General features: G+C 70.8%; 48 protein-coding genes and 1 pseudogene (2 of these 49 only partly in view). 25 read left to right on the forward strand and 24 right to left on the reverse strand.

The window, feature by feature from the left end; all coding sequences use genetic code 11:
• From AB0I88_RS04735 to AB0I88_RS04745, 3 genes are all read left to right on the forward strand, one after another.
• Positions 1 to 280: the 3' portion of a hypothetical protein gene (locus AB0I88_RS04735; RefSeq protein ID WP_361018270.1), read on the forward strand. 29 nt of this gene lie to the left of the window's left edge; 280 of the gene's 309 nt are visible here — the last part of the coding sequence; the start codon falls outside the window, past its left edge; its stop codon occupies positions 278 to 280.
• 176 nt (positions 281 to 456) lie between these two features.
• Positions 457 to 738, forward strand: coding sequence for a peptidoglycan-binding domain-containing protein (locus AB0I88_RS04740; protein WP_361018272.1), 282 nt, complete (start codon positions 457 to 459; stop codon positions 736 to 738).
• A gap of 200 nt (positions 739 to 938) precedes the next feature.
• Positions 939 to 1,541: a methyltransferase domain-containing protein gene (locus tag AB0I88_RS04745; RefSeq protein WP_361018274.1), complete on the forward strand. Its 603-nt coding sequence runs from the start codon at positions 939 to 941 to the stop codon at positions 1,539 to 1,541.
• Between the two features lie 42 nt (positions 1,542 to 1,583).
• Here AB0I88_RS04745 and AB0I88_RS04750 read toward each other — a convergent pair whose 3' ends face one another.
• Positions 1,584 to 2,102: a GNAT family N-acetyltransferase gene (locus tag AB0I88_RS04750; RefSeq protein ID WP_361018276.1), complete on the reverse strand. Its 519-nt coding sequence runs from the start codon at positions 2,100 to 2,102 to the stop codon at positions 1,584 to 1,586.
• A gap of 328 nt (positions 2,103 to 2,430) precedes the next feature.
• Here AB0I88_RS04750 and AB0I88_RS04755 point away from each other — a divergent pair, with 328 nt between their 5' ends.
• Entirely contained in the window at positions 2,431 to 4,416 is a 1,986-nt protein-coding gene (locus tag AB0I88_RS04755) for a LysM peptidoglycan-binding domain-containing protein (protein WP_361018277.1), read from the forward strand.
• 263 nt (positions 4,417 to 4,679) lie between these two features.
• On the opposite strand, the gene AB0I88_RS04760 is transcribed toward AB0I88_RS04755, so the two are convergent.
• The 8 genes from AB0I88_RS04760 to AB0I88_RS04795 form a co-directional block, all read right to left on the reverse strand.
• The gene (locus tag AB0I88_RS04760; protein WP_361018280.1) at positions 4,680 to 5,447 is read right to left on the reverse strand and encodes an ATP-binding cassette domain-containing protein; all 768 of its coding nucleotides are present in this window, start codon (positions 5,445 to 5,447) and stop codon (positions 4,680 to 4,682) included.
• Complete coding sequence (locus AB0I88_RS04765) at positions 5,444 to 6,433, reverse strand: ABC transporter permease (protein WP_361018282.1); 990 nt, start codon at positions 6,431 to 6,433, stop codon at positions 5,444 to 5,446. The genes AB0I88_RS04760 and AB0I88_RS04765 overlap by 4 nt, the downstream gene beginning before the upstream one ends.
• A complete protein-coding gene (locus AB0I88_RS04770; RefSeq protein WP_361018285.1) occupies positions 6,430 to 7,374 on the reverse strand; it encodes a substrate-binding domain-containing protein in 945 nt (314 codons plus the stop codon). Before AB0I88_RS04770 ends, AB0I88_RS04765 begins: the two co-directional genes overlap by 4 nt.
• A 25-nt stretch (positions 7,375 to 7,399) precedes the next feature.
• A complete protein-coding gene (iolD, locus tag AB0I88_RS04775) occupies positions 7,400 to 9,283 on the reverse strand; it encodes a 3D-(3,5/4)-trihydroxycyclohexane-1,2-dione acylhydrolase (decyclizing) (protein ID WP_361018288.1) in 1,884 nt (627 codons plus the stop codon).
• The gene (iolB, locus tag AB0I88_RS04780) at positions 9,280 to 10,176 is read right to left on the reverse strand and encodes a 5-deoxy-glucuronate isomerase (RefSeq protein ID WP_361018291.1); all 897 of its coding nucleotides are present in this window, start codon (positions 10,174 to 10,176) and stop codon (positions 9,280 to 9,282) included. Before iolB ends, iolD begins: the two co-directional genes overlap by 4 nt.
• A gap of 154 nt (positions 10,177 to 10,330) precedes the next feature.
• The gene (locus tag AB0I88_RS04785; RefSeq protein WP_361018295.1) at positions 10,331 to 10,918 is read right to left on the reverse strand and encodes a GNAT family N-acetyltransferase; all 588 of its coding nucleotides are present in this window, start codon (positions 10,916 to 10,918) and stop codon (positions 10,331 to 10,333) included.
• The gene (locus AB0I88_RS04790) at positions 10,915 to 12,387 is read right to left on the reverse strand and encodes an APC family permease (protein WP_361018298.1); all 1,473 of its coding nucleotides are present in this window, start codon (positions 12,385 to 12,387) and stop codon (positions 10,915 to 10,917) included. The genes AB0I88_RS04785 and AB0I88_RS04790 overlap by 4 nt, the downstream gene beginning before the upstream one ends.
• A 65-nt stretch (positions 12,388 to 12,452) precedes the next feature.
• The gene (locus AB0I88_RS04795; protein WP_361018301.1) at positions 12,453 to 13,130 is read right to left on the reverse strand and encodes a GPP34 family phosphoprotein; all 678 of its coding nucleotides are present in this window, start codon (positions 13,128 to 13,130) and stop codon (positions 12,453 to 12,455) included.
• A 335-nt stretch (positions 13,131 to 13,465) separates the two neighbouring features.
• On the opposite strand from AB0I88_RS04795, the gene AB0I88_RS04800 reads away from it, so the two are divergent.
• On the forward strand, positions 13,466 to 14,227 hold the full coding sequence (locus AB0I88_RS04800) for a class III extradiol ring-cleavage dioxygenase (protein ID WP_361018406.1): 762 nt from the start codon (positions 13,466 to 13,468) through the stop codon (positions 14,225 to 14,227).
• Positions 14,228 to 14,278: 51 nt separating this feature from the next.
• Positions 14,279 to 15,289: a TerC family protein gene (locus AB0I88_RS04805; RefSeq protein WP_361018304.1), complete on the forward strand. Its 1,011-nt coding sequence runs from the start codon at positions 14,279 to 14,281 to the stop codon at positions 15,287 to 15,289.
• A 598-nt stretch (positions 15,290 to 15,887) separates the two neighbouring features.
• Here the strand turns inward: AB0I88_RS04805 and AB0I88_RS04810 are convergent.
• Positions 15,888 to 18,479, reverse strand: coding sequence for an amino acid permease (locus tag AB0I88_RS04810; RefSeq protein ID WP_361018307.1), 2,592 nt, complete (start codon positions 18,477 to 18,479; stop codon positions 15,888 to 15,890).
• A gap of 147 nt (positions 18,480 to 18,626) precedes the next feature.
• Between AB0I88_RS04810 and AB0I88_RS04815 the strand changes: the two genes are divergently transcribed.
• On the forward strand, positions 18,627 to 18,893 hold the full coding sequence (locus AB0I88_RS04815; RefSeq protein ID WP_361018310.1) for a hypothetical protein: 267 nt from the start codon (positions 18,627 to 18,629) through the stop codon (positions 18,891 to 18,893).
• Between the two features lie 506 nt (positions 18,894 to 19,399).
• Here AB0I88_RS04815 and AB0I88_RS04820 read toward each other — a convergent pair.
• Both AB0I88_RS04820 and AB0I88_RS04825 read right to left on the reverse strand, forming a co-directional pair.
• Entirely contained in the window at positions 19,400 to 20,053 is a 654-nt protein-coding gene (locus tag AB0I88_RS04820) for a response regulator transcription factor (RefSeq protein ID WP_361018313.1), read from the reverse strand.
• On the reverse strand, positions 20,050 to 21,294 hold the full coding sequence (locus AB0I88_RS04825; RefSeq protein ID WP_361018316.1) for a histidine kinase: 1,245 nt from the start codon (positions 21,292 to 21,294) through the stop codon (positions 20,050 to 20,052). The genes AB0I88_RS04820 and AB0I88_RS04825 overlap by 4 nt, the downstream gene beginning before the upstream one ends.
• A gap of 132 nt (positions 21,295 to 21,426) precedes the next feature.
• Here AB0I88_RS04825 and AB0I88_RS04830 point away from each other — a divergent pair, with 132 nt between their 5' ends.
• The 3 genes from AB0I88_RS04830 (at position 21,427) to AB0I88_RS04840 (ending at position 25,423) form a co-directional block, all read left to right on the forward strand.
• A complete protein-coding gene (locus AB0I88_RS04830) occupies positions 21,427 to 22,326 on the forward strand; it encodes an ATP-binding cassette domain-containing protein (protein WP_361018319.1) in 900 nt (299 codons plus the stop codon).
• 133 nt (positions 22,327 to 22,459) lie between these two features.
• Positions 22,460 to 23,251 (forward strand): ABC transporter permease, encoded by a 792-nt coding sequence (locus tag AB0I88_RS04835; RefSeq protein ID WP_361018322.1) that lies wholly within the window; start codon positions 22,460 to 22,462, stop codon positions 23,249 to 23,251.
• 57 nt (positions 23,252 to 23,308) lie between these two features.
• Positions 23,309 to 25,423 carry a peptidase M6 immune inhibitor A gene (locus tag AB0I88_RS04840; RefSeq protein ID WP_361018325.1) on the forward strand — a complete coding sequence of 705 codons (2,115 nt, stop codon included), beginning with the start codon at positions 23,309 to 23,311 and terminating at the stop codon, positions 25,421 to 25,423.
• Here AB0I88_RS04840 and AB0I88_RS04845 read toward each other — a convergent pair.
• Positions 25,381 to 26,103, reverse strand: a complete 723-nt coding sequence (locus tag AB0I88_RS04845) for a cyclase family protein (RefSeq protein ID WP_361018328.1) — start codon at positions 26,101 to 26,103, stop codon at positions 25,381 to 25,383. The two genes, AB0I88_RS04840 and AB0I88_RS04845, sit on opposite strands and share 43 nt — an antisense overlap.
• 192 nt (positions 26,104 to 26,295) lie before the next feature.
• Between AB0I88_RS04845 and AB0I88_RS04850 the strand changes: the two genes are divergently transcribed.
• From AB0I88_RS04850 to AB0I88_RS04880, 7 genes and pseudogenes are all read left to right on the forward strand, one after another.
• On the forward strand, positions 26,296 to 26,928 hold the full coding sequence (locus tag AB0I88_RS04850; protein ID WP_361018331.1) for a MerR family transcriptional regulator: 633 nt from the start codon (positions 26,296 to 26,298) through the stop codon (positions 26,926 to 26,928).
• The gene (locus AB0I88_RS04855; protein WP_361018334.1) at positions 26,925 to 29,537 is read left to right on the forward strand and encodes a VIT domain-containing protein; all 2,613 of its coding nucleotides are present in this window, start codon (positions 26,925 to 26,927) and stop codon (positions 29,535 to 29,537) included. Before AB0I88_RS04850 ends, AB0I88_RS04855 begins: the two co-directional genes overlap by 4 nt.
• 1,171 nt (positions 29,538 to 30,708) lie before the next feature.
• Positions 30,709 to 31,122 carry an RICIN domain-containing protein gene (locus AB0I88_RS04860; RefSeq protein WP_361018336.1) on the forward strand — a complete coding sequence of 138 codons (414 nt, stop codon included), beginning with the start codon at positions 30,709 to 30,711 and terminating at the stop codon, positions 31,120 to 31,122.
• 255 nt (positions 31,123 to 31,377) lie between these two features.
• A pseudogene (locus AB0I88_RS04865) lies at positions 31,378 to 31,977 on the forward strand (glycosyltransferase); the annotation flags it as partial.
• A 591-nt stretch (positions 31,978 to 32,568) separates the two neighbouring features.
• Positions 32,569 to 33,108 carry a glycosyltransferase gene (locus AB0I88_RS04870; RefSeq protein ID WP_361018409.1) on the forward strand — a complete coding sequence of 180 codons (540 nt, stop codon included), beginning with the start codon at positions 32,569 to 32,571 and terminating at the stop codon, positions 33,106 to 33,108.
• 10 nt (positions 33,109 to 33,118) lie between these two features.
• Positions 33,119 to 33,844 (forward strand): methyltransferase domain-containing protein, encoded by a 726-nt coding sequence (locus tag AB0I88_RS04875; RefSeq protein ID WP_361018339.1) that lies wholly within the window; start codon positions 33,119 to 33,121, stop codon positions 33,842 to 33,844.
• Positions 33,831 to 34,892, forward strand: a complete 1,062-nt coding sequence (locus tag AB0I88_RS04880; protein ID WP_361018341.1) for a prenyltransferase — start codon at positions 33,831 to 33,833, stop codon at positions 34,890 to 34,892. The genes AB0I88_RS04875 and AB0I88_RS04880 overlap by 14 nt, the downstream gene beginning before the upstream one ends.
• Here the strand turns inward: AB0I88_RS04880 and AB0I88_RS04885 are convergent.
• Both AB0I88_RS04885 and AB0I88_RS04890 read right to left on the reverse strand, forming a co-directional pair.
• A complete protein-coding gene (locus AB0I88_RS04885; RefSeq protein ID WP_361018343.1) occupies positions 34,828 to 35,451 on the reverse strand; it encodes a class I SAM-dependent methyltransferase in 624 nt (207 codons plus the stop codon). The two genes, AB0I88_RS04880 and AB0I88_RS04885, sit on opposite strands and share 65 nt — an antisense overlap.
• A 7-nt stretch (positions 35,452 to 35,458) precedes the next feature.
• Positions 35,459 to 36,478, reverse strand: a complete 1,020-nt coding sequence (locus AB0I88_RS04890) for a hypothetical protein (protein WP_361018345.1) — start codon at positions 36,476 to 36,478, stop codon at positions 35,459 to 35,461.
• 17 nt (positions 36,479 to 36,495) lie between these two features.
• Between AB0I88_RS04890 and AB0I88_RS04895 the strand changes: the two genes are divergently transcribed.
• Positions 36,496 to 37,005 carry a (2Fe-2S)-binding protein gene (locus AB0I88_RS04895; RefSeq protein WP_361018347.1) on the forward strand — a complete coding sequence of 170 codons (510 nt, stop codon included), beginning with the start codon at positions 36,496 to 36,498 and terminating at the stop codon, positions 37,003 to 37,005.
• Entirely contained in the window at positions 37,002 to 39,050 is a 2,049-nt protein-coding gene (locus AB0I88_RS04900) for a molybdopterin cofactor-binding domain-containing protein (protein WP_361018350.1), read from the forward strand. The genes AB0I88_RS04895 and AB0I88_RS04900 overlap by 4 nt, the downstream gene beginning before the upstream one ends.
• A gap of 32 nt (positions 39,051 to 39,082) precedes the next feature.
• Here the strand turns inward: AB0I88_RS04900 and AB0I88_RS04905 are convergent, their stop codons facing one another.
• The 3 genes from AB0I88_RS04905 to AB0I88_RS04915 form a co-directional block, all read right to left on the reverse strand.
• On the reverse strand, positions 39,083 to 39,826 hold the full coding sequence (locus AB0I88_RS04905) for a CPBP family intramembrane glutamic endopeptidase (RefSeq protein ID WP_361018353.1): 744 nt from the start codon (positions 39,824 to 39,826) through the stop codon (positions 39,083 to 39,085).
• Positions 39,827 to 39,945: 119 nt separating this feature from the next.
• Positions 39,946 to 42,318 carry an EAL domain-containing protein gene (locus AB0I88_RS04910; RefSeq protein WP_361018356.1) on the reverse strand — a complete coding sequence of 791 codons (2,373 nt, stop codon included), beginning with the start codon at positions 42,316 to 42,318 and terminating at the stop codon, positions 39,946 to 39,948.
• Between the two features lie 67 nt (positions 42,319 to 42,385).
• Positions 42,386 to 43,900, reverse strand: coding sequence for a S8 family serine peptidase (locus AB0I88_RS04915; protein ID WP_361018359.1), 1,515 nt, complete (start codon positions 43,898 to 43,900; stop codon positions 42,386 to 42,388).
• Positions 43,901 to 44,020: 120 nt separating this feature from the next.
• Here AB0I88_RS04915 and AB0I88_RS04920 point away from each other — a divergent pair, with 120 nt between their 5' ends.
• From AB0I88_RS04920 to AB0I88_RS04930, 3 genes are read left to right on the forward strand one after another with little or no spacing between them, the layout of a single operon-like run.
• Positions 44,021 to 46,045 (forward strand): NADPH-dependent 2,4-dienoyl-CoA reductase, encoded by a 2,025-nt coding sequence (locus AB0I88_RS04920; RefSeq protein WP_361018362.1) that lies wholly within the window; start codon positions 44,021 to 44,023, stop codon positions 46,043 to 46,045.
• Between the two features lie 14 nt (positions 46,046 to 46,059).
• Complete coding sequence (locus AB0I88_RS04925) at positions 46,060 to 46,857, forward strand: crotonase/enoyl-CoA hydratase family protein (protein ID WP_361018365.1); 798 nt, start codon at positions 46,060 to 46,062, stop codon at positions 46,855 to 46,857.
• Positions 46,858 to 46,866: 9 nt separating this feature from the next.
• Complete coding sequence (locus AB0I88_RS04930; RefSeq protein WP_361018367.1) at positions 46,867 to 47,439, forward strand: PadR family transcriptional regulator; 573 nt, start codon at positions 46,867 to 46,869, stop codon at positions 47,437 to 47,439.
• A gap of 152 nt (positions 47,440 to 47,591) precedes the next feature.
• Here the strand turns inward: AB0I88_RS04930 and pntB are convergent, their stop codons facing one another.
• The gene (pntB, locus tag AB0I88_RS04935; protein WP_361018370.1) at positions 47,592 to 49,031 is read right to left on the reverse strand and encodes a Re/Si-specific NAD(P)(+) transhydrogenase subunit beta; all 1,440 of its coding nucleotides are present in this window, start codon (positions 49,029 to 49,031) and stop codon (positions 47,592 to 47,594) included.
• A gap of 4 nt (positions 49,032 to 49,035) precedes the next feature.
• Complete coding sequence (locus AB0I88_RS04940; protein ID WP_361018373.1) at positions 49,036 to 50,580, reverse strand: Re/Si-specific NAD(P)(+) transhydrogenase subunit alpha; 1,545 nt, start codon at positions 50,578 to 50,580, stop codon at positions 49,036 to 49,038.
• Positions 50,581 to 50,735: 155 nt separating this feature from the next.
• Here AB0I88_RS04940 and AB0I88_RS04945 point away from each other — a divergent pair, with 155 nt between their 5' ends.
• Positions 50,736 to 51,980: an FAD-dependent oxidoreductase gene (locus AB0I88_RS04945; RefSeq protein ID WP_361018376.1), complete on the forward strand. Its 1,245-nt coding sequence runs from the start codon at positions 50,736 to 50,738 to the stop codon at positions 51,978 to 51,980.
• A gap of 11 nt (positions 51,981 to 51,991) precedes the next feature.
• On the opposite strand, the gene AB0I88_RS04950 is transcribed toward AB0I88_RS04945, so the two are convergent.
• A complete protein-coding gene (locus AB0I88_RS04950) occupies positions 51,992 to 53,002 on the reverse strand; it encodes a LacI family DNA-binding transcriptional regulator (protein ID WP_361018379.1) in 1,011 nt (336 codons plus the stop codon).
• 94 nt (positions 53,003 to 53,096) lie between these two features.
• Positions 53,097 to 53,453 (reverse strand): hypothetical protein, encoded by a 357-nt coding sequence (locus tag AB0I88_RS04955; protein ID WP_361018382.1) that lies wholly within the window; start codon positions 53,451 to 53,453, stop codon positions 53,097 to 53,099.
• 142 nt (positions 53,454 to 53,595) lie between these two features.
• Between AB0I88_RS04955 and AB0I88_RS04960 the strand changes: the two genes are divergently transcribed.
• Both AB0I88_RS04960 and AB0I88_RS04965 read left to right on the forward strand, forming a co-directional pair.
• On the forward strand, positions 53,596 to 54,429 hold the full coding sequence (locus AB0I88_RS04960; protein ID WP_361018385.1) for an MEDS domain-containing protein: 834 nt from the start codon (positions 53,596 to 53,598) through the stop codon (positions 54,427 to 54,429).
• On the forward strand, positions 54,426 to 55,364 hold the full coding sequence (locus AB0I88_RS04965) for a sensor histidine kinase (RefSeq protein WP_361018388.1): 939 nt from the start codon (positions 54,426 to 54,428) through the stop codon (positions 55,362 to 55,364). The genes AB0I88_RS04960 and AB0I88_RS04965 overlap by 4 nt, the downstream gene beginning before the upstream one ends.
• Here AB0I88_RS04965 and AB0I88_RS04970 read toward each other — a convergent pair.
• Complete coding sequence (locus AB0I88_RS04970; protein WP_361018391.1) at positions 55,359 to 56,345, reverse strand: agmatine deiminase family protein; 987 nt, start codon at positions 56,343 to 56,345, stop codon at positions 55,359 to 55,361. The genes AB0I88_RS04965 and AB0I88_RS04970 overlap by 6 nt on opposite strands.
• An 8-nt stretch (positions 56,346 to 56,353) precedes the next feature.
• On the reverse strand, positions 56,354 to 57,121 hold the 3' portion of the coding sequence (locus AB0I88_RS04975) for a nitrilase-related carbon-nitrogen hydrolase (protein WP_361018394.1). The gene runs 147 nt beyond the window's last position; 768 of the gene's 915 nt are visible here — the last part of the coding sequence; its start codon lies beyond the right edge, outside the window; the stop codon is at positions 56,354 to 56,356.

Consider the following 57,121-nt stretch of genomic DNA (forward strand, 5'->3'; position numbering starts at 1 on the left):
TGTCATCGCCCGTGGGGTCCGGGAGTTGTTCGCGGTGCGCGGCGTCACGATCGACCTGTTCGGGATGGCCGGTGGGCACGGGGATCCACCGGGCCGGCACGTGACCCGGGTGCCGCTGCGGTCGCACGGGTGTGCCGTTGGTGAGATCCAGCTTCATCACGACCGGCCGTTCAAGCATGTCGAGCTGCTGGAACAGATCGCCGGGTGTCTCACCGACGAGCATCTGACGGAGAATTCGTACTACCTCACGATGGCGCGGGTGTCCCGGTCCCTGTGCTGATTTCCCGGCCACGGTCGGGGGATCGGCGATGTCCGCTTCGTGTCACGACGCGTTACCAGCCACGGGTGGGTCGGCCGAAAGTCGTAGCCGCGCACAGGTTCTGGAGACGGTGGGCAGATGTCCGGCACAGGTCCCGCCGAGATGCTGGGTTCACCACAACGCATCGGGAGGTCATGATGTCCGCACGAGGAATGCTCAGTGTGGTCGGCAGCGCGGTCGGCGGTCTGATCGGATGGAACGGGCCGGTGCCGCCGGCCGACCCAACGGTGCTGCGGGCCCTTTTCGCCGACCTGGGTGTCCGGATCGGCACGGAAGACGGGCAGCTCGTCGAGGCGGTTCGCTACTTTCAGGCCCGGACCGGCCTTCCGGTCGACGGCGAGGCCGGGCCGCGGACGGTTCATCTCCTTTCCCGGTACGCCGCCGAGGCCCGCGAACTCACCAGGATCCGTGCCGCCTGAGCGACGCCCGCACCCTCTGCCGGGTGATGCGGGCGTGCCTGCGGCGTGGCTGATGGCGCCGTTGACGGCCGGCGCGTCGATCGTGCTGTGCGCGAACTTGGACCGGTCCCGTCTCGATGACCGAATTTCGTCTGAAGGAATCACACGTCTGCCCGGCTGATCGTCTTCCACATCGGACTCCGCTGCCGTACGGTCCGCGCATGGAGGTTTTCGATCAACTCGCCGAGCAGTACCAGGGCGAGCACAGCCACAATCCCTTTCAGAACGCGCTCGTGGAGCGGATCGGCGGTCTGCTGCCGGCGGGCAGCGCGGTGCTCGACCTGGGCTGCGGGACCGGTGTCCCCACGGCCAAGGTGCTGACCGGATCTGGTCATCGAGTGGTCGGTGTGGACATTTCCGAGGGCATGCTGCGGCTGGCTCGCGAGCAGGTGCCGGCCGCCGAGTTCGTGCACGCCGATTTCGCCGAGCTGCCCGCTGATTTCGGCCGGTTCGAGGCGGTGACCGCGTTCTTCTCGCTGCTCATGCTTTCCAAGGAGCGGATCGAGAAGACCCTCGACAAGATCGCCGGATGGTTGAAACCGGGCGGTCACCTGGGCATCGGCATGGTCAACTTCGATGCGGACAGCATGCCGGTCGAGTTCCTCGGCGTACCGGTGAAGGTTTCCGGCTATCTGCAGGACGACCTGGCCGCGGTGCTCGAGGCGCACGGGTTCACGGTGGTGAGCATCGAGACGGTGGAGTTCACGCCGGCCGCGGGGCCGGCGGAGAGTCAGATCTTCGCACTGGCCCGGCGCAACGACTGATCAGGGAGCGGGGCGCCGCGGCCGGCGTCCCGCGTACACCGGTCAGGTGGTGAGATCGCGGCGCATGCAGACGCGTGGCCAGCGGTCCAGGCCGATGGCCGCCTCGTGGTCGCGGACGGCACGCAGGCCGGCGGGAAGCGCGTCGGCGTCCAGCTCGGCGAAGCCGCAGCGCCGGTAGTAGGGGGCGTTCCACGGGACGTCGGCGAAGGTGGTCAGGGTCAGCGCCGGCACGCCGGCGGCGCGGGCCTGCCCGGCCGCGTGCTCGATGAGCCGCCGCCCGATGCCCTGCCGGGCGTGCCCCGGGTGCACCGACACCTGCTCGATGTGCAGGTTTCCGTCGATCAGGTCCGCGATCAGATAGCCGACCGGCAGGTCGCCGCTCGCGGCGACGGTGGCCACCCAGGCGTGGCCGGCACGAACGCACCCGGCGAGCGTGTCGATCGTCGGTGGCTCGTCGTCGGCGATCTCCGTCATGCCGATGGCGCGGAACGGCTCGCCCGCCGCGCGTTCGATCTCCTGCAACCGGGTGAGGTCGCCGGCCCGGGCCGGCCTGATCCGCATCCGGTGATTCTGCCCGGACGGCCCGCGAGCCGGAACCTGTTTCGATCGTTGACCTGGCCTCTTGCGGGTGCGACCGGTGCTGACCCCCACCCGGGGGATCGCCATCACGCTCCGTGCTTGACACCATTTGCCAACAACAGCGTCGGCCTGTGTCACCAACTTGTCTTCGCTGTGGAGTGCCGCTGCCTATCGTGGCCGCTGAGAGATACCGACCGATATATGACCGGCGGATCATCCAGAACTCCCCGGACCCGCCGGCCCATCGACGGCTGCGCCGGTCGGTTTCGCCGCGCGGCCATGTCTCCACCTCGGAGCGAGAGGATCCACCATGCCGCGTCTCGGACACGGGCGACCCATCACCGACGAAGACATCGACAAGGCCAAGAAGGAACTGGCCGATTTCGCCGCACGGTCACCGCTGGCCTTCGCCCTGGCGCCACCGGTCAGCACCCAACCGTTCGACCTGCTCTTCCCGACGTTGCAGGACGACGAGTCGAACCTGCTGCCACGGCTACCGGACACTCCGGCCAAGCTGAAGCGGCTCGGGCAGGCGATGACCGATGAGGAGGCCCGGGAGGACAACGGTCCGATCCCGGCCGCCTACACCTATCTCGGCCAGTTCATCGACCATGACATCACCCTGGAGGTCCAGGACCGGACGGCCGGGCTCGGCTCCGGTGACATGGCGGTGCTGCTCGACACCGGCATGGCGCCGCTCTCCCTGGCGCAGATCCGCAAGGTGATGCGCAACCAGCGGTCGGCCACCCTGGACCTGGACAGCGTCTACGGCCCGCCTCAGCCACGCGATCCGAACAACGAGGACAAGCTGCTGGTCGGCAAGGTTCACAAGCTCAAACTCCAGAATCCGCCGAACCCGAACGGGCCGCCGGCGGCGCGACCCAAGGGCAAGGGCGACGACAACGACGTGCCGCGCGAGCCGCGCAACCGGCTGGATCCGGTACACGACCGGGCGGCGCTGATCGGCGACCCGCGCAACGACGAGAACACGATCATCTCGCAGTTGCACGTGGCGTTCCTGAAGGCGCACAACGTGCTGATCGACCAGGGGCTGTCGTTCCGCGAGGCACGGCGGGTGCTGCGCCAGCACTACCAGCACATCGTGGTGCACGACTTCCTCAAGCGGGTCGCCGACCCGGAGATCGTGGACGACATCGTGGTGAACGGCAACCGGTGGTACAACCCGTACGCCGAGCCGTTCTTCATGCCGCTGGAGTTCGCGGTCGCCGCGTACCGGTTCGGGCATTCGATGGTGCGCAGCCTGTACAACTTCAACTCGAACTTCCGGGTCAACAGCCGCCCGCCGGGCAGCCTGGATCTGCTGTTCGTGTTCACGGCGCTGAGCGGGCAGCTGGGCGAGGACATCGGCCTGGAGCAGGCCGAGACACTCCCGGAGAACTGGATCATCGAGTGGGAGAACATCGTCGGCTCCGGCGACAACGTGATGAAGGCCCGCAAACTCGACACCAAGCTGGCGTCTCTCGACGGTGGCGCGCTGTTCCGGCTCAAGTCGCCGACCGGCGTGCCGGAGCAGCCCGCCGACGCCGGCCGTCTCGCGGTGCGCAACCTGCTGCGCGGTTACCGGCTGCGCCTGCCCACCGGCCAGGCCGTCGCCGACCTGCTCGGCGTGGAGACGCTCAGCAAGGACCAGATCCGCCAGGCCGCGGGCAGTGACGCCCAGCGTGCGGCCCTGGACGAGAGCGAGTTCCTGACCCGTACTCCGCTCTGGTATTACGTGCTGGCCGAGGCGAAGGCGCTGCACGACGGCGCACACCTGGGCCCGGTCGGCAGCACGATCATCGCCGAGGTGCTGGTCGGCCTGGTCCGGCGCAGCGACGACTCGTTCCTGAAGACGCCGGGCTGGCGGCCCACCCTGCCGTCCGAGCAGCCGGGCCAGTTCGAGCTGGCCGACCTGCTGCGCCTCGCGAAGGTTCTGCCGGGCGGCGAGACGCCGCGCACGTACACGGTTCGGCAGGGCGACACGCTCGGCAAGATCGCCCGGGAGCGGTTGGGCAACGAGGCCCGCTGGCCGGAGATCTTCGTGCTGAACCGGGCCACCATCACGAACCCGAACCGGATCTTCCCGGGCCAGGTGCTGTTCCTGCCGCCGGCCCAGCCGACCGGCCCGATCCCCCGGCTCTACACGGTCAAGCCCGGTGACTCGCTGTCGAGGATCGCCCGGGAGAAGCTCGGCAACGAGAGCCGGTGGCGGGAGATCTTCAACCTCAACCGGGAGGTCATCGCCGACCCGGACCGGATCATCCCGGGCCAGGTACTGGTCCTGCCCGACAACTAGCCACCCCATGTGTGGAGTTCGGGCGCGACTCGCACCGCAACTCCACACACCGGACCAGCCCGCGTGTGGAGTTCGGGCGCGACTCGCACCGCAACCCCACACACCGAACCGGCCCGCGTGTGGAGTTCGGGCGCGACTCGCACCGCAACTCCACACACTGGACCGGCTGGGCGGCGTTCTTCGCGACGGATTTGCCGACGATCGCGGAGAACGGCCGCCCTTTCAGACCCCTTTCCGGTACGGCGTACGCGTACCGAAAGGGGTCATGCCGGACGTCGCAGCTCCTCGGCCAGTTGCGCCAGCTCGGCGCCGCCGGCCATCTCGGCGGTGAGCCGGTCGAGGGTGACCGACCCGCGGCGCGCGTCGAGCGCCATGCTCCCGAGTTTGAGCACCACGAAGTGGTCGCCGACCAGGTGGGCGTGGTGCGGGTTGTGGGTGATGAAGACGACGCCGATGCCGGAGTCCCGGGCGGCCGCCACATACCGCAGCACCACCCCGGACTGCCGCACGCCGAGGGCCGCGGTCGGCTCGTCGAGGATCAGCACCCGCGCGCCGAGGTGGACGGCCCGGGCGATGGCCACGCACTGTCGCTGTCCGCCGGAGAGGGTGCCGATCGGCTGGTCGATGTCGGCGACGGTGATGCCCATCTTGCGCAGTTCCTCGTCGGCGATCCGGCGCATGTCCCGGATCCGCAGCCGGGCGGTCGGGAAGCGGCCGGCGGTGAGTTCGGAGCCGAGGAAGAAGTTGCGCCACACCTCCATCAGCGGGACCACGGCGAGGTCCTGGTAGACGGTGGCGATGCCGAGGTCGAGGGCCTGCCGCGGTGAGGTGAAGACGGTTTCCCGGCCGTCGACCTTCAAAACACCGGAGGTGTGCGGATGCAACCCCGACATGATCTTGATGAGGGTGGATTTGCCGGCCCCGTTGTCGCCGAGCACGCAGGTCACCTCGCCGGCGTTGACCCGCAGGTCGATGTCGCGCAGCGCACGGATCGGGCCGTAGGACTTGCCGACCCCGGTCATCTCGATCATGCGCGGGCCTCCCTGGTGGCCAGCTTGCGGACGTAGAGGTTGACCAGGACGGCGAGCAGCAGCATCACGCCGAGGAAGGCCCGGAACCAGTTCGGGTCCCAGCCCGCGTAGACGATGCCGAGGCTGGTCATGCCGAAGATGAACGCGCCGATCGCCACCCCGAGCGCGTTGCCGAAGCCGCCGGTCAGCAGGGTTCCGCCGACCACCGCCGCGATGATGTAGAGGAACTCGTTGCCGACCCCGCCGCCCGCCTGCAACGTGTTGAACCGGTACAGGTTGTGCATCCCGACAAACCAGCCGAGAAACGACACGGCAAGAAAAAGCCCGATTTTGGTACGCACGACAGGCACCCCGACCGCCCGGGCACTGTCGGCCGCCCCGCCGACCGCGTAGATCCAGTTTCCGCCGCGGGTGTGCCGCAGCACCCAGGTCGCCAGCGCCACGAACAGGATCCACCACAGCACTGTCCCCCACACGGTGACCGGCCCGATTGTGAAGCTGGACGCGAAGATCGCACCGAGCGAGCCGAACCCGTCGATCCCGCTGACGTCGGCGCTGGACACCGAACCGGTGACGAGCTTGGTGACGCCCAGGTTGGCGCCCTGGAGCACGAAGAAGGTGCCCAGGGTGATCAGGAAGCTGGGGATGCCGGTGCGCATCACCAGGTAGCCGTTGAGGAACCCGACGGCCAGGCAGAAGATCAGCGACAGGAGCGCGCCGACCCACAGGTTGATCCCGAAATACCAGCAGAACATCGAGTTGACCAGTCCGGCCGAGGTCACGATGACCCCGGCCGACAGATCGAACTCGCCGCCGATCATCAGCATCCCCACGGCCACCGCGACGATCCCGATCGTCGACGACTGGTAGAGCACCGTGAAGAACGCCTCCGCCGACCGGAAGGCCGGGGCCACCGCCAGGAAGAAGACGAAGATGACCGCGGCCGCCACCAGCGCGCCCACCTCGGGGCGCACCGCCCGCCTCACCGGGTGTTCTTCTGGGTGTACGGCAGGATCGTGTCGATGTTGGACTTGTCCACGAACGACGGCCCGGTCAGCACGGGCCGTCCTCCGCCGATGTCGTTGCCGTTCTTCAGGTAGAGGTAGAGCGACGTGACCGCCATGTAGCCCTGCACGTACGGCTGCTGGTCGATGGCGAACTCGATCTTCCCGTCCTTGATCAGCTGGGCGGTCTCCTGGTTCAGGTCGAAGGTGACCAGCTTCGCCGTACCCCCGGCTTTGATGGCGTCGAGCGCGATCGGCGCGCCCAGGGTGACCACGTAGTCGATGGTCTTGTCCTGCGCCAGCTTGGCCTGCAACGTCGACGTGACGGCCGCGTCGTCGGCCCCGTTGACCTGGAGGTTCTCGGTCCCGGGGACGGCGCTCTTGACGCCCGCGCAGCGTGCCTCCAGGGCGACCGAGCCGGTCTGGTGGATGACGCAGAGCGGATGTCTCGCCCCGGCCGCGGCGATCCGCTCGCCCAGGCTGGTCCCGGCGACCGTCTCGTCGGAGCCGAAGTACATCAGCGCCCCGAGGTCCTGGTACTGCCCGATGCCGGCGTTCAGCCCGACCACCGGGATCCCGGCCGCGGTCGCCGCCTTCACCGATCCGGCCAGCGCGTCCGGCGTGACCAGGGTGGTGGCGATGCCCTGCACCTTCGAGTCGACCGCCTGCTGGATCAGCACCGCCTGCTTGCCGGCGTCCGGGTCGTTGGAGTACTTGAGGTCGATCTTCTGGTCGGCGGCCGCCTGCTGCGCGCCGGAGCGGACCTTGTCCCAGAACGTGTCGCCGGGCGTCTCGTGGGTGATGAACGCGATGGTGTAACCGGGTGCGCCGGTGCCGGCGTCCGGCTCCTCCCGGCCGCCGCCGCTGCACGCGCCGAGCAGGAGCAGCGCCGCGGCCCCGGCGGCGAGAACACGTCTGATCATGCGGAACCTCCGAGCGATGTCATCTCTACAGACCTCCCGGTCGCAGGTGGTGGCGCTGGTCGCGCTTTCCGGCGAGATATTCGGTACGCGCGTGCTTGGTGCTGTGCAGGGTGGAGACCTCGGCGACCGGCACCTCCCACCACGACTCGGACGACGGCGCCGATGGGGCGGGGTCGGTCTCGATGTGCAGCACCGTGAGCCGGTCCGCCTCGCGCGCCTGTTTGAGGCCCTCGACCAGGTCGGCGATGCTGCGGCAGCGGATCACCGAGGCGCCCAGGCTCTCCGCGTTGGCGGCCAGGTCCACCGGCAGCCGGGCGCCGTCGTAGTCGCCGCTGCGCGGGTTGCGGTAACGGTAGGCGGTGCCGAACCGCTGCGAGCCGACCTGCTCGGAGAGGCCGCCGATGGAGGCGAACCCGTGGTTCTGCACCAGGACGACGATCAGCTTCAGGTCCTCCGCGACGGCGGTGGCGATCTCCTGCGCCATCATCAGGTAGGAGCCGTCGCCGACCAGCGCGTACACCTCGCGGCCCGGCTCGGCCAGCTTGATCCCGACGGCGCCGGCGATCTCGAAGCCCATGCAGGAGTAGCCGTACTCGACGTGGTACTGCTTGGGGTCCCGGGCCCGCCAGAGCCGTTGCAGGTCGCCGGGCAGGCTTCCGGCCGCCTGCACCACGACGTCGCGTGCCCCGCACGCCTCGTTCACCACCCCGATCACCTCGGCCTGGGTGGGCAGGTCGCCCGGTGTCCCCCGGCCCCGGTACGCGTGATCGACAGCCGCCTGCCAGGCTGTCACGTCGTCGCGGAAGTCCCCGGTGAAACGTCGTCCGTGCAACGCCGGCAGCAGCGCGTTCAGCCCCGCCCGGGCGTCGCCGACCAGCGGCAGCGCCGACAGTTTCCCGGCGTCGAAGCCGGCCACGTTGAGGTTCACGAACCGCACGTCCGGGTGCTGGAAGGCGCTGCGCGAGGCGGTCGTGAAGTCGCTGTACCGGGTGCCGACACCGATCACCACGTCGGCGTTGCGGGCCAGCCGGTTGGCCACCGGGTTGCCGGTCGCCCCGATCCCGCCGACCGCGTTGGGATGATCCCAGCTCAGCGCACCCTTGCCGGCCTGGGTGTCGGCCACCGGGATGCCGGTCTCCCGGGCGAACCGGTCCAGCGCGGCCGACGCCTCGGCGTAGATCACCCCGCCCCCGGCGACGATCAGCGGCCGGTGCGCGCCGCGGACGATGGCCGCCGCCCGTTCCACGGCCAGCGGGTCGGGAGCCTGCCGGGGCACGTGCCACACCCGTCTGGCGAACAGCTCGTCCGGGTAGTCGTACGCCTCGGCCTGCACGTCCTGGGGAAGGCAGAGGGTGACCGCGCCGGTCTCCGCCGGGTCGGTCAGGACCCGCATCGCCGACAGCAGCGCCTGCGGCAGTTGTTCGGGCCGCCAGATCCGGTCGAAGAACCTCGACAGCGGCCGGAAGGCGTCGTTGACCGACACGTCCCCGGCGGCCGGCACCTCCAGTTCCTGCAGCACCGGCACGGCCGCCCGGGAGGCGAAGACGTCGGACGGCAGCAGCAGCACCGGCAGCCGGTTGACGGTGGCCAGGGCCGCGCCGGTGAGCATGTTGGTGGAGCCCGGCCCGATCGAGGCGGTGCAGGCCATCGTGGACAGCCGGTTGCGCATCCGGGCGTAACCGACCGCGGTGTGCACCATCGCCTGCTCGTTGCGGGCCAGCCGGTACGGCATGTCCGGCGTCCCGGTGCGCTGTGCCTGCAACAGCGCCTGCCCGATCCCGGCGACGTTGCCGTGCCCGAAGATGCCGAGGACGCCGGCGACCGTCCGCTGTTCGACGCCGTCCCGCTCGGTCCACTGGTTCGCCAGGAAACGCACGACGGCCTGGCCGACGGTGAGCCGCTGCTTCACGAACGCCTCTTCTCACGGATCGAGGTCAGGGGCAGCCGGGAGTCCACCCGTTCGGCCGCCCAGCGCCCGCGCACCCATCCGTGCGCCGGATCGTCACGGACCAGCCAGCGCCGTTCGCCCGGGCCGGCCATCACGTTGAGGTAGTAGAGGTCGTACCCGGGTGCGGCCATCGACGGGCCGTGCCAGCCGTACGGGATCAGCACCACGTCGCCGCTGCGGACCTCGGCGCACACGTCGATCGGGCGGTCGGGGTGGCCGTACACCCGCTGGTAGCCGCAGCCGTTGCCGCCGGCCGGGGACGCCGCCACCTCGAAGTAGTAGATCTCCTCCAGCGGGTTCTCCCCGTCGCACTGCTCGTCGTGCTTGTGCGGCGGGTACGACGACCAGTTCCCGCCCGGGGTGAGGACCTCGCAGACGATCAGCCGGTCGGTCTCGAACGAGTCCGGCGTGCAGAGGTTGTTGACCTGCCGGCTGGCCTGGCCCGCGCCGCGCAGTTCCACCGGCACGTCCTCGGCGGCGCCGTACCGGAACGGCAGTTTGTGCCCGGTCCGGGCGGCCGGCAGCGCGAACCGTCCGCCGTTCGGCGCGCGCAGCGTCACGAGCGAGTCCCGCGGCAGGTAGGCGAAGTCGGTGACCCGGGAGAACACCGACCGCCGCCCGGTCAGGGTGAGCCGCTCGTCGTCGCAGGCCACGTCACAGCCGCCGGACAGCGGCACCACGAGCATCTCGTCGTCACCGGTCGTGAACCGGGCCCGGCCACCGACCGGCAGGCGCGCCACCCGCAGCCCGGAGTAGTCCCAGCCGGCGTTCTCCGGGGTGATGAACACGTCGAACGGCCGCTCCGCGGAACTGCCCCGTGGGACCAGCGGGTTCACTCGAGCGTTGTCAGCCATGCGCACCCCTCCCGCCGGCGATGCTCCAGCCGCGGGTAACCGGTCGGCAACGCTGCGTTGGACCTGGTTTCGATGTAATTACGCTCGTGCTGCCGCGTCAATACTCCTGGGGACACGGACCCCACGGGTCCGCGCCCCCAGCAGGTGATCCTTTTCAGACAGCTCGCCACATGCGGTAGAACGGTGTCCCGTCCGGCAGGTAGATCTCGAACGGCGTCATCGGCGTGTACCCGTGCCGCTGGTAGAGCCGGACGTTGTTCGCGTTGGTCGCCTCCAGGTAGGCGGCCACGCCCTCGGCCACCAGCTGCTCGTGGGTGTGCCGCATCAGCGCCCCACCGAGGCCCCGGCTCTGCTCCGACGGGCGGACCGCCAGAAACGCCAGGTGCCAGTGCTCCTCGTGCGGGTGGTTCTTGTCGAACACCTCGTCGAGGGCGTGGAACCGCTCCAGATGCTCGCCGGCCAGCTCGGTCAGCCGCTCGGTGTACCGCGGCGGCTCCGGCATCTCGTTGACACGGTCGAACCAGACGGCGGCGGCCGCCAGCCCGCCGTCGGCGTGGTCGATCACGTCCACCCGGCCGTAGGCGTACGCGTGCTCGGTGTAGAGGGTGAAGAAGTCCGCCATCACCCGCTCCCGGTCGGCCGGCACCGGCACCAGGTAGTTGTTGGCCGCCAGGTCGTCGAACGCGTGCGAGATCAGCGCGCCGACGGCCGGGATCTCGTCCTGACGTGCTGACCGGATCATCGGTTGCTCTCCTCGTTGAGCGCGGCGGAGAATCCGCCGGTGGTGGCGGAACTGCGGGCGCCCAGGCCGATGCCGGCGTAGACCTGCGGCCGGGCGGCGCGCAGGTAGAAGGCCCACAGGACGCCGGCGGCGAACAGCACCGCGAACGACAGCGGCACCACCAGCGCCGGCGTGCTGCCGGGCTCGACGCCGAGCAGCGTGGCGATGTTGTCGATCGCCAGGTAGGACATGACCAGCAGCAGCACCGCGCCGATCACCGGGGCGATCACCCGGTGCAGGACGTCCTCGCCCTCCGGGTGGCGGGCGAAGAAGCCGATCACCGCGAAGGCGGTGAGGGTGACCAGCAGCAGCACGCCGAGGCCGCCGCCGGTGCCGCCCCAGAAGAAGAGCTGGACCAGCGGGTCCCAGCCCATCACGGCGTAGACCACGATGACCGTGAGGCCGACCACCGACTGGGCCAGCGAGCCGTTCTTCGGTGCGCCGGTGCCGGGCACGGTGCGGCCGAAGAGGCGCGGCAGCACGCCCTCCCGGCCGAGCGAGAACATGTACCGCGAGATGATGTTGTGGAACGAGATCATCGCCGCGATCAGCGAGGTCAGGAACAGCGCGTGGCCCAGGTGCAGGGCGGTGCCGCCGAGCGGGCCGGCGGCCAGGTTGAAGAACAGCTCCGGGCCCTCGGCGCCGGCCCGCTCCACGACCTTGTCGGCGCCGGCCGCGGAGATCATCGCCCAGGAGGCGAAGGCGTAGAGCACCGCGATCAGCGCGATCGCGATGTAGGTGGCCCGCGCGACGGTACGCCGCGGGTCGCGCGACTCCTCGCTGAACACCACCGACTGTTCGAAGCCGACGAAGCCGGTGATCGCCATGACCAGCAGCGCGCCGGCGCCCGCACCGGTCAGCGTGGACGGGTCGAGCGGCGCGGACGAGGCGGTGAAGCCGTCCGTGGTGACCTCGGCAACCGCGAACACCACGGTCAGCAGGATCTCGGCGACCAGCAGGGTGGCCAGCACCCGGCCGTTGACGGCGACGTCGCGTACGCCGAGGACGGCGACCAGCGCCCACGCGGCCAGGCCCAGCACCCACCATGGGGTGTCGACGCCGAACCAGTCCAGGAACAGCGGCTGGGCGATCGCGCCGAAGCCACCGTACGAGGCGACCTGGAACATGTTGTACGCGAGCAGGGCCACCCACGAGGCGCCGACGCCGAGGGGACGGCCGAGCCCCTGCGACACGTACGCGTAGAAGGCGCCCGCGTTGGAGATGTGCCGGGCCATCGCCACGTAGCCGACCGAGAAGATCGCCAGGACCACGGCGACCGCCAGGAAGGCGATGGCGATGCCGATCAGCCCGGTGACCGCGAGGCCGGTGGGCACCACGCCGGCCACCACGGTGAGCGGGGCGGCCGCCGACATGACGAAGAAGACGACCGCCGCGACGCCGAGCCGGTTCTGCGCCAGCGCGTCGGACACACGGCTTTCAGGGGGTTTTGTGCCGGAATAGGACACAGATTGCTCCACAGGTAGGGGGGTTTGAGTTAGGCGCGGCGGGCCATGACGGCGTCCCCGACCGCCGCCTCGGCCTGCGACACGAGTTGTTGCAACATCACCGGGAAGAGCCTGCGGAACTGGTCGAACAGCGCCGCCCGGTCCCGGGCCTCCAGGGTGGCCAGCACGTGCTGGTCCAGGCCGGTCGCCAGGATCAGGCCGGCCAGCAGCAGGTCGGCCACGTCCAGGGGCTCGTCCCGGGTGACCTTGGTACGGATCCGGGTGGCCGGCCAGCCGGCGGTCATCGAGTCGGCCGGCACGAAGGAGACCTTGGTTCCGCCGAGCAGTCCGCGCTTCTCCACCCGCTTGATCAGGGCGGCCCGGGAGAGACGGCGCTCGACCAGATCGGTGGCGATGCCGGTGGAGAGGTAGGCGAGCCAGTTGCGGACGCCGTGCCGGCCGGCCTCCCGCAGGATCTGCTCGAGCACCGCGGTGCTGGCGGAGTCCCCGGTCGGCCGCTCGTCTATCACGACGAGCTCGGTCTCGACGAGATCGATCCGCCGCCACAACATCAACTCGCCGAGCAGGGCCGTGCCGAGACCGAGGCCGAGGGTGGCCGGTGACAGCAGGGACTTGCCGCGAATCGTGTCGTGAGCGGTGAGATAGAGATCATCTGCGGGTGGTAACTGCGGCGGCGACGCCACTCCCGATTCTCCTTCCGACGCCATGGGGGGAGGGTGCCCGCTCATGAGAAATGAGGGTGACCTTCACGAAAGCAATTACATAGCGCTCCCCGCGGCGCGACGCTGGAAGCCTGCCAGCTCTAGACGATCAACGCAACTTCCAGAAGGGACTAAAGCTCCGTCCACTTAGGGCAATGTGGATCACAGTCACAGACAGGCGTTTCAGTTAACGATCACGAAACCTGGAAACGCTTGTGAAGTCTGTAAATATTGATGAATCTTCAATTGTCTATCGCTACTTTCGGTAACTAGTTGCACAATCAACTAAATCGCCGTAGCGTGGTGTAAAAGTTGAAGCTTCAACGGAGGTCATCGTGCGGATGCCCGCTCTCTTCCTCAGCCACGGCGCCCCGCCCCTCGTCGACGACCCCGTCTGGGCGGCACAGTTGCGCGACCTCGCCGCCGGCCTCCCCCGGCCGAAAGCGATCCTGATGGCCTCGGCACACTGGGAGTCCGCGCCCCTGATGCTCGGCGCCACCGAGACCGTCCCGCTCGTCTACGACTTCGGCGGATTCGCGCCCCGCTACTACCAGGTTCGGTATGGTGCGCCCGGCGCTCCCGAACTGGCCGACGAAGTCGCCGCGCTGATGCCGCACACCGAGACCGTCGCCCGCACCGACCGCGGCCTGGATCACGGTGCGTATGTTCCGCTCACCATCATGTATCCCGACGCCGACATCCCGGTGCTCCAGATGTCGCTGCCCACCCTCGAACCGGACCGGCTGCTCGACCTGGGCCGCCGGCTGGCCCCGCTGCGCGACGAGGGTGTGCTCATCATCGGCTCCGGCTTCACCACCCACGGTCTGCCGTTCCTGCGCGACTGGCGTCCCGAGGCGGCCGCGCCCGGCTGGTCCCGGGAGTTCGACGCCTGGGCCGCCGAGACCCTCGCCCGCGGCGCCGTCGACGAGCTCGCCGACTTCCGCGACCGTGCCCCCGGCATGCCCTACGCCCACCCGACCATCGAGCACTTCGCCCCGATGTTCCTCACCCTGGGCGCGTCCGAAGATCCGTCGCAGGCGCCTGAGCAGCCGATCGACGGATTCTGGATGGGACTGGCGAAAAGGTCCTTCCAGGTGGCCTGACCCTATCGATTTCTCAGCATGCTTGCAGAATCTTCCGAGATCCTCTGAAGCATGCTTGAGGTCTCCGCGCTCGGGTGGACCGTCACCATCGGTGTCATCGTCGCCCTGCTCGCCCTCGATTTGACGCTCGGGGTGCTCCGTCCACACGTCGTCGGCTTCCGTGAGGCCGCCGCCTGGTCAATCTTCTACATCGCCGTCGCGATCGCGTTCGGCATCGTCTTCGGAAGCATCGTCGGCTGGGACTTCGGCACCCAGTACTTCGCCGGGTACATCGTCGAGAAGAGCCTTTCCGTCGACAACCTCTTCGTCTTCGTGATCATCATGTCGACGTTCGCCGTGCCCGAGCGCTACCAGCAGGAGGTGCTCACCTTCGGGATCATCATCGCGCTGATCCTCCGGGTGATCTTCATCGCACTGGGTGCCGCCCTGCTGAGCATGTTCTCGTTCATGTTCCTGGTCTTCGGCCTGATCCTGCTCTACACCGCGTTCCAGCTCTTCCGCCACCGCGACGAGGATCCCAGCGTCGACGACAACGCCCTGGTCCGCGCGGGCCGCCGCTTCCTGCCGGTCACCGACGACTACGTCGAAGGCAAGATGATCACCCGCGTCGACGGCAAGCGCATGTTCACCCCGCTCTTCCTGGTCCTGCTGGCCATCGGGGGCACCGACCTGCTCTTCGCCCTCGACTCCATCCCCGCGGTCTTCGGCGTGACCGAGGAGGCATACATCGTCTTCGTCGCCAACGCCTTCGCCCTGCTCGGCCTGCGCGCCCTGTTCTTCCTGGTGAAGGGCCTGCTGGACCGCCTGGTCTACCTGTCCACGGGCCTGTCGATCATCCTGGCCTTCATCGGCGTCAAACTCGTCCTGCACTGGGCCCACAAGGACATCAGCGAGTCCGTCCCCGAGGTCAGCACCGCCGTCTCCCTCGGCGTGATCATCGGCATCCTGATCGTCACCACCGTCGCCAGCCTGATCAAATCCAGTCGCGACCCGTCCCTCAAGGCCCACGCCGGCAGCCTCCGCGCCCATCCGGCCTCCGACCAGCAGCACGCCGAACAGTAGAAAGAACCATCGTGGCCGAGGTTCGCGTGCCATCAATTTCCGGTACGCGGCACCTCGTCCCGTCAACTCCGCCCGCCCCGCCCGCAAACGCGATCCCACCGCCACGCCGGCCTCTGCCGCGCCCGCCGGGCTGAGATCGGTAGCCGGGCAGGCCGGCCGAGCGGCCCCGCCCTCGGGTGCCGCCGGACCCGGCGGCCGGCTCCGCACCCAGCCACCTCTCACCCGACACGGATGGCCACGGCCTGGTGCCCGGGGACCTCGTCAGGGAGACAGAAACTCTGACCGGCGTACTCGTAGCAACAGTGAGTGACCCTTCCGGGTCAGGTCCCGGCGTCAGACTCAGAAACGGACTTCACTTCCAAGAACGCGTCGACGTCACAGGCATCCATCGGGGGCAGACAACCCCCGACGAGCCCGATGGTGACGAGGCTGATGCACACGCACCAGCCCCGTCACCCGGCCCAGCGACAACAGCGATCGAACCGCCTGGTTTCACGCCCAGCGTGATCAACCCCGGGTTGTGAAGGCTCAGAACCGCACGGACGCGAAGCGGCGCGAGATCCCGATGACGAGCCACCAGCGACGCCCGCCCCTCCCATCAGCGATCGCTCTCCGGTCCGTCCGCCGCCGGGGAATCATCCGGCGCCTCGGGACCGCGGGGCCGCGGCGTCCGCCGCGGAGTGCCGCGAGATCCCGATGGCGAACCCCCGGAAGACGACGGCGTACGCCCGGTTCTCGGTGCGCGGGCAGCCGGTTCCGGTCCGGCGGGCGAATCCGCGGACCCGTTCTCGGAGACGGTCCCGGCCGGTGACGTCCCAGTACCGGCGGTGCCGCCGGGCGACCTTCTCCGAGGAGACCGGCGGGGCGCCGGAGTCCCCGCGGCCGCGCCCTCGACCGGCGTACCTCCGCCTGCGGGCCCGGGCGCCGCGCTCCCACCAGGCTCGGTCGGGGCACGTCTCCGGGGCGCCCGTTTCCGCGGAGCCGGGCGTGGCGTCCCGGCGGTGCCGCTCCCGGCCACCGGAACCGTCCCGCTCGCACCCTCGTCTCCGGCCGTCGCCGCCGGAACTGCCCCGGTCCCGCTCTCGTTCCCGGCCGCCGCGCTTCCGATCTCGTTCCCGCCCGCCGCGCTTCCGATCTCGTTCCCGGCCACCGCGCTTCCGCTCTCGTTCCCGGCGGTCGCCACCGAACCGGCCACGCTTCCGTCTTCGTTCCCGGCCGTCGCCATCGGAGCCGGCTCGCTGGCGCCCCCGACTTGGGACACGGGTTCTGGAGCCGCGGCGTCGCTCCCGGCCGCGGGCGGTGTTGACGGCCCGTCCACGTGCGGACGCCCGGTCACCACCGCCGGTCCGGCTGCGCTCGCGGACCGGCCTGTCCGTTCTCCGGCCGCACGCCCCGCATGCTCAGCGTCCGGTGCCGCATCCTTCCGCCGTGCCGTCTGCGCTGTTTCATCGGCCGGACCCCCGTCGGTGGCCTCGCCCTGGCTGGTGGCGTCCACGTCCGGTCGCACACTCGCCGGCACCGCACGACCGGTGTCCTCCCCGCTCGCCGTCTCCTCGTGGGTCTCACCCCGCGGCGCGCTCGCCGGCAGACCGGCGCCCTCCGCCGGCTCACCCGCGACCGCTGCTCGAGCCCCTGAACCCGGCGCCTCGGCATCCGCCCGGGCGGTGGCGTCCGTCCCCGAGGTCGCGGCGGCCTCCGCACGGACTCCACGGTCTGCGCCGGACGGCTCGCCGGTACGCAGCTCGTGGGCGGTGGGGGCGGGCGGCACGGTTTCACCCGGTGGCAGGGGCGGCTGACCGGTGCCGATCACCGCGTACACCTCGGGGTGGGTCTGTCGCAGTTTGCGGCCCCAGACGATGCCGCCGATCAGGGCCAGGAGGAACAGCAGCGTCGGCGACCAGATCTTGAGAACGTTGTCGGAGTCCAGGAGCTCGCTGAAGAAGGCCACGCTGAGCAGCAGCACGATCGACAGGAACACCGCGGCGATCCAGGGCGCCACCGCGCTGCGCCAGGTGGTCTCACCATGCCGGTTGCGGCGGAAGAATCGCACCACCGCGATCGAGGCGATGGTCATGAGGATGAGCACGCCGAGGCCACCGGAGACGGTGCCGAACAGGAACAGGTCGATCGTCGGGTTCCAGGTGGCCACCGCGAAGATCAAGAGTGCGGCGAGCGCCAGCGCGGACTGCGCCGTCGAGGCGGCCACCGGCACACCGTCCCGGGTACGCGCGAGGCCACGCGGAAGGACACCCTCGCGGGCGACGGTCAGACCGTAGCGTGCGACCGTGTGATGGAAGGCCAGCATCGCGGCGAACAGGCTGGTCGCGAAGAAGATCCGGCCGAGGTCGACGAGCACCGACGGCAGGTAGGGCTCGGGCAGGAAGAAGAACAGGTCGTTGAGGTGCGCGCCGGCGACCGCGACGATCTGATCCGGGCCGGCGGAGACCGACATCGCCCAGGCCGTGCCGCCGTAGAGCACCGCCGCGACAAGCAGTGTCAGACCGATCGCCCGCGCCACGGTACGCCGGGGGTCACGGGCCTCCGCGGCGTACACGAGCGGGGCCTCGAAACCCACCATGCCAGCGATCGCCGCGACCAACAGCGACACCCCGCCCGCGCTGGCGATCAGCGCCGGGTTGAGGGTGTCGAAGGTGACCGTGCCGCCGGCCGGGTTGCCGAGCATGACCGCGTCGAAGACCAGGACGACCAGCACCTCGGCGCACACCAGAACGGTGAGGATGCGGGCGTTGAGGTCGATGTCGAGACGGCCGAGCACCGCGATCACGGCCCAGCCGAGCAGCGCCCAGACGATCCAGGAGATCTCCAGCCCGAAGATCGCCAGCGCGTTGTGCGCGGCCACACCGAACGCGCCGTAGAGACCGATCTGCATCGCGTTGTAGGCGAGCAGCGCCACGAAAGCGGTGCCCACACCGGCCGGACGAGAAAGACCTATCGATGCGTACGCGTAGAAGGCGCCGCTGTTGGGCACATGTCTCGCCATCGCCGCGAGCCCGACCGTGAAGATCCCCAGCACCGCGGCGACCAGCATGTACGCCACCGGAATGCCCTTCTCGCCGACCGAGCCGTAGCCCAGCGGCAGGGCGCCGGCCACGACGGTGAGCGGCGTCATGGCGGAGACCGCGATGACGAAGATCGGCCACGTGCCGAGCTTGCGCTCCGGTTGGGACATGGCGCCTCCCGTGTCGAATCGATGGTGAATCGATGACCGCCCTCCATCATGTCTTCCACAACGGACGAGCGATATAGAGAAATTTCGATCTTGATTCCGCGTCGAGCCTCGTGTTTCCGCCTTCGCGAGGTTGGGTAGATTGCCGTGATGCCCATCGGAGCGCAACCCCGAGGCCGCCGCGGGACGGTGGAGGAGCCGTACAGTCCGCTCAATCTGCGGCTGGTCCTGGCCCTGTTCGGTCTGGTGGTGTGCACCGTTTTGTCGGTCCTCCTCTTCCGCGCGGGCTGGACGGTTCCCGGCTGGCTGCTGGCCGGTTGGGCGGTGTTCGCGGCCGGCGACATCGTGGTGATCCAGTTGCGCCGTCGGGCTCGCGCACGCGCTGAGGGTGGCCGCAAGCACTCGCTTTTCGAGTGACTTCCACCGGAACCCGATCGAGTCGGGTCATCCGGCCCGGTGAACCTCCTTCCACGGCGATCCGGCCTCCTGTCCGCTTTCGAGGTGATGGGCGCCGCCTTGCGCACGCCCGGTGCGTCTCCCCAAATCGACGCGCCGAACGTGCCTCGCCGCCGGGCCCGCACCGGATGACGCCCGACATCCGAGACGCAACCGCGCCGAACGTGTCTCGCGGCGCCCCGCACCGGGCGACGGGCGGCGTCCAGCGCACGGTCACGCCGGACCCGCCCCGAGGTGACGAAGGGGCGTCTGGAACGGGGTCGCCCGGCCCGCGTCGGCGCGACGTGGGGGGATTCACCGAATACCTTCGTGGAAGCCCGGCCCTTCGGAACTCGGTCGGGCAACTCGCAGATCAGACAGCGGGGCTGCGCTGACCAAGCCACTGACCTGGGGCCTAACATCGACGTCCATGCAATCCGTCCAGCCGGTTCGGTCGCTTACCAACAGTCCTTCAGCTGGGGGAGAAGTCAAACCAGACCGGCGTCGTGGGCGAGCAGCGCCACCTGCACCCGGTTGTTGAGATCAAGTTTCGTCAGCACGCGCGACACGTGCGCTTTCACCGTAGGCACCGACATGTGCAGCGCCGCCGAGATCTCCGCGTTGGAACATCCCCGCGCGACCGCCATCACGACCTCCCGCTCACGCACGCTCAACCGGTCCAACAGCTCCGCGGCACGGCTGCGTTCGGGTCGTACCCCCGCCGCGACGTGCGCGATCAACTGGCGTGTCACAGTCGGTGACAACGTCGCCTCTCCCCGCGCGACCCGTAGCACCGCATCCCGGATCTGCCCGGGTGGCGTGTCCTTGAGCAGGAAGCCGCTCGCCCCGGCCCGCAACGCCCGCAACACGAACTCGTCGGCGTCGAACGTGGTCAGCACCAGCACCTCAGGCGCTCCTGGCCGGCGGCGCAGCGCCTCGGTGGCGGCCAGCCCATCGACGCCGGGCATGCGGATGTCCATCAGTACGACGTCGGGCCGGTGCCGCGCGACAGCGGCCGGCACCTCGGCCCCGTCCGCCGCCTGGGCCACCACGGCGATCTCCGCGTCCCCGGAGAGGATCATCGACAGACCGGCGCGGACCAGCGGATCGTCGTCGACGATGAGCACCCTGACGGCGGTCATGCCGACCACGGCAGCCATGCGCTGAGCACGAAGTCGTCACCCTCCCGGCCGTGAGTGAGCCGCCCGCCGGCCAGCCGGGCACGCTCCCCGAGGCCGATCAGCCCGACCCCGGTGCCGGGGATGGGCGAAGCCGGGACGGTCACCGGCAACGGATTACGGATCTCGATGGTGATGCCCTCACCGGCCGCGCCGCCGACCACGACATGCACGCACGCTCCGGGGGCATGCTTGCGCACGTTCGTCAAACCTTCCTGGATGATCCGGTACGCGTCCCGCGCGGCCGACACCGGCACAGTCTCCGGATCGACCGTCGACGTCAACCGCACCCGGTTCCCCGCGGAGCGGGACTCGCCGGCGAGCGTGGTCAGCTCACGAAGCGTGGGTTGTGGCCGTTCCGGGGCCTCCTGTTCGTCGGACTGGCCGGCACGAAGCACCCCGATCACCGTCCGCAGGTCCTGCAACGCCTGATGAGCGCTGGCACGGACCACGGCGGCCGCCGCGGCGATCTCCTCCGGTGGCGCGCCGGGCCGGAACTCGAGCGCGCCGGCGTGCAGGCTGAGCAGGGAGATCCGGTGTGCCAGGACGTCGTGCATCTCGCGGGCGATCCGGGTGCGCTCCAGCGCACGGGCCTGACTGATCCGTAGTTGCTGCTCGGCCTCGGCGCGGTCGGCCCGTTCCCGCCAGGTGAGCATCAGCAGGCGGCGGGACCGGACCAGCATCCCCCACAGCGCCGCGATCGTCGCCATGGCCATGCCCCAGCCGAACGTATCCCAGACGGTGACGCCGTACTCGGGTCGCGCCAGGGCGAACACCGCGTTTCCCGCGACGGTGAGGCCCATGTAGGCGGCCAGCACCGCGAACCGGCGGTGCACGGCCACGGTGAACACCATGATCAACTGAGTCACCCAGCTGGCGATCGAGACGAACGACAACAGGCCGACGAAGATCGCCAACGGCATCAGGAATCTGCGCCGCCACCACAGGCCGATCGCGGCGATCCCGCTGATCACACCGTCCGCGATCGTCGACCACGTCGAGGTGCCCAGCCACTGGATCGCCACCGACGGATGCGGCCCGAGCAGGTCGACGGTGAGCAGGACGGTGAAGCCGAAAGCGAAGACGAAACAGTGGACGTCGACGATCCAATCGCGCGTGGACCGACGGGCCGGCACCGGTCCCGCCGGGTCCGCGGCCAGCGCCGACGGCCACAACCAGCGGTATTCCGTCAGCGATCGCTCCACGGCGCCGACTCTACGGGCGGCCTGCCTCCGGCCGATACCGACCAAAGTCGTAGTGCCGGTATCGACGAAGGTTCGCGGACATCGACCGTCGGCCGAAGCGGCCCCCTCCGTCCGGCCCGCACGCTGTGTCACATGATTTCGGTCGAGAACCTCACCAAGGCGTACGGGGCGCAGCGTGCTGTCGACGATGTGTCCTTCATCTGCGAACCGGGGACGGTGACGGGCTTTCTCGGGCCCAACGGCGCCGGCAAGTCCACGACGATGCGAATGATCTGTGGCCTCACGCCGCCGACCTCGGGCCGGGCCACCGTGGCGGGTGTCCCCTACCGGCGGCTCGGCAACCCGGGACGGCACGTCGGCGTGCTGCTCGACGCGTCCGCGCAGCACGCCGGCCGCACCGGGCGCGAGGTGCTGGCGCTGGCCGCGCTCACCATGGGTTTGGACACCGACCGGGTGAGCGCCCGGCTGGAGCGGGTCGGGCTCGGCGGCACGCCGGCGAAACGGCGGGTACGGGCCTATTCGCTGGGCATGCGGCAGCGGCTCGGCCTGGCCTACGCCATGATCGGCGACCCGGCCGTGCTGATCCTGGACGAGCCCGCCAACGGACTGGACCCGGAGGGCATCCACTGGATGCGCGGGTTGCTGCGTGATTTCGCCGACCGGGGCGGAACCGTCCTGCTTTCCTCGCACCTGTTGCGCGAGGTGGAGGTCATCGCGGACCGGCTCGTGGTGATCGGTAACGGTCGCATCCTGGCCGAAGGTGACAAGGCGGATCTGCTCGGCGCCGCCGGAACCCTGGTCCGGGCGTCGGATCCGGCCGCCCTCGAGTCGCTGCTGCAGCGGATGGGGCTGACCGGCTCCCCGACGACCGACGGCAGCGTCCTGGTCCCGTCTGATCCGCGGACCATCGGCCAGGCCGCCGCGGCCGCCGGGGTGGTGCTGCTGGAACTGCGCCCGGCCGGATCCGGTGGCCTGGAGGAGATGTTCCTACGGCTCACCTCCGGCGCGGAGTCCGGGGCGGCGGCCCGATGACCGGCGTCGCCACCGCACATCGGCACGTCCCCGCCGGCGCGGCCCCGCGCCGGGCAGTCCCTCGTACCCCTGTCCTCGCCGTCCCGGCCGCGATCGTCGCGCCGGTGACCACCCTGTCTCCGGAGGTTTCCCGATGACCGCGACCGCATCCGTCTCCACCGTGCCGGCCGCCCCTGCGGCGGCCGCCACCGAACCCATCCCGCTGACCCGGCTCACCCTCGTCGAGCTGCGCAAACTCGCCGACACCCGGGCCGGGCTCTGGCTGCTCGCCGTGATCGGCCTGGCCACCGTGGCCACCTCGGCGATCATGCTGATCTGGTCCGCCGACGAGGAGCAGACCTTCGGCATCCTGTTCAGCTTCGGCCTCCTGCCGTCGGCGGTGCTGCTGCCGGTGCTGGGCATCCTGTCGGTGACCAGCGAGTGGTCGCAGCGCACCGCGCTGGGGACCTTCACCCTGGCGCCGGCACGTGGCCGGGTGATGCTCGCGAAGATCGCCGCAGCCGTCCTGATCGCCTTCGCGGCGACGGCGGTGACCGCGCTGCTGGCGGCCGGGGCGAACGTGCTCGCCTCGGCCACCGGCGGCGACGGCTCGTGGACTCTGGACTCCTCGCTGATCTGGCAGAGCCTGCTCCTCCAGGTGATCTTCGTGCTGATGGGCACCGCGTTCGGCGCCCTGCTGCTGAACTCGCCGTTGGCGATCGTCATCTACTTCGCCCTTCCGACGGTCTGGACGATTCTCGGTGAGAACATCCGTGGTCTCCGCGAGGCGGCTGAATGGCTGGATCTCAACATCACCTCGCAGGCGCTGAGCGAGCCGGACATGACCTCCGGCGAGTGGGCCCGGCTGGCGGTCTCGGTCGCTGTCTGGGTGGTGCTCCCGCTGATTCTGGGGACCGTTCGTGTGCTCCGCCGGGAGGTTTCCTGATCCACAACGGCCGGTGTTGGCGTCACGATCCGGCGATCACCGGTAGCGTGCCGAGACGTGACGCGTACCCTATTTGCCACCTTCGCGGCAATAACCGCTTCCATCCCGCTATTCACCGGCCCGGCGTCGGCCACGCCATCGGTTGTCCCGACCCCGACCTCTACCCCGACCTCGGCCCCGGCCGGATCCGCCGAGCCGTTCGAGGCGGACACGTGGGAACCGGACCTGGACCGGCTCACCCTCGACGGTGAGCCGCTCCCGATCGCCAGTTACGAGCCACGGCCCAGCGCGCGGAGTGCGACGCAGACCCCACCGGTCGGCACCGTCCGCAGCTGGGCCGGCCTCAACGAGATCGACGGAGACGTCTACCGCAAGGACTACACCCTGCGCGGCGTCGGTGAGCACATCGAGGTCTGGGTCGCGAAGGACATCGCCTTCCCGGAGAACGACTGCCGCAAGAACGCCACCGAGGTCACCGACGCCCAGGTCACGGCGCTGGTACGCGAATTCGACGAGGTCATCTACCCCCGCGAGACCAAGGCGTTCAGCACCCCACCGGAGCGTAGCGGCACGAACGCGGGCCTGCCGGGCGACTTCACGGGAGCCGGTGGCCGGACCGTCACACTGGTCGACAACATCCGCGACGACAACTACTACGACTTCCCGAAGCGGCAGACCTACGTCTCGGGTTTCTTCTCCGAGCAGCTCAACGAACTCTTCGACCGCAACGTGATCACGATCGACGCCTACGACTGGGCGCATCGCACCGGCGCGGATCCGCGGCACGAACCGTCCGACGACCTGTGCGTCAGCCGCCCGGCCCGGCCCCGGATGTACGAGTCGACCTTCGCCCACGAGTGGCAGCACCTGCTCGCCTACTACACCGACCCGGACGAGGAGGTGTGGATCAGCGAGGGCCTGGCCGATTACGCACAGACGCTGACCGGATATGTGGACGCGGAAGCCGGCGTGCACCATCGCGGTTTCGACAACCACCTCGTCTGCTACCAGGGTTTCGGGAACGTCAAAACCGCCTTCAACCCGAACCCGCGCGACTGCGGCGGCCCCGCGAACTCGCTCAATCTGTGGGCCGAGGGCTCCCCGGACGAGTTGCTCGCCGATTACGGCCTCAGTTATCAACTGATGCTCTACCTGCGCGACCGTTTCGGGACGGAGATCCACTCCGCGCTGCATCAGGACAAGGAGAACCACGGCCTGGACGCCGTCGCGGCCGCGCTTCCCGAGGGGACGAAGCTCTACGACGTCCTGCACGACTTCCAGGCCATGACACTCGTCGACAAGATCGCCGACGAACCGGGCAGCATCGTGAAGGGCACGCCCCGGGAACGGGTGACCGCCGCGAGCGTCCACTCGACGGTGAACCTGGACAACGCCTCCGCCTACGGAACGCCGGGTGCCCCGCCCAACGGCGCCGATTACGTCCGGCTGCCACGTGAATGGCAGACGATCACCTTCGACGGCGCCAAGACCCTTCCGCCGACCCCACTGGCGTGGACCCTGGACGCGAAGATGCTCTTCTCCGGCAACACCCCGGACACCGACGAGGCCGCGGTGCGTACCGTCGACGTCCCGGAGACCGACCCCGTACTGCGCTTCAAGACCACCTACGGCCTGGAGGACCGGTTCGACTACGGATACGTCGTGGTCTCCACCGACGGTGGCACGACCTATCAGATGCTCAAGGGCGACCGCACGATCGACGGGCCACTCGGCCAGGCGATCACCGGCAAGGCCGCGAACATCACCCTCAGTTACGACCTCCAGGAGTACGCCGGGCAGCAGGTGATCCTCGGCTTCCGCTACGTCAGCGACAGTGCCGTGAACATCGGCGGCTGGCACCTCTCGGACGTCAAGGTCGGCGCGACCGAACTGGGCGGGGACACGCTCGACGGCTGGGACTCGCCCACCGAGGTGCGCCCGACACCCGTCCACAACTGGCACGTGTCGCTGGTCGGCATCACCGCTGGCAAGGCGAAGGTGATGCCGCTGGCCGACAGCGCCAAGTTCCGCCATTATCCGAAGGTCGTAGCGGTCGTCTCCTACGACGAACCCACTGGCACGGTGACTCAATACGCCCCCTACACCTTGAAGATCGACGGCGAGCCCTATCAGCCCACCGCCGGGGATCCGGCCGGCGGAAGCACCCCGTAGATCAGGGCGGTCGAACCGGAACCGGCCTTGTTGATCTGCCCGCCACAGAGCACCCACGCTCCGGTGGCGGGCAGACTCGCCAGATTGGCCAGCACCTCGAGACTGATCCGCCGGCGCCGGTAGACGATCCGGGAGACGGCGAAACTCGAATCGGTGCTGACATCGGGGCTGAACGCGTCCGTGCCCGTGCCGCCCCGCTCCCCCAGCCGCCCGGTGTCGGCCAGCCATCGCGCGGTCTCCGGTGCGAAGCCCGGATGCGGCAGGAACGCGTCGGTGCCGAACCGCTCCTCCCAACCGGTCCAGAGCACCACGATCGAGCCGGTCGGGACGCGGCCGTGCCGGCGCTCCCAGTCCTCCAGATCGGCGATCGTCACCGCATAGCCCGGATCGGCGGCGCAGCAGGCCCGCACGTCGACCTTGACCGCCGGCCGGAACAGATCCTCCGGGGTCAGCTCGTCGGCCAGCAGCCCACCCGGGGTGAAGTGGCCGGGCGCTCCCCAATGGGTGCCGGTGTGCTCACCGGCGAAGACCGTCTGCAGATAGAACCCGTCCCGCTCCAGGCGAGCCACGGTCTCCAGACGCGGTGGCGGGTCGCCCGGATAGACGCTCACTTTCGCCGGGTCGTTGACGTGCGACAGAACGACCAGCCGCAAGCCGCCCGGCATCGCGTCCCCACTCATGCCGTCACCTCCGCTTCGCTCCGCATCGACACGAGTGCAGACCTGAGCCCGATGATTCGCTCGCCGGCTCCCTCATGCCGCCACCTCCGCCTCGCTCCGGCATGGCGCTACCTCCTCCGGCCCGCCGGCCGTCTCGTCCTGGCCGCCATTGTGCCATTGACACTGTCACGATGACAGTGTCATTCTCTGGGCATGTGGACGATGGAGCAGTTGGTCGAGCGGGTAAGCGCGGCACTGGCCGCGGAGTACCCGGGCGCCCCCAACGGCCGCGTCCGGGAGCTGCCCGACCGCAGGTCGATCCGGTGGTATACGACGATCGGCCTGGTCGACCGGCCCCTCGGCACGCGAGGCCGCACCGTTCTCTACGGGCCGCGTCACCTGTTGCAGCTGGTGGCGATCAAGCGGCGGCAGGCTTCCGGGCGCACCCTCGCCGAGATCCAGGCGGAGTTGTCCGGCGCCTCGGAGCAGACGCTGGCCGAGGTGGCACGCATCCCCGACAGCCTGCTGGAGACGGGCGCCGCTCCGCCGCCGTCCTCGCCGGTCCGGCCCGACTTCTGGAGGTCCGCGCCCGCCGATCCCGAGCCGGTCGCCGGCTCCACCCGCCGGGCACTCGCCGAAACGGTCGGCGCCCTGGAGCTGGAGCCCGTCTCACCACCGGCCCGGCGCTCACCCGACCTGGTGACCGGCGTGCCCCTCGGCGGCGGCGTCGTCCTGCTGCTGCCCCGCCATGTCACCGACGTCGACCGCGACGAGATCGCCGCGGCTGCCCGTCCCCTGCTCGACCTGCTCGCGGCACGCGGGCTCACCGATGGGAGAAGCGAATGATCATTGCAGTGAACCCGATGGGATCGGCAGAGCTGGAGCGCCACCGGACCATGCCCGACGCGGGTCTCGGCACGTTGCAGACCGACCGCGGCAACCTGCCGCTCGACCGTCTCGACGTCCGGGCCGCGATCAGTGGCCTGCTCGTCCGCACCGAGCTGACCTCGGAGTTCGTCAACGCGCACGACACCGCGTTGGAGGCGACCTACGTCTTCCCCCTGCCCGATCGGGCCGCGGTGACCGGCATGACGATGACCGCCGCCGACCGCACCGTCACCGCCGAGCTCCGCGAGCGTGGCGCAGCCCGCGAGCAGTATGACCAGGCGATCGCGGCCGGCCGGCGCGCATCGATCGCCGAGGAGGAACGCCCGGACGTCTTCACCATGCGGGTCGGCAACATCCTTCCCGGCGAGCGGGTGGCGGTCCGGCTGCAACTGGTCGGCCCCCTGCCGTATGAGGACGGAGCGGCGACCTTCCGCTTCCCGCTGGTCGTGGCCCCCCGCTACATTCCCGGCACTCCGCTGCCGGGCCCCTACACCGGCGACGGCCAGCAGGCCGACACCGGCGACGTGCCCGACGCGTCGCGCATCACTCCGCCGGTGCTGCTGCCGGGCTTCCCCAACCCGCTGCGGCTCTCCCTCTCGGTCGACATCGACCCGGCCGGGCTCGATCTCGGCGAGGTTCGATCCAGCCTGCACACGGTCACCGAGCAGGGTGGGACGCTGCGGATCAGCCCAGGCGAGCGAGCCGACCGTGACTTCGTTCTCCGGCTCGCCTACGCGCCCGGGGGCGAGTCCGCGGTCGCCGTCGCCGACGAGGACGGCGAGCAGGGCACCTACCAGCTCGTGATTCTCCCGCCGGAGGCCGCGACGCCGCCGCGGCCCAAGGACGTGGTGCTCCTCCTGGACCGCTCCGGCAGCATGGGCGGCTGGAAGATGGTGGCCGCTCGGCGTGCCGCGTCCCGGGTCATCGACACGCTGACCGCCGGCGACCGGTTCGCCGTCCTCACCTTCGACCACGACGTCGACCGGCCCGCCGACCTCGGCCCCGGTCTCGCCGAAGCCACCGACCGCAACCGGTATCGCGCGGTTGAACACCTGGCCCGCGCCCATGCGCGCGGCGGCACCGAGCTGCTGAAACCACTCAGCGAGGCCCTTGCGATGCTGGCCGACAGCCCCGGCCGCGACCGTGTTCTGGTTCTGGTCACCGACGGCCAGGTCGGCAACGAGGACCAGATCGTCAAGCAGGTCTCGCCGCTCATCGGGACGATCCGGGTGCACACCGTCGGCATCGACCGGGCCGTCAACACCGGCTTCCTTGGCCGGCTGGCCGCGCTCGGCGCGGGCCGGGCCGAGCTGGTGGAGAGCGAGGATCGGCTGGACGAGGCGATGGAGCAGATCCACCGGCGGATCGGCGCGCCGGTCGTGACAGGTCTCGCCGTCACCGGTGACGGGTTCGCACCGATCGACGGCACCCGCAGTCCCGCTCGGCTGCCAGGCCTCTACCCCGGCGTGCCGCTGGTCATCACCGGACGTTACGGCGGCCCCGCCGAGGGCACACTGACCGTCACCGGGCGCACCCGTGACGATCAGGAGTTCCGGACCGCGGTGCCGGTGCACCCGAGTTCGGAGCCGGCGGTCGCCTCGGTGTGGGCGCGAGCCAGGCTCCGCGATCTCGAGGACGCCTACTCCGCCGGTGACCACTCCCTCGAAGCCGAGATCCTCGGCACGTCACTGCGGTTCGGGGTTCTCTGCCGCTTCACGTCCTACATCGCGGTCGACGAGCGCGTGGTGAACGAGGGCGGCAAGAACCGCCGGGTCACCCAGCCGGTCGAGATGCCCTCCGGATGGGAGAGCCCCGCGCTTCCGGAGTCGATGCCACAGCACATCGGGGTCGCCTCGTCGCCCTTCCCCGACCTGGCGGCGCCTCCGGTGCCCGCTTCCATGCCGCCGGTTCCGCCGCCGATCGCGCCGTCCCCCGGCCGGCCAGGGTTTACGCCACCGCGGGCCCAGAGCCCGTATGGCGGTGCTGCCCCGGACAGCATGGCTCCCGCCTTCGACGCACCGGACAGCCTGGCCCCCGCGTCCGGGGCGCCGGCAGGCGGATCCACTTCGCCCGGAGATCCTGCCGGAGCGCCGCCGTTCCCCGGCGGACCCGCCTCGGCCTCGAAGATCTCGCGGAGCCGCGGATCCGAAGGGCCCGACAGCGACATCCCCCCGGAGCAGTCGACGCGGGCCGGCGCCTGGCAACAGCGTCCTTCCATCCGGCCGCGCCCCGTCACCCGGTCTAGGCGTGCCCAACTGCGGTTCGACTCAGACGCCGGCCTGACGGTCGACGACCTGCGCGAACTGGTCGCGGTCGAGGTAGCCCGCCTCCACGAGGCGGCCCACCAACCCGCACTCGACCGCCGCGACCTGCTCGACGACCTGGCCAGCCGCCTGGCCGTCCTGCTGGAGTCGGTGTCCGACACCGAGGTCACGCCGGTCCGCGACCTCATCGCCCTGCTGCGCGGCGACGACCCCCTCGACCACAGGTGGGCAGCCGCCCTCCAAGTCTTGGAGTCGTTCGCCGCCGGCAAGCCGGAAAAGAAACGCCCATTCTGGAAAGCCTGACCCCACAACCGCCCCGGGTCGCAAGCCCGGGGCGGCGTCGTCACCAGACAGCACGCACCGGGCGAGAACACAAGCCGGCTATCCGCCCTCGCTATGCACAAGAAACGTGCGCGGTGTCGACGGCGTTTGAAACTTTTGGACGGACGGACCCCGAGCGTCGAGAGGGGGTCCGTTCTCGTTCTCGGACGTCCCTGACACGCGGGCACGCCCGCAAGCCCGAGCAGGCGGCCCACCATCGCGCCGCGGGCACGAACACGACCCGGCGGGGCACACCGTCGCCACACAAGGACGTGCGCGACGAACGCGCGGCCCGCTCCCCGCCACGTGCAACTCCAGAGCCGTGGAACGACAGCACAGCCCGGCACCGCCCCATGGCGACGCGGACCGACAGGACAACACGGATCTACAGGGCACTACGGACCTACAGAGCAACACGGACCTAGAGGGTGACACGGACCGAAAGGGCGATGTGAGGAGGCGCACCGGCGATGATGGTCGGGGCGGGGCACGGGCGCGTGACCAGGGGCTCGGGTGAGACCGGATGGAGGGGTCGAGGGACTGGGGGACATCGGCCGAACGGGCCCCGCGACCGCAGCTGAATAACGGTAAGTTGGGTCACCGGTGCTGGACCCGGGGGGGGTGGCGACGCCAAGTGGGCGATGATCGGGACAACGATCGTGATCCGTTGCTGGTTCGGCCGTTCGTTCTACCGGATGGGGACCTCAACGAATCAGTGCCGTCATCCGCGACCTGGCCGGCTCAGCGAGCGCCGGAGGAGCCTCCGACACAGTTGTTGCCCGTAGTCTCCGCTGGTGGGTCCGGTTCTTCCGGGGAATCCGGGAAACGGCGACTTCGGCCGCTCCTTCTGGCCTGTGCCGGAATCACCGCGGTGGCTTCCGTCGCCGGTTATGCGCTGCTGCGGCCGGATGGGGATCAGGAACGCTGGGCTTCCATGCCCGGACAGGCCCTGCCCGCAGCGGTGGGGCCCGCCGATTCGGCGAGTGTTCCGGCCGGGAAGAGCCCGGCAGGGGAATTTGATCGGGGCGAGGACGGCGCCGGTGGGGAGGGCGCTGTTCCGACCGTCCCGCCCGGGCCGAGCCGGTCGACCAAGGGAGCGACGTCCAGTGCCTCGGCACCGGCCTCGGCGGCGCCCAGCGCCTCCAGGACTACGGTGGCTCCGGCTCCGCCGGTTCAGCTTCTGCCCAGTGCGGTGGCGACCGGCCGCGGGCTTCTGGTCACCGGCAACGGCCTCTGCCTGGATCTGCGGGGCGGTGACGCCGAGGAGAACCAGGAAGTGCACATCGACGACTGCAACGGCACCAGCCCGCAGCGCTGGCGGCTCAACTCGGACCGCACCCTCGAGGTGCTGGACATGTGCGCCAACCTGGTGGGTGACGGGACCGTGCGCCTGACCCGGTGTGACACCCGGACCACGGCACAGTGGCAGCTGTTCGAGAACGGCGTGCTGCTGAACGTCTCGAACGGGCGGTGCCTCACCGATCCCCATTCCGGTGCCCGGCCGGCCCGCCCCGTCGTGGTCACCACGTGCCTGGGCGGCAACAACCAGCGGTGGGTCTTCCGCTGAAGGTCGGCAGCCGCACGGGCAGTGCGCTGAGACCGGCAGCGCCAGCACGCGAGTGGCGCAAGGACACCCGCAACACCACCGAACGAGCGGCGCAAGGAAACCCGCAACACCGCCGAACGAGCGGCGCAGGGACCACAACACCAACCGAACAAGCAGCGCGATGACCGGCAATGCCGGCCGAGTGAGGGGCGTCCGGTTCAAGGGTGACCGAATCCCCATGCCGGAAGCTTGGTGATCGCTCGTTAGGGTCATCGGGTGATCTCCGAGCCGCTTCGCATCGCCTTGCTGTCATATCGGAGCAAACCGCACAGCGGAGGCCAGGGGATCTATGTCCGGCACCTGTCTCGGGAGCTGGTCAGGCTGGGGCACCGGGTCGAGGTGATCTCGGGGCCGCCGCTGCCGGAGCTTGACGAAGGGGTGAAGCTCACCGAACTGCCCAGCCTCGATCTCTACCGGGATCCTGATCCGTTTCGGACGCCTGGTTTGTCGGAGTTCAAGGACGGAATCGACGTCCTCGAGTGGGCGGCAATGTGTACGGGCGCGTTTCCGGAACCGCTGACCTTCTCTCTGCGGGCCTGGCTGCATCTTCGGGGGCGGCTCGACGAGTTCGACGTCGTGCATGACAACCAGTGCCTCGGGTACGGGCTTCTGCCGCTGAGCCGGTCGGGCACACCGGTGGTGGCGACCATTCACCATCCGATCACGGTCGACCGGGATCTCGAACTGGCGGCGGCGCCGAACTGGAAGCGACGGCTGTCGCTGCGGCGGTGGTATGCGTTCACCCGCATGCAGGGACGGGTGGCACGGCGGCTGCCCTGGCTCACCACGGTCTCCGGGGCGGCGCGGGACGAGATCGTCGAGGCCTTCGGGGTGCGGGCCGAGCGGCTGCGTGTCATCGGGGTCGGAGTCGACGTCGGCACGTTCAGCCCGGCACCTCGCGAGGGCACGGCCGCACCGCACAGCGCGGCCCCGGCGAGCATCGGTACGGACGGCGGCACGACAGACACCGCCGCGACCATCACAAGCGCCACCACCACGCCGAGCACGAGCGAAACCAACAACACCACCACGCCGAACAGCAGGCCGAACGCAAGCGACACCAGCAACGCCACCACCACACCGAACAGCGCGCCGAACACAAGCGACACCAACAACACCACCACACCGAACAGCGCGACGAGCACGAGCGACACCAGCAACGCCACCACCACACCGAACAGCGCGCCGAACACAAGCGACACCAACAACACCACCACCACACCGAACAGCGCGCCGAACACAAGCGACACCAACGACGGCACCGCCCACACCGCCGCACTGATCAGCGGGGCGAACGCAAGCGAACCCGACGACGGCACGACGGGTGCCTCCGTGTCGGACAGCGAGGCGAACGCGAGCGGGACGGACAGTCCCGGGACGGCGCCGCGATGCGCGCGGATCGTGGCCGTGGCCAGCGCGGATGTCCCGCTCAAAGGGCTCAGCGAGCTGATCGAGGCGATGGCCAAGCTGCGCGCCGAGCGGGAGGTGGAGCTTGTCGTCGTCGGGTCGGCGCGGCCGAAGGGTGCGGCCGCGCAGGCGATCGCGCGGCTCGGGCTCGAGGGTGTGGTGCGGTTCGTCTCCGGGATCAGTGACGACGAGCTGGCTGATCTCTTCCGGTCGGCGACGGTGGCCGCGGTGCCTTCCCGGTACGAGGGTTTCTCGCTGCCCGCCGTGGAGGCGATGGCGTGCGGGGTGCCGCTGGTGGTGACGACGGCGGGCGCGCTGCCGGAGGTGGCCGGGCCGGACGGGCTGGCTTCGCTGCACGTGCCGCCGGGGGACGCGGGGGCGCTGGCGGCCGCGATCGGGCGGCTGCTCGATGACGAGGATCTGCGCCGCAGGCTGGGCGCTGAGGGCCGCCGCCGTGCGGTCGAGAACTTCACGTGGCGGCACACGGCGGTACGAACCGCGCAGTGGTATGCCGACGCGATCGCCGCGAAGGGCAGGTAGGGGGAGCAACATGTTGACCGTCGACTACGACCGGCTGGACGTGCGTCCGGGGATGCGGGTCCTGGATCTGGGTTGCGGTGAGGGCCGGCACACCTTCGAGGCGTACCGGCGCGGCGCGGACGTCGTCGCGCTGGACCTGAGCGAGAAGGATCTGGGCACGACCCGGCAGTGGTGCGCGGCCATGGAGATGGCCGAGGAGGCGCCGAAGACGGCGAGCGCCACCTCCGTACGGGGAGATCTGCTGGCCCTGCCGTTCCCGGACGCCAGTTTCGACCGGGTGATCGCGTCCGAGGTGCTGGAGCACATCCCGGACGACGTGACCGCGATCGCCGAGATGACGCGGGTGCTGAGGCCGGGCGGGCTGGCCGCGGTGACGGTGCCGCGCTGGCTGCCGGAGTGGGTGTGCTGGGCGCTGTCCGACGAGTACCACGCGAACGAGGGCGGTCACGTGCGCATCTACAAGGAGGACGAGTTGTCCGGCCGGCTGCGCGACGCGGGGCTGACGGTGACCGGGAACGGGTTCGCGCATGCGCTGCACAGCCCGTACTGGTGGCTGAAGTGTGCGATCGGCGACGCCGCGCCGACCCGGGCGTACCACAAGCTTCTGGTGTGGGACATCGTCGACAAGCCGGCGGTGACCCGCGTGCTGGAGCAGGCTCTGAATCCGCTGATCGGAAAGAGCGTGGTGATCTACCTCCGTAAGGAGGAGGAGGTGGCCGCGGGTGACGTTGCCTGATCTGCCCGGGGTGCTGAGCACCGACGACGTTCTCGCCACGGTCGCCGGCATCGCCGCCGAGCAGGAGCCGTCGGGGGCCATCCCGTGGTACACCGGCGGGCAGTTGGATCCGTGGGATCACGTCGAGGCGGCGATGGCGCTGGACGTCGGCGGGCAGGCCGCGAAGGCGGCGGCCGCCTACGACTGGTTGCGCCGCACGCAGCGGCCGGACGGCTCGTGGGCGGCGCGCTACGAGGCGGGCGGTGTGGTCGCTGACGCGACCGCGGAGACCAACCATGCGGCGTACGTTGCGGTCGGTGCCTGGCATCACTGGTTGTGCACCGGCGACGACGCGTTCCTGGAGCGCATGTGGCCGACGGTGCGCCGGGCGGTCGATTTCACGGTCGCGTGCCAGGCGCCCGGCGGGGAGATCTGGTGGGCCGTCGGGCCGGACGGCGACCCGGACCGGGTGGCGCTGCTGACCGGCAACGCGAGCATCCATCAGGCGCTGCGCTGTGGTGCGGCGATCGCCGGCCGGCTGGGCGAGCCGCAACCCGACTGGGAGCTGGCCGCCGATCTGGTCGGGCACACGATCCGCCGGCATCCGGTGGCGTTCGCCGACAAGGACCGGTTCTCGATGGACTGGTATTACCCGGTGCTGGGCGGGGCGCTGCGCGGCGAGCCGGCGCGGGAGCGGCTGCGGCGCCGGTGGGACGAGTTCGTGGTGCCGGGGCGGGGCGCCCGCTGCGTCTCCGACCGGCCGTGGGTGACCGGGGCGGAGACGTGCGAGCTGGCCTTGGCCCTGCACGCGGTCGGGGACCGGGACGCCGCCGCCGAGCTGGTGGCGGCCATGCAGCATTTGCGGGAGGCGGACGGGTCGTACTGGACCGGTCTGGTGCTCACCGACGGGGTGCGGTGGCCGGTGGAGCGGACCACCTGGACGGCCGCGGCCGTGGTGCTGGCGGTGGACGCCCTGCACGGCGCCCACCCGCGGTCGGAGATCTTCAGCGGTCCCGTCGAAGCAGCCGCAGCGAACCCTGACCGGGAAGCTCCGAGTAGGAACCGGTAGCCAGCGCCTGCCGGTAGACGCGGTAGGGGGCCTGGCCTCCGTCGGCGGGGTCGGGGAAGACGTCGTGGATGGCCAGGATCCCGCCGACGGCCAGGTGCGGCGCCCAGCATGCGAGGTCGCGCTGGGCGGACTCGTCGGTGTGGCTGCCGTCGAGGAAGAGGAACGCCAGTGGGGTGCCCCAGATCCGGGCGAAGTCCTCGGCGCGGGCCACCACGGCGGTGACCACGTCCTCGGCGCCGGCGGCGGCGATCGTACGCCGGAAGCCGGGCAGCGTGTCGATCAGCCCGACGGCCGGGTCGACGAGCGTGGGGTCGTGGTACTCCCAGCCGGCCTGGTGTTCCTCGGAGCCGCGGTGGTGGTCGACGGTGACGACGGTCGTCTTGCGCGGCCGGGCGGCGGCGGCCAGGTACAGGGCCGATTTGCCCAGGTAGCTGCCGACTTCGAGCAGGGGGCCGTCGACGGTGACGGCGAGTGCCGCCCCGGCGAGCGCCCGGCCCTCGTCGGCGGGCATGAAGCCGTCGGCGGCCTCGGCGGCTTGGAGAAGGGCGGGATCGAGCATCACGCCATCATAGGCGCGCTTGATCAACCGAACGCCGGGAGAGCCGCCGCCGCTGCCACACCGCGGCGACCGGCCACAGCAGGAGGACCAGCACCGCCATCACGAGGTATTCGGCCATGGGTACGCGCAGGACCTCGTGGACGTGTTGCAGGCCGCGTCCGGCGTACACATAGAGAAGAAGCGCGAGATAGCCGGCGAAGACCGACCACCGGGTGGCCGCGCCGAGGCCGAGGCCGTGCATCTGGGTGATCACGAAGACGGCCAGGAAGCCGAACAGGAACTTGGGCCACGCGCCGTCCGGCCCGGAGTTCATCACGGCGACGAGGGTGCCGTGCACGGCCACCATCAGTTCCAGGCTGACCGTCCACCAGCGGTTGGTGTGTGCCGTGGTGAACATCAGGCTGCTCTGGACCAGCAGCAGGAACATGTAGAAGAAGCCGATCAGGTGGCCGCTGGTGGTGACCATCGGGTGGTACCAGAACGTGTAGATGATCGCCCAGCTGAACAGGTAGCCGTGGTAGCGGCGGGCGAAGTCCATGACGGCGGCCGGGATCGGGACGGGTTTGCCGGCGACCAGGCCGCGCCGCCGGTTCTCCATGAGCAGGACGACGACCAGCAGGAGCACCACCGAGCCCTGCGAGCTGAAGATGGACACGTCCTGGGCGAGGCCGTCGTAGAACAGGTGGGTCTGCGATTCGTGCAGGCCGATGAAGCCGAGGTTCGCGGCGAGGGCGGCCACGTTGACCCGTTTCAGGCCACGGGTGTAGCGGCGGGTGTGCGTCTGCGCCCACCAGATGAGGCCCCAGGAGACGATCTGGTGGGCCGCGTACCCGAACCAGGCGGACAGCCGGGTCCACGCCGTGGGTTCGGGAAGCTGCCAGTAATACCAGCTTGCGCCCTGGTCGGGCCGCAGCGTGACGTCGTTCAGGCCCTGGCCGAGCAGCCACACCAGGCCGGTGAGCACCGCGACCGCGGGCACGGCGAGGATCAGCGCACGCTCACTGCGAAACGGTGTTTCATTTGCCACGGGGCTGAGTATGGTCGATGTCCAACGGGCTGAACAATGGGCGCACGTCGATGGAGGCCGACTTGAGCCGGTACCGGTTGCACGTCAACGGCAGGCACCGGGTGGTGGACGTTCCCGGGGACACGCCGCTGCTCTGGGCCTTGCGGGAGGAGCTCGGGCTGACCGGGCCGCGGTACGGCTGCGGCGTCGGCGCGTGCGGCGCGTGCGTGTCACTGATCGACGGGGCGGCGGCACGGCCGTGCGTGCGCAGTGTCGAGGAGTCGGCGGCCGGCCGGATCACGACGATCGAGGGACTGGACGATCATCCGGTTCAGCGGGCGTGGCTGGAGCTGGACGTGGCGCAGTGCGGCTACTGCCAGCCGGGGCAGATCATGAGCACCGTGGCGCTGCTGGCGCGGATCCCGGATCCCGACGACGCGCAGATCGACCAGGCGCTGCGCGACAACGTGTGCCGCTGCGGGACCTATCCGCGGATCCGGGCCGCGGTGCGGCGGGCCGCCGAGATCGCCCGGGGTGAGGACCGATGACGATCACCCGGCGCGGGTTCCTGGGCGCGGCGCTGGTGGTCGCGGTGCCGGTCTCGTTCGGCGATCAGCAGCCGCGGTCGGCCCTCGCGGAGCAGCGGACGGGGCGTTCCGTCGCGGATCGGCAACTGCGGCCCAGCGTCTTCGTGCGTGTCGACGGTCATGGCCGGATCACGGCGACGGTTCCCAAACCCGACACCGGCCAAGGGGTACGCACGATGGCCGCCGTCCTGGTGGCGGAGGAACTCGCGGTCGGCGTCGCCGACGTCGCCCTCGAACAGGCGCCCGGCGATCCGGCCGCCTACGGTCCGCAGGCGGTCGCGAACTCGACGTCCAGCCGGCAGATGGCCACCCCGCTGCGCACCGCCGCGGCGACCGCCCGCTGCCTGCTGATCGCCGCCGCGGCGGCCCGCTGGCAGGTCCCGGCCGAGGAGTGCACGGCTCGCCGTGGCCGTGTCGAACACCCCGCCCACCGCCCGCTGCCCTACCGCAGCCTGGTCCCGGCCGCCGCCGCCCTCGATCCGGCTACGGTCCCGGTCACGCTGACCCCACCGGACGAGTGGCGGCTCATCGGCCGCACCCGGGCCGGGCGCTCGGACGCCCGCGACATCGTGACCGGCCGGGCCCGCTACGGCGCCGAGTCGGCCCCGCCCGGCAGCCTGGTCGCCGTGGTCGCCCGGCCGCCGTGGATCGGCGCCACCCCGGGCACCGTCGACGACACCGCCACGCTGGCGGTTCCCGGCGTGGTGGCGGTGATCCGGCTCGCCGCGCCCGGCGCCGGCCAGGGTGGCGTGGCCGTCGTCGCGGACCGGACCGCCACCGCCCTGCGCGGCCGTGAGCTGCTGAGAGTCACGTGGACCGGTGGCGCTCCGGCCGCCGACAGCCGGGTCTGGCTCGACGAACTGCAGGCCGCGCTGCCCCCGGTTCCGGGAAGCCCGGCCGTCCAGCGGATCTACCGGCTGCCGCTGCTCGCGCACGCGCCGATGGAGCCGATGAACGCGACCGTCCACGTCACCGACGCGGGCGTACGGGTGTGGGCGCCCGTGCAGGACCCCGGCGGCGTGCGGACCCAGGTGGCCCGGGCGCTCGCGCTGCCGGAGACCCAGGTGCAGGTGCACCCGACGCTGGCCGGGGGCGGGTTCGGGCGGCGGATCGAGACCGATGCCGTGTTCGAGGCGGTCGCCTGTTCGCGGGCGGTGGGCCGGCCGGTCAGCGTGCGGTGGACCCGCGACGACGACACCCGGCACGACTCGTACCGGCCGATGTCGGTGCACCGGCTCTCCGCCACGCTCGGCGCCGGCGGGCTGCCGGCCGGGCGGGCTCATCAGGTGGTGACGTGGCCGTTGTCGGTCAGTCCGCCGTTCGCCAGTCCGGTGGTCGTCAAGGCCAGCGGGGACCATTTCCCGTACGCGGTGCCCGGCGACGTGACGGTGACGCTGCGGCCGGCACCGATCCGCACGGGCTTCTGGCGGGGCGTCTACGCGGGACAGTTCGGTTACGCCGAGGAGTGTTTCCTCAGCGAGATCGCCCAGGCCGGCGGTCACGACCCGGTGGAGTTCCGGCGCCGTCTGCTGCCGGACGGCTCGCGGCTGCGCACGGTGCTGGACGCCGCCGCGGCCGCGCATCCGTCACCGTCCGGGGTCGCCTGTCATCTGGACTACGGCTCGGCGATCGCCGTCCTGGCCACCGTCGACCCGGCCGCCCGGCGGGTACGCAAGGTGACCGCCGCGGTGGACGTCGGTGTCCCGGTCCATCCGTCCGGGGTGAAAGCACAGGTGGAAGGTGCGCTACTGGACGCGGTGTCGACCGTCCTCGGCGCGCAGATAACGGTTCGTGACGGGGCCGTGGTGCAGTCGTCGTTCCGGGACTACGCCTGGGCGCGGATCACCGACTGTCCGCGCATCGAGGTGGTGCTGGTCGGGTCGGACGCTCCCATCGGCGGGCTGGGCGAGCTGGCCTATCCCCCGGCGGCGGCCGCGATCGCGTCGGCCTTCGCGGTCCACGGCGGACCGGTCACCGGGATGCCGTACGGGGTGGCGGTCGGCTGACATCCGGGCGGGAGCCGAGAGCGCCGCCCGGATCAGGCGAGACGGAAGGCCGCCAGGCCGGCGGTGATCAGCAGGCCGAGGCCGTTGGTGGCCCAGTGCAGGGCGGCCGCCGCGAGCAGGCTGCCGCTGCGGCGGCGCAGTTCGCAGAGCAGCAGGCCGGCCACCGCGGTGAAGGCGACGGCGCCGACGACCGCCAGGATCTGGCCGGCCAGGTCGGTGCCGAGGATCGCGCCGACGCCGTGGTTGGCCTTGGCGAGGCGCAGTGACGGCAGGATGTGCCAGAGGCCGAAGAGGACCGATGAGGTGATGCTCGCCCAGACCGCGCCGCGGTGGCGGTTGATCAGGCCGTGCAGCACGCCGCGGAAGGCGACCTCCTCCAGCAGCACGGTGCCGAGCGGCACCACCACGAACGCGGTGAGCAGGGCGGCGCTCAGGTGCAGGTGGTAGCGGACGTCGTCGAACGCGGTGCGGGTGGCCGGGACGGCGGCGCCGATCGCGTAGACCACGGCGACGGCGAGGACCGCTCCGACCGCGTATTTCAAACCGGGCAGCAGGGTACGCCGGGAGAGTCCCATGTCGTGCCAGGTGAGTCCGGCGCGGCGGCCGAGCAGGATGAGTCCCGCCGCCACGAGCGGCCCGGCGATCAGGCCGGTTCGCGGTGGCCCGTATTTCGCCGCGATGTTGACGGTGGTGAGCAGCACGAGCACGGCGCCGAGGACGAGGCCCAGCCGGCGGCGGCTCGGGACGGTCGTGTGATCTTGAATGATTTCCGGCATGGCCGCCAGAGCGTATCCGCCGAGCCTGCGGACAAACCCACAGGATGTCACCCTGTGTGAGCCATGCCTCGGCGAATAACCACCCGAAAGGGGCGACCTGATGTGACGCACAGTGCTCGTCAGGCTACGCGAGCCGGGACGTGCCGGGAGGCGAGCCAGTCGAGGAAGGCGCCGTGCGGCATCGGCTTGGCGATGTAGTAGCCCTGCACCGCGTCGCAGTCGTGGCGGCGCAGGTAGTCGAACTCGTCCTCCTCCTCGACGCCTTCGGCCACGATCGTCAGGTCCAGGGCGCGTCCCAGTTGCAGGGCGGCGTCGGTGACCGCGCGCCGTTTGCGGTCGGTGACCAGGTGCCGTACGAAACTCTTGTCGATCTTGACTTCGTGGATCGGCAGGTGCGCGAGCCGGCCGAGCGACGAGTGCCCGGTCCCGAAGTCGTCGATCGACAGTTTCACGCCGAGTTCGTGCAGGGCGTCGAGGGTGAGCCGGCAGTTCGTGGGGTCGGTCATGATGCCGTTCTCGGTGATCTCCAGGGTCAGTGCGGCCGCGGGCACCCCGTACCGGTGAAGATGCTCTTGAACTTGAGCGGCGAGACCCGGGTCGGCCGTGATGTGCGGTGACAGGTTGACGGCGACGGTGACGTCATGGCCGGCCTGCCGCCAGGCGGCGCAGTCGCTGAGGGCCGTCGCGAGCACGTGCCGGGTGAGCGGCCGGATGAGCCCGCCGCGCTCGGCCAGGGAGATGAACTCGTCCGGCGGCACCGGTTCGCCGTGGTGCCGCCAGCGGCTGAGTGCTTCGGCGCCGAGCACCCGCCCGGTGGCCGGGTCGACCTTGGGCTGGTAGACGACGGTGAGCTCGCCGTGGTCGAGGGCGGCGCGCAGGCCGTTCATCAGGGTGAGCCGGCGGGCGGTGCTGCCCTCGTCCTCGGGGCGGTAGACGCGGACGCCGGCGCGGCTCTCCTTCGCCGCGTACATCGCCAGGTCGGCGCGGCTGAGCAGGCGGTTGGCGTCGGAACCGTGTTCGGGGGCGAGGCAGACGCCGATGCTGGCCTGCACGGTGAGGGTGAGGTCGCCGACCGGGACCGGCCGCTCGACGGTGCGCCGCACGTCCTCGGCGAGGGTGACGGCCGCGGCCGGGTCACCGGCGAGCAACGCGAACTCGTCGCCGCCGAGCCGGGCGACGGTGCCCTGCCCGGCGTAGCGCTCGCGCAGCCGGCCGGCGATCTCGCGCAGCAGGACGTCGCCGATGTCGTGGCCGAGGGCGTCGTTGACGTCCTTGAACCGGTCCAGGTCCAGCAGCAGCACCCCGGCGCTGCCGCCCGAGTCGACGACCCGCTGCACGTCGGCGAGGAAGGTGACCCGGTTCGGCAGTCCGGTCAGCGGGTCGTGGGCCGCGCTGTGCCGCAGCCGTTCCAGCAGACGGACCTCGGAGAGGGCGACGCCGGCGTGCGACGACATGGCCTGCAGCAGGCGGACGTGGTCGTCGGTGAAGGCGGGCGTGTCCGGCATGCATTCGGCGGCCAGCAGCACGCCGGTGGAGTCGCCGATGCGTACCGGCACCGAGATGTGCTGCCCGGACGCGGGTTCGCCGGTGTCGGCGGCGACGATGTCGAACTGCTCGCGCCCGTAGAGGCGCATCCGCACCGGCGGGTCGGTCAGCACGAGTTCGGCGTATTCGGCGCGGACCAGGTCGCGGACCTGGCCGAGGACGGTGCGGGCCACCTCGTCGGCGCCGGTCAGCCCCTCCAGGGAACGGGTGAACCGGTAGATGTCCTCGACCTGCTGGTGGGTGCGGGCCTGCTGGGCGTACCCGGCGAACACCAGGTGGGCGGCGTAGGCGAGTACGCCCAGCAGCAGCGCGGCGAGGATCTGCTCGCGTACCAGCAGGGCGGTGACCAGGGCGAGGGTGGTGGTGAGGGCGACCAGCGGCGCCTGAAACAGTTGTTTGACGTCGGCGGTGAGCAGCCGGTGCCACTCCTGGCTGTCGTCGTGGACCGCGATGACGGCGCTGATCAGCACGATCGACACCAGGTCGGCGGCGAACGTGGCGGCGAAGACGGCCAGCCAGCCACGCGGCCCGTACGGGTCGGAGGCGCCGCCGAGCAGGTGGAACACCGTACAGGCCACGGTGGTCTGGGTCAGGTAGAGGGCGGTGTTGAAGGCGAGTTTGCTGCCCCGCTGGCGCCGGAGCAGGAGCAGCCCGGTCAGGGCGCCGGCGAGGCGTACCGGGACCAGCAGCAGCGGGTGGATCATGAGCAGTCCGAGCACCAGCGGGATGTCGCTGAGGCTGATCACATGGGCGCCGCGGCGGACCGGGAAGACCACGGTGAACTTCTCGGCCAGCGCGAAGAGGACCGCCACCACGATCAGCAGGGTGATGCCGGTGGACGCCGGCACGGGTGGCCCGGTGAGCGCCCACAGGGTCTCGGCCAGCCCCACGAACAGGAGCTGGGCGGCGGTCAGGGCGAGGACGGGCACCGTGGTGGATCTTGCCATGGTTCCGCCCCCTTCCGCCGCCACCCTGCCCAGTTCGGCATCTACCTCGGGTGGATGAGGAAAAGGCTCAGGCCCAGCTGCGGCCCGCCCAGGACCGTCCCGCCCATGTGCCGGAGGCCCACGACCGGCCGGTCCAGGTGCCGCCGGCCCAGGAGCGGCCCGCCCAGTCGGTGCCGGCCCACGAGCGGCCCGCCCAGGAGCGGCCGGTCCAGACCGCGCCCTCCCAGGTCAGCGACGCCCACGAGGTGCCGGTGAAGGACTTGCCGGTCCACACCGTGCCGTTCCAGGTGCCGCCGTTCCAGGCCCTGCCGGTACGTGACTGCGGCGCCCACACGGCGGGTTTCCACGGGGTGCCGAAGATGTCGCGTTCGCCGGTCAGCGCGATGCCGGTGGCGGCGTCGACGACGTGTCCGCTGGTGCCGCGGGACGCCTCCAGCGAGCCGAGCCCGGTGGCGGCCGGCCACCTCTGGGTGGCGGTGGCGGGCGGCGTGAGCGTGGCGGCCTCGGCGATGTCGAGCTGCCCGGCGCCGGCCGCGATCTCATCGGCGCCGGTCACCGGGTCGGCGGTCTGGGTGAGCAGCTTCTTGACCTGGTCCGGGGTGAGGCCGGGACGGTGCTGCAGCAGCAGCGCCACCGAACCGGAGACCACGGCCGCGGCCTGGGAGGTGCCGCTGCCGCGCAGGTAGCGGTCGCCGACCCGGGCGCCCGGGTACTCGGTGTCGATGTAGGAGCCGGGCACCCGCAGCGACACCAGCGAGCGGCCGGTGGCGAGCAGGTCGGCGTGCCGGTCGGCGTTGCCGCGGCTGCTGAACGTGGCGACGGTGTCGTCGCCGCGGGTGGCGGTTCCGTTGGCGTCGGCCGCGCCGACCGCGATGACGTACGGGTTGACCGCCGGCATGGTGAGCCGGGTGGCCGTGGCGCCGTCGTTGCCGGCGCTGACCACCACGACGATGCCGTTGCGCCAGGCCGACTCGACGGCCTGGGACAGCGGGTCGACCTGGGCCGCCTGCACCGAGTCGGTGCCGAAGGACAGGTTCAGCACCTTGATGTTGAGGCCCGGGTCGTTGCGGTGGGCGACGACCCAGTCGATGCCCGCGATGATCTGCGAGACGTCGACGGCCCCGTCGGCGGCGGCCACCTTCAGGCTGATCAGGTGGCTGCCGGGCGCCACTCCCTCGAAGCCGTTGGCCGGGTCGTCGGCGGCGATGATGCCGGCCAGGTGGGTTCCGTGGCCGTAGGTGTCGATCTGCTGCAGGCCGGGCGTCTGCGACTCGAACGACAGGTCCGGGCCGTTGATCACCTTGCCGGCCTGGCTGAGCCCGGCGACCGGGGCGATCCCGGAGTCGATGAGCGCGACGCCGATGCCCGCGCCGGTCAGCGCGGCGGTGTTCTTGGCCTTGCCGCCTGCCGCTTTCCGGACCGCGCTGACCGTGACGCCGACGCCGCCGGTGTCCAGCCAGCCGCTGCTCAGAAGCCCGGCCCGGGCGGGGGACGCCTGCGCCGGCGCCGTGCCCGGACCGGCGGCCACCAGTACGGCCGCGACGCCGATCCCGGTCAGCCGGGTCCACGTTCTGTTCGCCACTTCGTCTGCCTTTCGTTGCCACTCGGTTGCGAGAGCAGGCATCGGCGGGGCCGGCGCGGACCTGAGAAAACCGTTCATAGTCACTTTCTTTACTATGCAATTCTTTGTATATTGCGGGCTGTGAGCAGCACTGACGCCGCGAGCCGGTACCCGCATCTGCTGAGCCCTCTGAACCTCGGCCACACCACGCTGCGCAACCGTGTGGTCATGGGGTCGATGCACACCAAGCTCGAAGACCGGCAGCGTGACCTGCCGAAACTCGCCGCCTTCTTCGCCGAGCGGGCCCGCGGCGGCGTCGGTCTCATGGTCACCGGCGGTTACGCGCCGACCTGGCGGGGCTGGCTCTCCCCGTTCGGCAGCCGGATGACCCGGGAGAGTCACGCCACCGCTCACCGGGTCGTCACCGACGCGGTCCACGAACACGACGGCAAGATCCTGTTGCAGGTGCTGCACGCCGGACGGTACGGGTATCACCCGTTCACGCTCGGCGCCTCGGCCCGCAAGTCGCCGATCACCCCGTTCCGGCCGCGGGCCATGTCGAGCCGGCAGGTCGACCGGACCGCCACGGCGTTCGCCCGGGCCGCGGCGCTGGCCCGCCGGGGCGGCTACGACGGCGTCGAGATCATGGGCTCCGAGGGTTATCTGATCAACCAGTTCCTGGCGGCCCGCACCAACGACCGCACCGACGCGTGGGGCGGTTCGGCGGCCAAGCGGATGCGGTTCCCGCTGGAGATCGTGCGCCGCACCCGTGAGCTGACCGGCGACGACTTCATCGTGCAGTACCGGATCAGCCTGCTCGACCTGGTCGACGACGCCCAGAGCTGGGAGGAGACCGTCGGACTCGCGAAGGAGCTGCAAGAGGCCGGGGTGTCGCTGTTCAACACCGGGATCGGCTGGCACGAGGCCCGGGTGCCGACCATCGTCACGTCGGTGCCGCGGGCCGCGTTCTCCTGGGTCACCGGGAAGCTGCGCGCCGAGGTGTCGGTCCCGGTGATCGCCTCGAACCGGATCAACCGGCCGGAAGCCGCCGAGCAGGTCCTCGCCGCCGGGGACGCCGACCTCGTGTCGATGGCGCGGCCGCTGCTCGCCGACGCGGACTGGGTGGTCAAGACCGAGCAGCGGCGCGAACGCGAGATCATCACGTGCATCGCCTGCAACCAGGCGTGCCTCGACCACACGTTCAAGAACCAGCGGGCCACCTGCATGCTGAACCCGCGTGCCGGCTTCGAGACCGAGCTGGTGCTGTCGCCCACCCGTACCGTCAAGAGGGTGGCCGTCGCCGGCGCCGGGCCCGCCGGGCTGGCGGCGGCGATCGAGCTGGCCGGGCGCGGGCACCGGGTCGAGCTGTTCGAGGCGCGGCCGGAGATCGGTGGCCAGTTCACGCTGGCCGCGCGGATCCCCGGCAAGGAGGAGTTCGCGCACACCCTCGACTACTACCGGCACATGATCGAGGTCCGTGGGGTCACCCTGCGTCTCGGCACCCGGGTGGGCGCCGCCGAGCTGGCCGGCTTCGACGAGGTGGTGATCGCGACCGGCGTCGAGCCGCGGATCCCGGCCATCCCCGGCGTCGAGCACCCGTCGGTCCTCACCTACCAGCAGGTGATCAGCGGGCAGGCCGAGGCCGGCGAGCGGGTGGCGATCATCGGGGCCGGCGGGATCGGTTTCGACGCGGCCGAGTTCCTGCTGCACGACCGGGACGAGCCCCTCGACGAGTGGATGCGCCGGTGGGGCGTCACCGATCCGCAGACGGCCCGCGGCGGGCTCACCACCAAGGTCAAGAGCACCCCCCGGCGTACGGTGCACCTGTTGCAGCGCAAGGAGACGGCGCTCGGCAAGGGACTCGGCAAGACCACCGGCTGGGTGCACCGGGCGACGCTGCAGGACGCCGGGGTGCGGATGCTGCGCGGTGTCGGGTACCAGCGCATCGACGACGCCGGCCTGCACATCACGGTCGGCGGCGAATCTCGGGTGCTGGAGGTGGACACGGTGCTGTTGTGCGCCGGGCAGACGTCCGTGCGTGATCTCGCGGCGCCGCTGACCGACCGCGGGGTGAGCGTGCACGTGATCGGCGGTGCCGACGTGGCCGCCGAACTGGACGCGAAGCGGGCGATCAAACAGGCGACCGAGCTGGCCGCACGCCTTTGAGAAACGGACAAGTCATGAAATATATCAGCGTCAGGGTAGAGGGCGGCATCGCACAGGTCCGTCTCGACCGGCCCGACAAGCTCAACGCCCTCGCGCTCGACACCCTCGACGAGCTGATCGCGGTGGCCCGGCGTCTGCGCAGGGATCGCACGCTGCGGGCCGTCGTGATCGCCGGCGAGGGCGCCTCGTTCTGCTCCGGCCTGGACATCGCCGCCGCCATGCGCACGCCGGGACGCATCGTCCGGGCGTTCCTGCCGGTCCCGTGGCGCGGCACCAACCGTTTCCAGGAGGCCTGCTGGGCGTGGCGGCGCATCCCGGTGCCGGTGATCGCGGCGGTGCACGGCCACTGCTACGGCGGTGGTGTCCAGATCGCGCTGGCCGCCGACTTCCGGTATGCCACCGCCGACTCGAAGTGGTCGGTCCTGGAAGGCAAGTGGGGCATCATCCCCGACATGTCCGGCATCCGGAGCCTGACCGAGGTGGCCGGCCCGGATGTCGCCAAGCGGCTCACCATGACCGCCGAGACGATCTCCGGGGCCGAGGCGCAGCGGCTCGGCCTGGTCACCGAACTGGCCGACGACCCGGTCAAGGCGGCGACCGCGTTCGCCGAGAGTCTGCTGGCCCGGTCACCGGACGCCCTCGCCGCCGCGAAACGCCTGATCGACGGCGCTCTGACGGGCAGCGCACGGCGGACCTTCGCCCGGGAGCGCCGGGCGCAGATCAGACTGCTGGCCCTGCCGAACACCAAGATCCTGCGCACGGCCGTGCTGTCGAAGAGCACACCACGGTTCCGGCCGCGCAGCCGTCCGTAGGATTCCGGCGTGGCTTTGAGGAACGCGTTGCTGGCAGCCCTGGCAGACCGTGAGTCGTCCGGGTACGACCTGGCCAAGAGGTTTCGCGGTTCGGTCGCCAACTTCTGGACGGCCACCCCGCAGCAGCTCTACCGCGAGCTGGAGAAGATGGAGGCCGAGGGACTGCTCTCGGCCCGTCTGATCAAGCAGGACAAACGCCCGGACAAGCGGTTGTTCTCGGTCACCGAGGCGGGCCGGGCCGCGCTGCTCGGCTTCTCCCGCCGCTCCCCCAAACCGACCACGGTCCGCGACGAACTGCTCATCCAGGTCGAGGCGCTGGCCCACGGCGACGTGGCGAGCGTGCACGCCTCGATCCGGGAGCACCGCGAGGCCAGCCGTGCCCGCCTGCACGGCTACGAGCAGCGCCTCGCCGAGATCCTCGGCGAGCGCACCGACGAGGAGTTCCTGGCCACCGGCAACCGGCTCGGACCGTACCTCACCCTGCAGCGCGGCATCAGCTTCGAACGCGAGAACATCGCCTGGGCGGACCTCGCCCTGGGCGTGCTGGCCCGGCGTTTCCCCGATGATTCCCGGTACGCGTGACGCCCGCCCCGACCGCAGCGGCGAACCGTCGCGCCCGTTCGGCGCGAGCGTCGCGCCCGGTCACGGCGGTGCCGCGCCCGCCGGGCCGAGGCGCGGGGTTCTCCGGACCGTGACGCCCCGGCCCCGCCGGCGGGGCCGGGGCGTCGTGGGTCTCAGCGGGCGCCGGCGCGCTCCGTGACGGCCCGCAGGATGTCCTCGACGCGATCCTTGGCGTCGCCGAAGAGCATCGCCGTGTTGTCGCGGAAGAACAGTGGGTTCTGGACGCCGGCGTACCCGGCGGCCATCGACCGTTTGAAGACGATGACGTCGTCGGCCTCCCACACCTTGAGCACCGGCATGCCGGCGATCGGGCTGGACGGGTCATCGGTGGCGGCCGGGTTGACCGTGTCGTTGGCGCCGATGACCAGCACGACCGACGTGCCCGCGAAATCGTCGTTGATCTCGTCCATCTCCAGGACGATGTCGTACGGCACGCGCGCCTCGGCGAGCAGCACGTTCATGTGGCCCGGCAGGCGCCCGGCGACCGGGTGGATGCCGAAACGCACGTCCACGCCGCGCTCGCGCAGCACCCGGGTGAGTTCGGCGACGCCGTACTGGGCCTGGGCCACGGCCATGCCGTACCCGGGGGTGATGATCACCGTGCTCGCCGCGGCGAGCATGTCCGCCACGCCCTCGGCGTTGATCTCGCGGTGTTCGCCGTACTCCTTGGCGTCGGCCGGGCCGGCCTCGATGCCGAAGCCGCCGGCGATCACCGAGATGAACGACCGGTTCATGGCCTTGCACATGATGAACGACAGGTAGGCGCCGGACGAGCCGACCAGCGCGCCGGTGACGATGAGCAGGTCGTTCTCCAGCAGGAACCCGGCGGCCGCGGCGGCCCAGCCGGAGTAGCTGTTGAGCATCGACACGACCACCGGCATGTCGCCGCCGCCGATCGAGGCGACCAGGTGCCAGCCGAGCGCGAAGGCGATCACGGTGACCGCGATCAGCAGCCACAGTTGCGGCTGGATCACGAACCACGCGGTGAGCACCACGAAGACCGCCAGCGCGCCCAGGTTGAGCAGGTTCTTGCCGGGCAGCATGAGCGGACTCGACTTGATCTTGGCGGAGAGTTTGAGGTACGCCACGATCGAGCCGGTGAACGTGACGGCGCCGATGAAGACGCCGATGAAGACCTCGGCGCTGTGGATGCCGAGCATGCCGAGCGTGTCCAGGGTCCGCGCCTCGGCGCCGTCCAGGTGGGCCTCGACGTGCAGGTAGCCGTTCCAGCCGACCAGCACCGCGGCGAGACCGACGAAGCTGTGCAGCAGGGCGATCAGCTCGGGCATGCCGGTCATCTCGACCTTGGCGGCCCGGTAGAGGCCGATCGCCGCGCCGATCAGGACGGCCACCAGCAGCAGCGCCAGTTCGGTGGCGCTGATCGCGCCGTCGATGGCCAGGCCGACGGTGGCGATCAGGGCCAGGGTCATGCCGGCGATGCCGAAGGTGTTGCCGGCCTTGGCGGTCTCGTGCTTGGACAGCCCGGCCAGCGCCAGGATGAAGAGCAGCGCAGCGACGATGTACGCGGCCTGTGCCGCCGTTTCGATGGTCATCGGGTCAGCTCCTGGTGAACATGGCGAGCATGCGGCGGGTCACCGCGAAACCGCCGAAGACGTTGATGCCGGCCAGCAGAATCGCGACGAACGACAGCGCGGTCACCAGGGAGCCGCCGTGTCCGAGCTGGAGCAGGGCGCCGACGATGATGATGCCGGAGATCGCGTTGGTGACCGACATGAGCGGGGTGTGCAGCGCGTGGTGCACGTGCCCGATCACGTAGTAGCCGATCACGATGGCCAGCGCGAAGACCGTGAGGTGCCCGCGCAGGGCGGCCGGGGCCAGCGCCGTGAGCAGGAACAGCGCGCCCGCCCCCGCGCCGACCAGCGGCATCCTCGGCAGCGGCTTGCGCTTCGGCGTGACCGGGGCGGCCACCGCTGCCGGGGCGGCGGCGGGCGTGGCCGACACGGCGACCGGGGGCGGCGGCCAGGTCAGCTCGCCGTCGCGGACCACGGTGATCGACCGCTGGACCACGTCGTCGAAGTCGAGGACGAGCTGCCCGTCCTTCTCCGGGGTCATCAGCTTCATGAGGTTGACCAGGTTGGTGCCGTACAGCTGGGAGGCCTGGGCGGGCAGGCGGCCGGCCAGGTCGGTGTAGCCGATGATGGTGACGCCGCCCGCGGTGACCACCACCTCGCCGGCGACCGAGCCCTCGACGTTGCCGCCGCTGGCCGCGGCCATGTCGACGATGACGCTGCCGGCCTTCATCCCGTCCACCATCTGCGCGGTGATCAGGCGCGGTGCCGGCCGGCCCGGGATCAGCGCCGTGGTGATGATGATGTCGACCTCTTTGGCCTGTTCGGCGTAGAGGCGGGCGGCTCGCTCGTTGTAGTCGTCGGACATCTCCTTGGCGTACCCGGTCGCGGAGACCTCGACGTCGGCGGCCTCCACCGACAGGTACTCGCCGCCCAGCGAGCGGACCTGGTCGGCGACCTCCGGGCGCGGGTCGGTGGCCCGCACGACGGCGCCCAGGCTGCCGGCCGCGCCGATCGCCGCGAGCCCGGCCACCCCGGCGCCGGCGACCAGCACCTTCGCCGGCGGGACCTTGCCGGCCGCGGTGACCTGGCCGGTGAAGAAGCGGCCGAAGGCGTGCGCCGCCTCGACGACCGCCCGGTAGCCGGCGATGTTGGCCATCGACGACAGCACGTCCAGCGACTGGGCGCGGGAGATGCGCGGCACCGCGTCCATCGACAGGGCGGTGATCGGGCGGCGGGCCAGGTCCTCGACCAGTTCCGGGCTCAGCCGCGGGTTGAGCATCCCGATCAGGGTGGCGCCCTCGGCGAGTTTGTCCAGCCGTGGCGCGTCCGGCGGGTTGACCGTGAAAACGATGTCGGCGGTCAGCGCGTCGCCGATGGTGGCGCCGGCCTCGGCGAACGCCTCGTCGGAGAACGACGCGGCGGCGCCCGCTCCCGGCTCCACCACGACCTGGTAGCCCAGCTTGACCAGCTGTGCCACGGTGGCCGGGGTGGCGGCCACCCGCCGTTCACCCGGATCCGGGTCCCTGATTACCCCGATATCCACGTCGACTCCTCGATAGATGTTGACCATGAAAACGTTCGACGCGCGCCCGCAGTTCAACGCCGAGTGATTGTTACCCACCAGTACGCCATTGACCAGACTTCAGGGCCAAGGCATCGATCACGCCACATACGCCACGGCGGCCCCACCGTCTCCATCATGCCGCCTGACGTACGCTGCCGAGCATGTCGATCTTGCAATGGGTGGTTGCGTCGGCGGTGTCGCGCTGGGGTGACGACCCCTTCGCGCGCGGATCGTGGAGCCTCATCGGCCGGGGCGGCACACCACGGCACCGCACCGACCTCGGCATCCCGATCGGATCACGCCTCAAACTCGCGGGAGAGGCCACCCACGCCACCCGCGCGGCGATGACGCACGGGGCGTACGAGGAAGGTGCCCGCGCCGCGGCGTGGGCCGCCGAGCTGGGACACTCCCGGGTGGCGGTGATCGGCGCCGGCGTCGCGGGCCTGGCGGCGGCACGCACGCTGACCGACAGTGGCATCCGGACACGCGTCCTCGAAGCCCGGAACCGGATCGGGGGCCGAACCGCGCCGGCCGAGGTCGGCGGCTTCGGATTCGATCTGGGCGCCAATTGGCTGCAGCAGTACCACGACAACATCCTGGCCCGGCTCGCCGAACGGCTGGAACTGCCGATGGTCCCGACCGACTTCACCGACCCGCTCGTACTCGGCACCCCCCACACCACCCCGAAAGGCCTGGAACAGGAACTTCGCACGCGACTCGCCGCAGCCGCCGAACACGCCGGAATCGCCGACGTGCTGGACGACTGGCTGGCCGATCCGGGCACATGGTCCCCCGACGACATCCGCCGGTTCGTCGACGCGGAGATCGTGATGGATTCGGGCGCGCCGCTGTCGTGGCTGAGCGCCCGGCACGGCTTCGAACCCGGCGTCGGCGAAGGCGACCGGTGGATCGTGGGCGGCTACCGCCCGCTGATCGAGCACCTCGCCGACGGCCTGGACATCCACCTGAACCAGCCGGTGGACCACATCCGCCTCGACGCCGACGGCGTGACCGTGTCCGGCGACACCCGCAACCTGCGGGCGGACGCGGCGATCGTCACCGCGCCGGTCGGCGTGCTCGCCGGCGGTGGGATCACCTTCGACCCGCCACTGCCCGCCACACACCGCACCGCCCTGCAGCGGCTCGGAATGGGCCGGGTGGAGAAAGTGATCCTCCGCTTCGACCGCCGTTTCTGGCCGCCCCACCCGGCCGGCTACTACCGCCTGCACGGGCCCGGCCACAACTGTGTGAGCGAATGGCTGGACGCCACCGCCGCCGACGGGACGCCCACGCTGGTCGGCCTGTTCGCCGGCCCCTGGCTGGACACCCTGTGGTCCGGCCCCGACGCCGAAGTCACCGCCCGGACCACGGCGATCCTCGCGCGGGCCGTGGGCGTCACCGCCTGAACCCGGCCGCCTCACCGGGACGCGGTGCTCGATCGGACGACCAGCTCGGTGTCGAGCCTGGACCGGCCCGGAGCCGGGCCGGCACCGGCCAGCGCCAGAATCGTCTCGGCGGCGAGACGGCCCATCGCACGCAGCGGCTGCAACACCGTCGTCAGCGGCGGCGCCGCCCACCGGGCCGCCGGCAGATCGTCGAAACCGACCACACTGAGCCGCCCGGGAATCGGCACACGCCGCCGCCGGGCCGCCTCGTAGACGCCGAGCGCCATGTGGTCGCTGCACGCGAAAACCGCCGTCGGCGGATCCGGCCGGTCCAGCAGCCGGCCCCCGGCCGCCACCCCCGACGGGAAGTCGAAGTCGCCGCGCTCGATCAGGCCCGGATCCGGCGACACCCCGAACTCGTCGTGCGCCGCGAAGAAGCCGTCCAGCCGCGCCCGGCTGCACAACAGCTGATCCACCCCCGTGATCACCGCGATCCGCCGGTGCCCCAGCCCCAGCAGATGCCTCGTCGCGATCCGGGCACCCGCCCAGTTCGCCGCGTCGACCGCCGGCAGGTCGGGCGCCGCCGACCGGGCCGGCTCCAGCCCGACGACCGGCACCCCCATCCGCCGCAGCACCGCCACCAGCGGACCGGCCCCCGTCACACCCGCGAGAATCACCCCGTCGGTGCGCCCGGCACGCAACCGCGACACCAACTGCCGCTGCGCCGCGCCGCCCCGCTCCAGAGACGACACCACCGTCCGCACCCCGGCAGCCCGGCCGACCGCCTCGATGCCCCGGATGTGCTCACCCTCCCAGTCGCAGTCGAGCTCCGGGAAGACCACGTCGATCACACCGGCCGACGCGGGCGCCCGCGTCGCCCGCGCCCGGTAGTCGTGCTCGCGCAACAGCGCCTCGACCCGCTGCCGGGTGGCCTCGGACACGTCGGACCGTCCGTTCCACACCTTCGACACGGTCGCCGGCGAGACCTTCGCGGCCCGCGCGATCGCGGCGATCGTCGCCCGCTGCCCGGAAGCATCCGCCATCCCGCCACCCTTGCAGCGGCCATCCCACCCCACAACCCCTTTTCTCGTACGCCCAAACTCGCCGAGCCGCGCCGAAGAGGCCGAGCGCCCGGGTTCAGCGGCCGGGGGTGCGCAGCCACCGGCCGCCGGGCGCACGAACCTCGAAGCCGACGACCGGCCCGTCGCCGTCGCGGACCAGGCGAACCTCGGGGCAGCCGTCGACGGCCTCCTGCCACCCGTGGTCCGGGTCGTGGACGGCGTGCCGGCGGCAATGTCCCTCGTCCACGTAGCCCCACGCCAACAGCACGTCGCGGCCCTGATAGCGGTAGCGGCCGACGGAGGCCACACGATCACCGTCGGGCCGGCGGTAGAAGTCGGCGCGCAGCCCGGGCACGGTGGCGCCCTCGAACTCGGCGTCCGGCATGGACCGCTGCGGGATGTAGGCGCTCAGGTCGGGAAGGCTCGACGTCATCGGTTCTCCTCGGTCGGGAAACGGCCGTACCGGACCGGTAGTCGTGATCTTGTGCCATCCGGGTTCCCGGCACCCCTCGTTCAGGTGACGGCCGATTCCAGGCAGTAGAGTCGGCTGAGGGGACGACCGGTGGGGGTGCGGCATGGTCGCGATCGATTCGCTCGATCGCCTGCGGCTCGGCGACCACGCGTGTGTGCTCTTCGACGACGACGCCGAGAAGACCCGCGCCCTGTTCACGTTCGTGCGGGCGGGTCTGCGCGACAGCCACCGGATCCTCTACTTCGGCGCCGACGAACCGCGGATCGCCGCCGCCTTTCCCGGCGCCATCGCCGCCGGCCGCCTACGCATGGCCACCCCGGAGCAGAGCTACCTGGCATCCGGCGTCTTCGACCCCCAGGCCACCATCGCCGGCTGGCGCACCGAGGCGCAGCAGGCCCGCGCGGACGGATTCCGGGGCCTGCGAGCCGCCGGCGACATGTCCTGGGCGGCCCGGCCGGTCCCCGGCGCCGACCGCCTGCAGTGGTACGAGGCCCAGGTGAACAGAGTCTTCGCCGACGGCTTCGCGATGGCCGTGTGCCTCTACGATCGGCGGCTGTTCACCGGCACCGACCTGGACCGCATCTGCCGCTCCCATCCGGCCACCATCGACCACGACTCCCACCCCGCGACCGCACCGCTGCTGCGCGCCGTCCGGACCGGCGACCCACCGGGCCTCGCCCTGCACGGCGAGGCCGACCTGTCGAACCGGCAGGCACTGTCGGCCCTGCTGGAAAACCTGGCCGACGACACCCCCGGCCACAGCGGCCCGCTCACCGTGGACATGTCCGGCCTGCGGTTCGCCGACGCCGCCGCGATCCGGCTGCTGACCCGGACGGCCGCACGCACACCCCGGCTACGGCTGGTGGGCGCCTCCCCCGCGATACGCCGGCTGCTGACGCTGACCACCACGGACCAGACCCCGGAGCCGACCGCATGACCCTGACCGCCACCGGCGACGGCGCGGTCTTCGACCATCCGGGCCTCCTCTACGACAGCCGCGCCCAATACCTGTCCGGAGTCACCACCTTCGTCCGCGAGGCGACGGACGCCGGCGACGCCGTCCTGGTCGCCGTCCCACCGCCGAACCTCGACCTGCTGCGCGGCGCGCTCGCCGACCTGGCCGACCGGATCGCGTTCGCCGACATGACGGTGGCCGGCCGCAATCCGGGCCGGATCATCCCCGCAGTGCTGCTCGCGTTCGCGGACGCCCACCCCCGCCGCCGCGTGTCGATCGTCGGCGAACCGGTCTGGCCCGGCCGCACCGACCTGGAATACCCGGCGTGCGCCGCCCACGAAGCACTGATCAACGCGGTGTTCGCCACCCGCGACGCCGCGATCCTCTGCCCGTACGACACCGGCGCACTGGAACCGGCCCGAGTACGCGACGCGTGGCGCACCCACCCGGTGATGATCGTCGGCGGCGGCCGGCGGCCCAGCCCGTGGTACGACGACCCCTACATGACGGCCGCCGCCTTCAACCAGCCGCTACCGAAGGTCCCGGTGACGGCCGCGACCCTGGCCTACCGGCACGCCACCGACCTGGCCGCCGTCCGCCGGTTCATCGCCGCCGAAACCGCCGGCCTGGACCCGGACCGCGGCGACGACCTGCTGATCGCCGTCAACGAACTCGCCGAGAACACGATCGCCCACACCGGCGCCGCCGGCACCGTAAGCGTGTGGACGGAGGCCGGCCGCCTGGTCTGCCAGATCGACGACCACGGCTACCTGGCCGATCCCCTCGCCGGCCGGGTGCCGCCACCAGCCGACGTCGAGGGCGGCCGTGGCCTGATCCTGGCGAACCGGCTGTGCGACCTGGTTCGCATCCACACCGGCGCCGACGGCACCAGCATCCGCCTGCACATCGACCTATGACCCACCCGGCACCGCGGGTTCCTGCTGGGTGATGCAGTGGATCCCACCCCCGCGCGCGAAGATCACCCGGGCGTCGACACCGACCACCCGCCGACCGGGGTAGGCGGCGGCCAGAATGTCCAGCGCCGCGGCGTCGCGCGGATCACCGAACGTGCACGCGACCACCCCGGCGTTGCACACCAGATGATTGACATACGAATGATCAACCGGCCCCGCCCCGTCCTCCAAACCCTCCGGCGCGGGCAGGTCCAGAATCGTCCAATCCGCCGGGAAAGCGGCCCGCAACACCGGGCCCAGCACATGATCGGGATGCCGCGGATCCGGCTGGACATGCAACAACACCGTCCCCGGCGCCGTCATCGTGGCAACGATGTCGACATGCCCCCGCGTCCCGAACTCACCGTAATCGCGGGTCAGACCACGCGGCAGCCACACCACCCTCTCGGCACCGAGGGTCCGGCGCAGCTCACCCTCGACCCGCTGCCGCGTCCACCCCGGATTACGGCCCGGATCGAGCTGCACCGTCTCGGTGACCAGCACCGTCCCCCGCCCGTCGACATGGATCCCGCCACCCTCGTTGACCATCTCCGAACCGATGACCGTGGCGCCCGCCCACTCGGCCACCCGCCGGGCGACCCGCGCATCCCGCTCCCACGCCGCCCAACTCTGCTGACCCCAGCCGTTGAACACCCAGTCCACCGCGCCCAGCCCGTCCGGGCCGACCACGAACGTCGGACCGGAATCACGCATCCAGGCGTCGTCGAGCGGCGCCTCGAAGAACTCGACAGCGCCACCCAGCCACCTACGCGCCACAGCGACCGCACCCGGATCCACCACCATGCCAACCGGCTCGAACTCGGCGACCGCCAGCGCCACCGACGCCCACGCCCGGCGTGCCTCATCCGGGTCGTCACCGAGCGTGTAACCCGACGACGGCCACGCCATCCAGGTGCGGGTGTGCGGCTCCGTCTCGGCCGGCATCCGCCACGTCACACCAGACCCCCGTACGTGTCCGGGCGCCGGGTACGCAGGAACGGGAACAACGTCAGCCAATCCTTGCGCTGGTCTAGGTCCAGATCGGCCACCAGCACCGCCTCGGCGTCACGCGGCGCCCGCACCAGGATCCGCCCGTACGGGTCGGTGATGAACGACGAACCGTAGAAGGTGATCCGGCCCTCGTCACCGGTACGGTTCGGCACCACCATGAACAGCCCGTTCGCGATGGCGTTCCCGACGATCACCTGCTGCCACAGCGGCTGGGTGTCGAAATCCGGATGGTCGGGCTCCGAACCGATCGCCGTCGGGTAGGCCAGCAGATCGGCGCCGCCCAGCGCGTACAGCCGGGCCACCTCCGGAAACCACTCGTCCCAGCAGGTCGGCATGCCGATCCCGGCGCCCAGGAACCGGTGCACCGGATAGGCGTCACCCGCCGGACCCGGCCGAAAATACCTGTCCTCGACATAACCCTCGGTCACCGGAATATGCGTCTTGCGGGTCCTCGCCACGACCACACCGGACGGGTCCAGCAGAATCGCGGTGTTGTAGCCGAGGCCGTCACCCAGATCGGCCCGCTCATAGAGCGACGCGTGCACGAACACACCGTGCCGCGTCGCCATCGCGGCCGCGAACCCCGCCGTCGGACCCGTCTCCAGATCCTCCGCCAGGTCCACCGGCCTGCCCGTGGGCTCCTCGAAAGCCGGATACCGCGACAACGTCAACTCCGGCAGGAACACCACACGAGCCCCGGCCCCGGCCGC

The organism is Actinoplanes sp. NPDC049802 (assembly GCF_040656595.1).
Lineage (GTDB): Bacteria > Actinomycetota > Actinomycetes > Mycobacteriales > Micromonosporaceae > Actinoplanes.

Bases quoted from the DNA above. Each gene is read 5' to 3' on its own strand.
- AB0I88_RS04940 (WP_361018373.1), bottom strand. From the start codon at position 50,580: ATGGTCAACATCTATCGAGGAGTCGACGTGGATATCGGGGTAATCAGG.
- AB0I88_RS04805 (WP_361018304.1), top strand. From the start codon at position 14,279: ATGCTTGAGGTCTCCGCGCTCGGGTGGACCGTCACCATCGGTGTCATC.
- AB0I88_RS04745 (WP_361018274.1), top strand. From the start codon at position 939: ATGGAGGTTTTCGATCAACTCGCCGAGCAGTACCAGGGCGAGCACAGC.
- AB0I88_RS04855 (WP_361018334.1), top strand. From the start codon at position 26,925: ATGATCATTGCAGTGAACCCGATGGGATCGGCAGAGCTGGAGCGCCAC.
- AB0I88_RS04945 (WP_361018376.1), top strand. From the start codon at position 50,736: ATGTCGATCTTGCAATGGGTGGTTGCGTCGGCGGTGTCGCGCTGGGGT.
- AB0I88_RS04845 (WP_361018328.1), bottom strand. From the start codon at position 26,103: ATGAGTGGGGACGCGATGCCGGGCGGCTTGCGGCTGGTCGTTCTGTCG.
- AB0I88_RS04905 (WP_361018353.1), bottom strand. From the start codon at position 39,826: ATGCCGGAAATCATTCAAGATCACACGACCGTCCCGAGCCGCCGCCGG.
- AB0I88_RS04950 (WP_361018379.1), bottom strand. From the start codon at position 53,002: ATGGCGGATGCTTCCGGGCAGCGGGCGACGATCGCCGCGATCGCGCGG.
- AB0I88_RS04835 (WP_361018322.1), top strand. From the start codon at position 22,460: ATGACCGCGACCGCATCCGTCTCCACCGTGCCGGCCGCCCCTGCGGCG.
- AB0I88_RS04900 (WP_361018350.1), top strand. From the start codon at position 37,002: ATGACGATCACCCGGCGCGGGTTCCTGGGCGCGGCGCTGGTGGTCGCG.
- AB0I88_RS04955 (WP_361018382.1), bottom strand. From the start codon at position 53,453: ATGACGTCGAGCCTTCCCGACCTGAGCGCCTACATCCCGCAGCGGTCC.
- AB0I88_RS04910 (WP_361018356.1), bottom strand. From the start codon at position 42,318: ATGGCAAGATCCACCACGGTGCCCGTCCTCGCCCTGACCGCCGCCCAG.
- AB0I88_RS04750 (WP_361018276.1), bottom strand. From the start codon at position 2,102: ATGCGGATCAGGCCGGCCCGGGCCGGCGACCTCACCCGGTTGCAGGAG.
- AB0I88_RS04830 (WP_361018319.1), top strand. From the start codon at position 21,427: ATGATTTCGGTCGAGAACCTCACCAAGGCGTACGGGGCGCAGCGTGCT.
- AB0I88_RS04875 (WP_361018339.1), top strand. From the start codon at position 33,119: ATGTTGACCGTCGACTACGACCGGCTGGACGTGCGTCCGGGGATGCGG.
- AB0I88_RS04795 (WP_361018301.1), bottom strand. From the start codon at position 13,130: ATGGCGTCGGAAGGAGAATCGGGAGTGGCGTCGCCGCCGCAGTTACCA.
- AB0I88_RS04770 (WP_361018285.1), bottom strand. From the start codon at position 7,374: ATGATCAGACGTGTTCTCGCCGCCGGGGCCGCGGCGCTGCTCCTGCTC.
- iolB (WP_361018291.1), bottom strand. From the start codon at position 10,176: ATGGCTGACAACGCTCGAGTGAACCCGCTGGTCCCACGGGGCAGTTCC.
- AB0I88_RS04785 (WP_361018295.1), bottom strand. From the start codon at position 10,918: ATGATCCGGTCAGCACGTCAGGACGAGATCCCGGCCGTCGGCGCGCTG.
- AB0I88_RS04850 (WP_361018331.1), top strand. From the start codon at position 26,296: ATGTGGACGATGGAGCAGTTGGTCGAGCGGGTAAGCGCGGCACTGGCC.
- AB0I88_RS04965 (WP_361018388.1), top strand. From the start codon at position 54,426: ATGACCCTGACCGCCACCGGCGACGGCGCGGTCTTCGACCATCCGGGC.
- AB0I88_RS04810 (WP_361018307.1), bottom strand. From the start codon at position 18,479: ATGTCCCAACCGGAGCGCAAGCTCGGCACGTGGCCGATCTTCGTCATC.
- pntB (WP_361018370.1), bottom strand. From the start codon at position 49,031: ATGACCATCGAAACGGCGGCACAGGCCGCGTACATCGTCGCTGCGCTG.
- AB0I88_RS04960 (WP_361018385.1), top strand. From the start codon at position 53,596: ATGGTCGCGATCGATTCGCTCGATCGCCTGCGGCTCGGCGACCACGCG.
- AB0I88_RS04895 (WP_361018347.1), top strand. From the start codon at position 36,496: ATGTCCAACGGGCTGAACAATGGGCGCACGTCGATGGAGGCCGACTTG.
- AB0I88_RS04815 (WP_361018310.1), top strand. From the start codon at position 18,627: ATGCCCATCGGAGCGCAACCCCGAGGCCGCCGCGGGACGGTGGAGGAG.
- AB0I88_RS04820 (WP_361018313.1), bottom strand. From the start codon at position 20,053: ATGACCGCCGTCAGGGTGCTCATCGTCGACGACGATCCGCTGGTCCGC.
- AB0I88_RS04740 (WP_361018272.1), top strand. From the start codon at position 457: ATGTCCGCACGAGGAATGCTCAGTGTGGTCGGCAGCGCGGTCGGCGGT.
- AB0I88_RS04755 (WP_361018277.1), top strand. From the start codon at position 2,431: ATGCCGCGTCTCGGACACGGGCGACCCATCACCGACGAAGACATCGAC.
- AB0I88_RS04970 (WP_361018391.1), bottom strand. From the start codon at position 56,345: ATGCCGGCCGAGACGGAGCCGCACACCCGCACCTGGATGGCGTGGCCG.
- AB0I88_RS04925 (WP_361018365.1), top strand. From the start codon at position 46,060: ATGAAATATATCAGCGTCAGGGTAGAGGGCGGCATCGCACAGGTCCGT.
- AB0I88_RS04760 (WP_361018280.1), bottom strand. From the start codon at position 5,447: ATGATCGAGATGACCGGGGTCGGCAAGTCCTACGGCCCGATCCGTGCG.
- AB0I88_RS04800 (WP_361018406.1), top strand. From the start codon at position 13,466: ATGCCCGCTCTCTTCCTCAGCCACGGCGCCCCGCCCCTCGTCGACGAC.
- AB0I88_RS04885 (WP_361018343.1), bottom strand. From the start codon at position 35,451: ATGCTCGATCCCGCCCTTCTCCAAGCCGCCGAGGCCGCCGACGGCTTC.